Source organism: Paenibacillus sp. FSL R7-0333 (genome assembly GCF_038000365.1).
Lineage (GTDB): Bacteria > Bacillota > Bacilli > Paenibacillales > Paenibacillaceae > Paenibacillus_AQ > Paenibacillus_AQ silagei.
Genome location: NZ_JBBOBZ010000001.1, coordinates 7,034,475 through 7,092,145 on the forward strand (window position 1 = coordinate 7,034,475; position 57,671 = coordinate 7,092,145).

The window sequence follows — 57,671 nt, forward strand, 5'->3', positions numbered from 1 at the left end:
ATCAGACCGGCCGACAGGAGCGTGACCCAGCGGAACAGCTTGTCCCGGCGGATCAGCACCAGCGGAACTGAGAGCAGGGAAATTACCATCCCCACCGGAGCATTCTGCTGCTTGGAGGTGGTCAGGATCAGGGTGCTGATCAGCAGGATCGCCAGCATGGCATAATCGTTGTATCTCTTCCGGTACAGCAGCAGCCAGGAGGCGAACACCAGAATCATGGTCACCATCACCAGGCTCTCGCCGAAGAAGGAGCTGAAGTAGTTGGTATAACCCGTATCTCCGAAAATGAACACCGCAAGAGCCGCGACTGCCATCCCCCGCTTAAGTGACATTTTCAGCGTGATCGCTTCAACCAGCAAGTAGACTGCGGCAACATACAGCACGGTGTAGATGGCAGCCTGGAAGCGGATATCGAAGACCTCGCGGCTGAAAAACAGCTTGTTGACGAAGATCGCCAGCTTGATAAACAGGGACTGGGAGGAGACCACCATCGTGCTGTTCTCGTTGAAATATTGAAAGATTCCGAACTGCTTCACGAAATAGCCGAAGTACTGGCTGTCATAGTCCGGAGCATTGAAATACAGGCCGTTGCTATAGATAATCCGGTAAAAGTCTCCGTTATCCGCCATGCCGATATAAGGGGAGGTAAACAGCGAAATAGCCGTCACCAGCAGCACGCAGAACGCGGCGGCAAATGCCGGAGTAATCCGAAAGCCAGCCAACGTGATACCGGGCCGGGTCGATGTAAGCTCTAGGTTGTTTATCATTCCGATTCCCCTTTTTGGTTATATTATGGAGCCTTATAGGAGTAAGCCAGCAGTGCCATCAGGTTGTCAAAAGAGTACGCCTGCCCGGAGGCAGGATCACCGAAGCCGCCGTATAACGGACTTGAAGGGTCTGTCACCCTGAATTCATTCATCCGTTCTATACTGGACTGATAGAGGTCACCATCCTCCAGCACGGCTCCAATCATGGCTGTGAGCGCATAGACCGCTGTTGAACGGATATCATTAGCCGGCTTGCCCTCACGTGTATATTGTCCGAACAAGGTTCCCGCTGCGACCTGAGCTTTGATGTAGCTGATGCTTGCCGGCCGCTCGCGGCCGATCTCTGCCAGATGAAGAATAGTCAGCAGAGATTCTACCGAGTTGATGCCTTCAGAGCTGTACTGTCCGCTCTGGTAATCGAAGCGGGTCTCATAGAATGGAAAAGAATCGGACAAATATCCTTCCTCCAAAATACCGCTCATATTCTTCAACAAATTCTGTTGTAATTCGCTAGATATCGACAATTTCTGCAATACACTCAGATCAATATAACACAAAGTTACGAATCTGTTGACCATTTTCAAATAATTGTCATATATGTCATAAATGTAACCTTTTTTAGTGTTGTTTTTATAGAAACGTTCTCCATATTTATCAGCTTCTCTGGTATATTCCGGCTGGCTAAATGCCTGCCCTGCCTCATATAACGCTCCGATCATCCGCAGGTCATCCACCGCTGCATTCACGGGATAACGCTTCTGCTGCCTGGGACTGTAGCGGTAGCTGAAGCCGCCCTCCATATCGAAGGTTCTGCGGGCCGTCTTCCACTGCCGGTCGAACAGCTCCTGATTGCGGGTACGGACGGCAGTCTCCATCAAGAGAGACGCGGACTCGCTCAGAATCTCATGGCCGGTAGCCACCTCTGCCGCTTCAGAGGTCTCCTTCAGATTCGTATATACTCCGTCGGGTCCTGTAAGCTGCGTATTTATGAAATGGTATAATTCCTGCTGTTCCAGTGTAGGCTCAAGCTGCGGCGCTTCATCCGGCCGTGTAGTCCCTGCGGGAGAGACCGCCGGAGTATAGACGGGAGAGGATGGCGCCAGTCCGGCCTGATTGCCGCCGCAGGAGGTTAGCAGGAGCAGCGACATTCCCAGAACAGCAGCCTTGCTATATCTGCTTTTCAATCGATCACATCCTTAAATGACAACTACCAATTGATCCATACTAATATAACGGTAATTATTGTCACATTATTTACTGTTTCATCGAACATTATGTGTCATCTTCACATATTTCTCCTTTTCCGCCAAAAAAAGAGCCGCTCCAGGTCTTAACGACCGAAACAGCTCTTAGGAATGCTTAGGTATTATCTCTAGCTCTCTTTAATTCTCCGGTACGTGGCCTCATCGGCGACGATGTAGAGTCTGGCGTCTGCCGGAATCGGCCGGTCAAGCTTGCGGTTAATGCCCAGGTCGCCCCGGTCGGACAGCAGAGTCGCCCCCTGCCGCAGCAGATCCTGAAAGGCCTCCCCATAGGTTGTCCAGCCGCTGCGGCGGGGAATCTCATAGATATCATCCCCGTGCTCGCGGCTGAGCAGCTGGGTGATCACCTCAGAATTGCCCTCCTGCAGCGCAGAGCGCACCGCCAGTCTGGAGATCGCATCATGGGAGAGCACGAACTCGTTCACCTGCACATGCTTGAAGTTCTGAATGTTCTTCTCCTGCATAATCTCTACGGTAGTATGTACCTGCGGGGCAATCCGCTCAATGCTGGAAGCAATCAGCAGCGACTTGCCGTCGCTTAAGGAAGCTTCGTCGATACGGGTGTCGCTGAACACAATCGCTGCTCTGGCACTCCCGATATTCGCCTTCAGCAGAATGTCATCGCTTGCCGCATCGCCGCTGATGAAGTGAACCTGCTCCATGGCTTCCAGCGGATGCCGTCCGTTCTCATCGATAATGACCACTTTGCATTCCCTGTCGTAACACAGAATCTCATCTACTGCCGCCTGTGTCTTGCGGTTCCAGTTAATCAGCACGACATGATGTTGTCCGTGAAAGGTCAACGTTCCGGCTCCTCTCCTGCGCTGCATCTCGCCCATAGCCTCAACAACCTTGCCGATCACCAGACTGAGCAGACCGATGCCAAAGATATATAAGAAAATCGTAAACACCTTGCCGGTGACTGTAGCGGCAAAGTAATCGCCATACCCAACAGTAGCCATGGTGGTCATTACCCAATAAAAGGCGTTGAACCAGCTATGGAACGTGTCCGGCTCCAGCAGGAAGGCGATGGTTGCGCTGAGAAGAATGAAGGCCAGAATAATAAAGGCAATGGACTTCTTCTTGAGATGAAGCAGCTTGCCGGATAATTGGATTAGAAAATGCAATGCTCATCCCTGCCTCCCGGGTGAATTGAGCCGGCAGGCAGCATCCTGCGCCGAGTCCCTTGCGGGGCACAGCCGCCGCCCGCCTGCCAATCGAGTCTACCTAAATAATCAGACTGCTGACCGCAAAGGCCGTCCCGATGAACACCATGCAGAGCATGACGCCGACCGCAACATTTCCCTTCTCCAGCTGCTCTGAAATCCGGAAGCCGGGAGTGAACAGCTCGAAGATCCAGTAAGAAGCGATCAGGCAGACATACCCCACCGCGAACCAGAGCATCATGAACCAGATGGAGGTATTGGTGTAAGCGGCCACGCCTAGAATTACCGCCGTAGCCAGGAACTTGCCGCCGAATGCCAGCGCTACGGCAACATTCCCCTTCTTCAGCTCCTCCATATCCTTGAAGGGCGTCATGAGCGCGAAGATCACCATACCCAGCACTTGAAGCAGAACAATGGTCAGAATACTGACCACCAGATTAATTACGATCGTCATTTAGCCCACCCCCGAAATTTCGCATAGGCCGAATCATAGTCGGCGAAATCATGTACTTCCTCCAGCACCACAGAGACTTTCTTCTGCTTCTCCAGCGCGGTATAGCGCTTGTCGTCAATCGGCTGCTTGATCCGGTTGCCGGAAGGCAGCTCCAGCACTGCGAAATTTCTGGTCTTGCTCTGGTATTCCGTTTTGTACACGCCAACCAGGTCCACTTCCGTTGTGATGGATACCTTAAGATTAGCCAGATCCTCCGTGGCCGCCTTCTGGTCGGCGTAAGACTTAAGCGTCGTCCAGGCGGACAGCTTGATCTCATTCTTCTGGTCAGCGTCCGTTATCAGCTCGGCATCCATGAACTGGAGCGTCCAGACGGTGTCGCCTGTAGCATAATTCCCGTCGTTGGGAAGCAGCTCATTATCCGGCAATATAGTCATATCGCTGCCGACCAGATCGCCAACCTTGCCCTCCACCACCCGGTAATCCCAGGGTACACGCGATACGCTATCCGACGTATCAGTGCCGGTATGAAATACACTGCCGCTGTTCGCTGAGCATGCACTCAGCACCATAACCGCCAGTAGCAGCACTGTAGTCAGCAGGGTGCTCCGGGCTCTGCGCCCGGCAGCATGCCCCTCTCTATCCTTGAACATCTTCAAGCCCCCTCACTCCTAGCGCGATAAAATGACTGGCATTGCCTGTAATCGGCCCGCCGGCCCGGCCAAGCAGCCCGCAGGGCGTTCCGTTAATGACGAACATGCCGGTCAGCAGGTGCAGCTCACCCTCCGCCGTCATGATCCGGGCCATTTCGGCCCTTTTCTGATAGACCACGGGGAAGAGCTGGCTGCTGTCGTAGCCCTCCTCGTCCTCAATCTCAAGCGCGCCGCTGTCATCAAAGATTCGTACAGATCCGCCCTCGCGGCCGAATACGGATTTGGATACAAAACTTTCTGAGAAGACTGCCTTATTGTACGTCGGCAGGATGTACCGGGAGATGGCCTCGCGTTCCGGCTCCGTGAACAGCAGGCCAAGCTCATACATTCCCCAGACAGCGGCCATCAGCCCCTTGGACTGGAGGATGATGCTATGCGGTCCGTTGAACAGCTGGAGCTTCCCGCTCTCAATGGCATAGGCCAGAGCCTCGCCGCCTTCATCTACGGCCATCCACTCCTTCGGATACAGCGCGAACATCCGCTCTATGATCCGGTTCTCCCCGTCCTTGACCACACCCTCATCAATCCACAGATCCAGGCAATCGACACAGCGGACATCCAGTCCGCTATGCGCAGCGAGCGCCTCAATCGTTCCGCTGTCCTCCTCATGGCTGCCATAATCTACACAGGCTACCGTGTCGGGCCGTTCCACGCTCCAGGCTGCGGCAAGCTGCTGCTTCATGGCCGCATTCGCGCTTCCGACACCTGCTTCCGCGCAGATCCACGGCGTAGCAATGGATGCTTCCACATAGCCGGTCGGAGTATCCGCATTCAGCTCCAGCAGCTTGATCGTACCATCCCCTGCCACGGCAAAATCGAAACGGGCATACCGGCTGATCAGTCCCGGCTCCGGCAATGGGCAGTCATCCAGCATCTGCCACAGCACCGGAGGAATCCCGAGCAGGTCGTACAGGTCATGTCTGAGATGGACATAACGCACAGCCTTATCCAGAATCGCCCAGAGCGCGGCGGCGGCTTCCTTCAATTCCTGATAGGTCTCGCTGCGCATCACAGCCACCGCATCCAGCCAGTATTCCTCGTCCTCCAGATCGGCCCAGGTGAAGCCCAGCTCATGCAGCCGCTCAACCCGGGGAGCGCGCTCCAGACCGGACTGGTCTATATATTCGAATGCCTGCTCCGCCCGGATCATCCGCCGAACCCGCTCTTGCCGGAGCGCACCGAGCTTTTGCCGGAGCTTTTAGAGCCGGATTTGGATTTATTCGAACCCAGCCCGCTGGAGGTACCGCCGATGCCGCCCGATTTGGAAGAGGTATTCCTTCTGGTAATGGAGCCGGTGGATGAAGTTGAGGTCTTCGGCTTCACCACCGAGCCGGCCACCGGCTTGTTCTGGAATCGTCCGCTATTATAAGAGGGCGGCTTATAGGTATTGCGTGTGCCTCCATAATAAGTAGGCCGGTCATTGTACCAGCCTCTGGAAGAGTAGAACGAACCACTATTGAAGAGCATGTGGTACAGAAGCACATCATCCCAGCCGAACCCCGAGTTGTACCCGCCGTAATTGTTAATTACCGTCGTACCGCCGGAGGTTACAGCCCCCTGCCCTTCCTGGACCTTCTCTTCCTGGTCTTCCGGATATGGAATACTCCAGTCTACATTCTTGTCGAAATATTGCTTAACCTCCTCGGTAGACCAGGAGACCAGCTTAGGCTCCTCGCCGCCTGTGCCGCTTGCGCCTGCACCTCCCGGAATGAATAACGCGTTAGCCAGCAGCGCAATGCCGAGCGAGGTGGATAATACGCGGACCGGTTTGCCGTCCGGCGTGAACAGCCTGCTGATCGCGGGTTCTTTAGCACTTTCGTCTTTTGCCAACTTGGGACCTCCTTTCCTGGTATTCATCCTTAACCTTCCGTACGCATGGGAACCAGCAGAAGCTCCAGCTTCCCTTCATCCACATTCAGTCTTCCCTCTACCGCCTCGAACTCACGTCCGCCAACGACAATATAATTGACATGCTCAAGTGCCGTAACCATATTCATGCTCCAGACGCGCTCTTCAATCATTTGCAGGTCGCCTTCAGGCAGCTTCTCGAACAGGATGACCTTCAACCCGTTATCCATTCTACTCCATCTCCTCTTGAATACTCGTATGCTTCTGATACGCTGCTATGACTCTTTCGTTTCAACTCCCGCAGCCTTGAATATGTATACCACAGCATATAAATAATAATGACAACGAGCAGTTTTGCAGTGGCCGGCTACGGACTTACAATACCTTCTGGACCCAGCTGTCCATGACCTGGTCAGGGCGGATGCCCAGCTCATTCTCCAGGAGCTCCTTGTATTTATCGTAGTGTGTCCTGAATCCGATGAAATCCCCCAGGTCGGCGTAACTTCGCAGAATCAGCCTGCAGAGCTGGTCGGAATAAGGATCGGCTGCCTGCAGATCCAGCAGCCTCTCCAGTGCCAGCCGGGGCCGCCCGGAGGACAGCTCATATTCGGCGGAATGCAGCGCCATGCGGATATACCGGACCTGCAGCTCCTTGCGCCGGATCTCTGCCCAGTCGTAATGATGCTCCTGCAGGTAGTCTCCACGGTACAGCTTCAATATCTTTTCCCGGCGCAGCCATTCCTCTTCTGACTCCACAGGCGTACCGGCATAGCCCAGCTCGAACTCCTCCACATCCAGCAGCACCTGCTCCTTGGTCAGCCTGTAACGCTCCTGCGAGAATTCGACGAGCACCTCCATATCCCAGGCCTTCAGCAGCTTGCGGATATGGTATACCGTGGTATGCAGGTTCGTTACGGCCTTCTCGGGCTTGAAATCGGGCCAGACGAGATCCACAATGGTGTCCTTGAGTATCCACTGGCCGCGGTTATGCAGCAGCAGGGCGAAGACCTCCTGCGCCTTGCTTGTTCTCCACTGCATTTTGCGCCCCGGCTCCGTGCTGTCTGTGAATTCAAGCCGGTGGAAGCAGAGGATTGACAGCTCCTTGACAGGCGCCGCAGACGCTGGTGTAGGCGGCATCATCACTTCAGCGCTCTCCTTGCCGACTTCCAGCCGCTCAAGGGTTTTGCTTAACCGCTGGGAGGTCACCGGCTTCAGCAAATAATCCGCTGCATTGAGTTCAAAGGCTTCGATCGCATACTCGCTGTATGCGGTAATATAGACAATCCGGGTGTTCCGGTCCATACCGGCAATGTATTCACCTGCTTCCAGCCCGTTCATCTCCGGCATCCCGATATCCAGGAATACAATATCCGCCTTCTCCCGTTCCAGATGCGCAAGTCCCAGGCGTGCCGAGGTGAATTTCCCGGTGATTGTAAGACGCCCATCCTTCAGGAGCATACGCTCCAGATGCTGCAGCGCCGGCTTCTCATCGTCAATCAATATGGCCTTCATCAGTCGGACTCACCTCCTCTTTGTTCGTAGTTCTCAAATGCCTTTAGGTGGGGATGGTATATGATATAGCGGTTCCCCTTCCCGGTACACTGTCGATATTCAGGCCTGCTCCGTACATCTTGAGCAGACGGTGCTGAATATTGCGCAGCCCTATGCCCCCCTCTGTCCGCTCTTCCGAGAGGACCTCCGCAATCTTCTCCGGAGTCATTCCTACACCGTCATCCGTGACTGCTACCTTGAGGCAGCCGGGCAGCAGCTCAACTGTCAGCCGTACCGTCCCTCCGGCCTCCTTCTGCATCAGGCCATGATTAACAGCATTCTCCACAATCGGCTGGATGCTGAGCGGCGGAACCATCGCCATCACATCCTCCGGCACCTCGAACTCGATGTTCAGCCGTTCATCGAACCGTGCCTGCTCCAGCGCAAGATAGGATTTGACGAGTCCCAGCTCCTTCTCCATAGAAACCGTCTGTCCCCGGTTCTGGAAGTCGAAGCTGCTCCGCAGGTATTGGCTGAGGTCCAGCAGCAGCTCCGTGGCCTTGTCCGGGTCCTCCGGACAGACCGAAATAATGGCATTCAGCGCATTATATAAGAAATGCGGCTTAATCTGCGCCTGCAGGAAGGCAATCTCCGACTGGACGGATACCCGGATCGACTTGCGCATATCCAGCAGGGTCTGCATCCGCGCCTTGAATTCGCGCACTTCCACCGGCTTGCTCAGATAATCATTCGCTCCGGCCTCGAAGGCTGCGAGGATATCATCAGGACGGCTGCTCGCCATCAGCACCAGAATCGGCAGCTCGGATAAGGTGAACCGTTCACGGATGGCCTTGCATAATAGAAGCCCAGGCATTTCCGGCATTACCCAGTCGGCAATCACCAGATCAAGCTCAGGATGCTGCTTGATGATCTGGATCGCCTCAGCGCCGCTGCTGGCAGTAATCACAGAATGGTTATCCAGCTGCAATACGCCTACCAGCACGCGGAGGTTAACGGGATCATTATCCACTACCAGAATGGAGCAGCAGTCTTCAGACGGCAGCTGCACAGGTTCTTCTCCGGGAAGCGGGTACGGAGGCGCCGTCTCCCAGCCGTGAAGCTCTCCGAATTCCTCCTCCAGCAGTGCATGACTCCTCTGCAGGATCGGCTGGGTGAAGCAGAAGACGGAGCCTTGCCCCAGTTCGGAATGTACCTCAATCTCCCCGCCCGTCAGTTCTACCAGCCTCTGGGTAATGCTGAGCCCAAGCCCGTTCTCACGGTAGACCTTACTGGCGGCAGGACCGCTTGGATCATTGGCATCGAAGATCGTACGCAGACGCTCAGGCGCGATACCCTGGCCAGTGTCTGTTATGATGATGGCAACATACTCTTCTTTAACCTCAGCAGACAGCGTTATCACGCCTCTGGGCGTATAATTCACTGCACTCGCGAGTAAATTATGCAGAATCTGAGCGAACCGCTGCTCATCCGTCTCCAGCAGCGGAAGCTGCTCCGGCAGACTCAGCCGGAATTCCAGCTGGCTGTTGCCGTAGACCTGACGGGTGACCGCCATAATGGAGGAAGCTGCCATGCGGAGATCGACGGCCTGCCGGCGCAGGAAGAGCGAGCCGTGATTCAGCTTCGCGAAGTCCGACATATCATGGATCAGGGCTGTAAGCCGCTTGCCCGTGGAGACAATCGTGAGCAGCTGATCCTGCTGGGCAGCGCTGATGGAGCCAGCCGTCCCCTGAGCCAACACCTTGGCCATGTTGACAATCCCCTGCAGCGGCCTCCGCAGCTCCTGCGAGGTATCAGAGATGAAGTCATCCTTCAAGCCGTCAAGCGACAAAAGGCGGCGTGAGAGCTGTTCCACTTCGCGGAAGGAAGCTGCGTATTGCCGGGTCATAAGGATCGCCTGCACGAACCCGAACAGGAGTATCTCGTAGGAGATGATGAAATAGCTGAAGGTCATTCCCATGAAGCTGACCAGATAATAGATAATGACCACGCTCAGGCTCTCGATACTGACCATCATCAGGAACATATTCTTCGGATTTCGCCTGGTGCCCTGGACCATGGAGTAGAGCACGAAGCCCAGGCTTACGGAGCCCCAGGTCAGCAGCAGAACCTCCAGATAGCTGAACAGATAGGCCGGGACGAAGGCAGCAATCAGCAGCAGGAATGCCGTAACCAGCCTGGAGGCCTTAATCATCCCAATGGACATCGGGTAGTTCACTGAATTGGCGACATAGTGCAGCAGATAATAATAGACCAGTGTAGAGGACGCAAGCTGCAGCTTGAGTATAATCTCGTAAGGGAAGCCGGGCAGCGCCGCCAGGATAAGCTTTTCGCCATGCGTAAAAATGTAGACAAAGGCCGCTATGCAGAACAAGCCCAGATACAAAGTGACCCCCCGGCTCTCTCTTACCTTGGAGAACATCAGCAGGAAGAGGGCTAGCACGAAGAATCCGATCAGTGCAGCCCCGTCTACAAACAGGGCAAATTCCCTGTGCTTCAAAATAGCAGCCTGATTACCGATCACAATCGGCTGAACGATCCCGCCTGAGGAGTAGCTGTAGTTAGCTACCTGCACAATAATCTCCATGGTATCCCCGGTTACCGAGGCGAATCCCATAAAAGGCATGTTATTCTGTCTGCCCTCAGAGGCCGAGGCTGCCGGGGTTCCGCTGCTTCCAATCTCCTGCCCGTTCAGATAGACCTTGCCGGCACTGCGGATGTTGCTGGTGCGCAGGCCGTAGACCATGGCTTCCCCTGGGGTAATCTTCGCCTGGAGGCGGTATGTAGCATAGCCTTTGGCTCTGCGCCCGCCCTGTTCAGAGATATCGTCGTTCCACTTCCCCGGGACCTGAATCATCGTAGAGGCGGCGGGAACCTCCTTACCAGCGTTCACCGGATGGAAATCCTCAGGCGACAGCAGCACACCCCGGTACAGCTCCCACTCTCCATCCAGCTTCATAATCCCGTCGTGGCGGGCGTCCCAGGAGCGAAGGTCAATCACACCCTGCACCGCCTGCGGCCTGTCTCCCTTAATCTGATGGGTCTGGAGGACCGAGAGCAGCGGAACGATCAACACCAGCACCAGACTGCCGAGAATGCTCAGCCAATACTTTCTCATGTCCTCTGCCAGTCCCTTCTAGTTGTCATTGTATAAATTATACAACAGGCTCCGTTCATCTGAAGCAAAAAAAAGCCGAGTTCCATTTATTTCGGAATCGGCTGTTCATCTTATTAGAGCTACGTGGATGGAATATTTTACTTCGTTTCCGGAGCGGCTGCGGCAGGAACCGCACTCTCCTGGGTCTTCGACAAGAAGATATTCAGAATGATCGCTGTCAGCGACCCGGATACGATTCCGTTCTGCAGCAGCATCCGAGCGAATTCCGGCAGCTGGTCGAACATGGACGGAAGCACTGCAGAGCCGAGGCCCACCGCGATGCTGCAGGCAGCGATCAGCAAATTGCCGTCCTTGCGCAGATCCACATCGGATAGAATCGACATACCGGAAGCGGCGACCGAGCCGAACATGACAATCATCGCCCCGCCCAGCACCGCATTCGGCACCACTGTAGTCAGTGCCGCCAGCTTCGGCAGCAGACCAAGTACAATCATAATTCCGCCTGCTGCAAAAATAACATTCCGCGTCTTCACCCGCGTCAGCGACAGCAAGCCGACATTCTGGGAGAATGCGGTGTACGGGAAGGCGTTGAACAGGCCGCCCAGCATGATGGCCAGTCCCTCGGAGCGCAGGCCGTTCACGATCTGCTTCTGCTCCACCTGCTGGTCCGTCGCCTTACCAACGGCAAAGTAGACCCCGGTCGATTCGACCATAGACACGATATTCACGATAATCATTGTGAAGATTGCGGTGATGCTGAACTGCGGCCAGCCGAAGTAGAACGGCTGTGCAACGCTGACCCAGGAGGCTGTAGTCACGGTAGAGAAATGCACGATGCCCATGGCATAGCCGATTACAGTACCCACTACAAGTCCTACCAGCACCGATACGGAGCGCAGGAACCCTGTAGTCAGCCGGTTCACGGCCAGAATAACGAGCAGAGTAATCAGAGCCAGCAGCAGATTGCGGGGCTGCCCGAAGTCGGCGCTGCCCTGGCCGCCGGCCACATTATTCATCGCAACAGGAATCAGCGACAGCCCGATAATTGTGACTACCGAGCCGGTGACCACGGTCGGGAAGAACTTCAGCAGCTTCCCGTACACCGGGGCTGCCAGCACCACGAACAACCCGGAGATAATGATCGCGCCGTAAGCTGTTGCCAGATTGGAGCCTGAAGCGATGGCAATAATCGGGCTGACCGCCGTGAAGGTACAGCCGAGCACCACCGGCAGCCCGCTCCCGAAATATTTGCTGCCCATAATCTGCAGCAGGGTCGCCAGCCCGCAGGTGAACAGATCCGCTGCTATCAGATACGCCATCTGCGTACCGTTCAAATTGAGTGCTCCCCCGACAACCAGCGGTACAATGACCGCTCCGGCATACATCGCCAGTACATGCTGAAGCCCTAGGGCCAGTATCTTCTGTTTGCTTAACATCCTGCACGCTCCTTGATTAATCCTTCATTATCTATGAAATGAATCTCACCCGGCGACATGGAAGCAATCCGTGCCAGGGAATACACCGGAACTCCGCGCTGCTCCAGCAGACCGCGTCCCTCCTGGAAGCTCTTCTCAATGACACAGCCGACCCCGGCCAGCTGCGCCCCGGACTCTGCTACGATATCGCATAGCCCTACAAGCGCCGCGCCGGTAGCCAGGAAATCGTCAACGATCAATACGGTATCGTCCGGCCCCAGATATTTCTGTGAGATGCTGATCTGGTAGTCCTCTTGACGGGTGAAGGAGTGAACCGGTGCCGAATACACCGCTTCGGACAAGGTGACTGCCTTCTTCTTCTTGGCATAGATGAACGGCACGCCCAGCGCAATTCCCGCCGCCATGGCGAACTGGATGCCGCTGGCCTCCACAGTCAGCACCTTGGTGATCTGCCGGTCCCCGAAGACCGCTGCAAATTCCTTCCCGATCGCAAGCGTCAGCGCCGTGTCTACCTGATGGTTCAGAAATGAGTCCACTTTCAGTACAGTCTCCGATAGAATTAAGCCCTCTTGTCTAATGCGTTCTTCCAATACTTTCATTACAGCGGATCTTCCTCCTTAGAAATAAAAAAGACAGATAAAATAAAAAGGACAGATTCCCTGAGTGTTTCTCTCAAGTGAATCTGTCCTTCTGGGTTTTTGTCCCTTGGTGGTGTAACACATATACGTGTCCGCATCGCTTGGACCAGTCTTTCCCGTGCCGCAGCACAAGAAACGGAACCCTAGATGCGCTATTTCACTCATAGTCGGATAATTACAGTGGCTATCCGGTAGAAACTTATGGGCCATATTCCCAAGATTATATGAGTTATATGAAATCTGTTATAAGAAATCTATTATGAAGCATGTCTGTTATCTTACACGCTCTACCCGCTGCTTACAAGCAAAATTTTAAGTAAATTGCGGTGATTTCAAAGTTTTCATGAAACCTCCTGCAAAAGCGGGCCCGCCTCCAGGAAGCCTTGCAAATTTTAGGTTTAAGGTGTTTTCTTCATGTCTTCTATATCACTGAAGCTCCATAAAAGCTATAATTATATAGCTAAACATTCTAACTGAACAAAGGCGGCGAACAATGAGAATAAAACAACAGGTTTGGTTAGCAACTTCAGCTACTATACTGCTGTTAGGCAGTATGATTACTATATCTTTCCTCTTTATGGAGGGCGGCTCGCGCCTGCTTGCAGCAGGATTAGGCGCAGGCGGCATTCTGGTTAGCATCAGCCTTCTTTACAGTATTCAGCGGAATATAGATCGCGGTCTGGGCCGAATCACGGAGATCTCAGAGGATATCGCAGCAGGCATTTTTAACCCTGATGCTGCGGCTGCTGTTCAGACGGATGAATTCGGGCAGCTGGCCGCTTCCTTTTTCGGGCTGGCGGCTGACCTTCACCATAGAACCGCCGATGAGCGCGAACTGCGGCTTAGAGCCGAAGAACAAGCCTGGATTAATACGCAGGTGTCTGAGATGGCGCTGCTGCTTCAAGGCTCTGTCCAGCTGAGGACGGCCTCGCGTGTGTTCATCGGCAGGCTGGCTACCGCTATCGGCGGAAGCTACGGGGCTATCTATCTGAAGCAGGGGGGCCAGCTGAACTTCGCAGCCGGCTATGCCTTCGATGATACCGCAGGGCACCAGGAGTCCATACCGCTGGGCAGCGGCCTGGTCGGACAATGCGCACTCGATGGGCAGATGATTGTTCTGCAGGATCTTCCAGAGCATTATATCAAGGTCCGTTCCGGTCTGGGGGAGGCTGCGCCTGCCTCACTGATTATAGTTCCTATTAAGCATGAGCAGGAAATTGTTGCTGTCATGGAGCTGGCGGCACTACGCCCGTTCAGCTCCAAGGAGATGCAGCTGATTGAACGCACCGCACAGAATATGGGCGTGCTGATTAATACACTGGCGGATGTCGCCCGGATCGAAGATCTGCTTAGTGAGACTCAGCTGCAGAAGGATGAACTGGAAGCCCAGACGGAAGAACTGACCGCCCAGACCCAGGAGCTGGAAGCTCAGACCGAAGAACTGATGGCCCAGACAGAGGAGCTGCGCCTGCAGACCGACCAGTTACAGGACCAGAAGACTGAACTGGAGGCGCAGTCCGAGAGCCTGCTGACCTCCAATGAACAGCTTCAGACACAAATGAAGCTCACAGAGGCCCAGAAGGACGAGATTGAAGCCCAGACGGAGGAACTGCGGCAGCAGACGGAAGAGCTGCATGCCTCCAACCTGGAATTGCAGAATCAGATGGAGATTTCCCGCCGGCAAACCATGGAGATCAAGGCACAGGCCGACGAGATCTCTGCGGCAAACCGCGATATGCAGAAGCAGCTTCAAATCACCGAAATGCAAAAGTCCGAGATCGCAGATCAGGCCGGGGAGCTTCAGGCCCAGACCGATACATTGCAAACTCAGGCCGATGAACTGCTGATCCAGAAGGAGGAGCTGGCTGCCTCCCATGATCAGCTGCTGCTTCAAGTCGAGCTTACTGAGAAGCAGAAGGAGGAGATCCAGGCACAGGCGCAGGAGATCTTCATGGCCGCGCAGTACAAATCGGAATTCCTGGCCAATGTCTCCCATGAGCTCCGCACCCCGCTGAACAGCCTGCTGATCCTCTCGCAGATTCTTGCCGAGAACAAGGACGGCAATCTGGAAGCGAAGCAGCTGGAATACGTTCATACGATCTTCTCGGCAGGCAAGGATCTCCTGCAGCTGATCGATGAGATTCTCGATCTGGCGAAGCTGGAGGTCGGCAAAATGACCCCTGTCATCGAGCCGGTCTCCCCACAGGATCTCAGCAATCATGTCTTCCGCCACTTCGAACAGCAGGCCAAGAAGAAGAACCTGCGGTTCGATGTCCATTCCGACAACCGGCTGCAGGATTATCTGATGACCGACGGTCACAGATTGCAGCAGGTCTTGAATAATCTGTTATCCAACGCCATCAAATTCACACCGGAGCAAGGCTCCGTCTCCCTGTCGATCCGTACCAGCGGCGAAGAGGTCATCTTCGCCGTCAGCGACACCGGTATTGGCATAGCCGCTTCCAAGCTGGAGAGCATCTTCGAAGCGTTCCAACAGGCAGACGGCACCACCAGCCGCAAATACGGCGGCACCGGTCTCGGCCTCACGATCTGCCGGGAGCTGGCTACCCTGCTGGGCGGAAGAATTGAGGTTGATTCCTTGGAAGGCAAGGGCAGCACCTTCTCCCTGATTATTCCCGCTGTAGAACCGGGTGAGGATGCCCAGACCCTTGCTGCCGCAGCCTATTCAGCAGCAGCCTCTCCGGAGATTCCGGCTTCCGAGCCTATCCGCCGCGAGAATCCGGCCTTCCGCGAGTCCTTCGTGCCCGACATTTCTATCTCCAATCCGAAGCTGCTGCAATATGCGGAAATGGATGATGACCGCAGCAATTTGCTAAGCGGGGATATTACCCTGCTGATTATCGAGGAGGACGCCGAATTCGCCGCCCGGCTGCTGGAGCTGGCGCGCAGCCGGGGCTTCAAGGCTATCGTCGCCTTCCAGGGCGATCAGGGGCTTGCCCTGGCCCATGCCTACAAGCCTGATGCAATCCTGCTGGATCTGCATCTTCCCGTTCTGGACGGCTGGTCCATTATCAGCCGCCTGAAGAGCCGGCCGGAGCTGCGGCATATCCCTGTGCATGTGATTTCAACAGCCGAGGAGAACCAGCAGAGCCTGTCGATGGGGGCTTTATCCTTCTGGAAGAAGCCGAATGATTATGCAGAGCTGGAAGCAGCCTTTCTCCAGATTGAGACTTATATCCGCCGTCCGGTGAAGAGTCTGCTGATTGTCGAAGACAACAAGGTTCTGCGCGGCAGTCTTGTCGAATTCATCGCCCATCCCGATGTGAACATTATTGCAGTGGGCACCGGAAGAGAAGCGATGGAGCATCTGGCCAGCCATCATTTTGACTGTATGGTGCTGGACCTGGGTCTCTCGGATATTTCCGGCTTCGACCTGCTGGAGCAGGTCAAGACCAACCGCAAGCTGCAGACCCTGCCGGTGATTATTTATACAGGCAAGGATCTCAGCAAGACAGATGAGCAGCGCCTTAAGCACTACGCCGAGAGTATTGTGATCAAGAACGTGCGTTCAATGGAACGTCTCTATGACGATACGGCCCTCTACCTCCACCGCAAGCATGCAGACCTGCCTTTGGATAAGCAGCGCCTGATCGAGAACCTGCATAATCCGGAGTCCGCTTTTGCCGGGAAAAGCATTCTGCTTGTGGATGATGATATGCGTAATATTTTTGCGTTATCCAGTGTGCTGGAAGGTTATAATATGGAGATCAGCTTTGCCCTGAATGGCAGAGAAGCCCTGGAGCATCTGGAGACCCACCCGGGCGTAGAGCTGATATTCATGGATATTATGATGCCGGAGATGGATGGTTACGAGACGATGAAGCATATCCGGCTAAACCCAGACTATGATCAGATCGTCATTATTGCGCTGACCGCCCGCGCCTTGGAGGAAGACCGGGTCAAATGCCTCGAAGCTGGGGCGAGCGATTATATATCCAAACCGATTAATACCACACAGCTGGTGAGAGTGCTGAAATTATGGTTGATTCAATAGGAGGCAGCATGGAGTATCCGATTAATATTTTGGTTGTAGATGACCGGGCAGACGAGTTCCTGTCCATTCAGGCATTGCTGGCCGATTCACCCTACCGGCTGGTTCAAGCCCTCTCGGGCCTGGATGCTCTGAAATGTCTGCTGGAGCAGGAATTCGCCCTGATCATTATGGATGTGCTCATGCCTGGCATGAACGGATTTGAAACGGCGAAACGGATTAAGATGCGTCAGAAGTCACGGGATATCCCTATTATTTTCTTAACCTCGCTGACCTCGGAGCTGGAGAACTATATGCTGGCTTACTCGGCCGGGGCCATTGACTATCTGACCAAGCCGTTCCATCCGACCGTGTTAAAAAGCAAGATTGACGGCTTCGTCCGTCTCTACCAGACCCGCAAGGAGCTGCAGCTCAAAACGCAGGAGCTGGAGAAGGCCAACGGCATCCTGACCGAGCTGAAGGAGACGGCCGAGTTGGCGTTGCGGATCAAGAGCGGTTTCCTTGCCATGATGAGTCATGAGATCCGCACCCCGCTGAACGGGATTATTGCCATGTCGGATGTGCTTCGTTCCTCCGAGCTGTCCGCTGACGACCAGGAGATGGCCGAAATCATTCATACCAGCGGTCACGCGCTTGTCTCTGTCATTACGCACATCCTGGACTTCACCAAGATCGAATCCGGTAAAATGGAGCTGGATTACGAGCTGTTCAATCTTCACTCCTGCATCAAAGAAACGGTCGATCTGTTCAGGGCTCTGGCGAAAGAACGCAGCCTGACCCTGGAGACCTCTATTGATTCTGACATTCCTGCCCTGCTTATCGGTGACCCCAACCGTCTGCGCCAGGTACTGAATAACCTGATCGGCAATGCCATCAAGTTCACGATCACCGGCGGCGTCAAAGTGCATGTCCATCTCCGGCAGGCTATGGATAAGCTGCTGGAGCTGGAATTCATTATTGAAGATACCGGCATTGGCATTCCAGCGGATAAGATGAACTATCTGTTCCAGCCGTTCACCCAGATCGGAGCCACCATCAACCGCAAGTTCGGCGGAACCGGGCTCGGGCTGTCCATCTGCAAAATGCTGGTCGACCTCATGGGCGGAACGATCTATGCCAAGCCGGGTCTAGTGGGCGGAGCTACCTTCATCTTCACCATCCAGGTCGCTGAAGGCCAGCCGGACTGAGGCTCCCCCGTCGTTCTGCATGAACCCGTCTCACTGCATACAAGAAGCTCCCCCTTCAGATCATGAAGAGGGAGCTTCTTTGTTATTGCTGTGGACTATTGTAGAATGGAATGGACCAACTGTGGAAGGGGATGAACTCTATAGATGGGAACCTCCAGATTCCCTTTGTTCCAGCGGAACTTCGTTCTGCAAGCGCGAAGTACAACTCATCATTGGGAAGGCACTGGCCCCCTTTCCTTAAAGACATTTCGGAATGGCCGGGCCTATTACAAAACAAAACTCGGCCATTATGCTGTTGAGCGAGAGGGCTACCTCCTGTTAAATGAAGGGGAGCAGTACGCTATAGCCATTGAGTCAGAAACCGAAGTCGACTCTTTTTGTGTATTTTTCAAGACTGGCTTTGCTGAAGAGGTTCATAGAGCCGTTCATTTAGGAATAGAGAAGTCCTTAGACGATCCATTTTCAGAAACAACGCACCCGTTGCAATTTCACACCAAGTCATACCGCAATAGTCATCTGATAACTCCACTTCTCGAGAACTTCAAGAATTCCTTACCTGCACTAGGTAGCGAGAATCTCTGGGTCGATGAACAATATCAAAGTCTAATTCAAGCAATGCTTAACGTCCACCAGAAGATTTCTCAAGAAATTAATACATTGCCAGGTATGCGGCCAGCCACTAGAGAAGAACTCTTTCGGCGGTTGACACTAGCATACGAGTACTTACATGCTTATTACAACCAAAACGTGTCGCTTGAAGAAGTTTCAAGAGTCGCTTGTCTTTCTAAAAACCATCTGATCCGCAACTTCCGCCACTTTTTCAAAAGAACGCCACACCAGTTCATCCTCGAAAAAAGGATACTTGAAGCACAGCGTCTCCTTGCTCAAACGGAAAGCAGTGTAACCGAGATTAGCCTAAGTGTTGGCTTCGACAATGTCACTTCCTTCAATAAGGTGTTTAAACAAAGAATGGGACTCTCACCCCGGATGTTTAGAAAAAAGTGATTTTGGAAAAGTAATGCTTTATCCGCACATGTTACATTTACTGCGTGGAACATACAACATACACAAGGGAGCGATATTATATGAATTCAGAATTTCAAATTAAAGGAATCGGGCAAATATCTATTCGGGTACATGACATGGAAGCTGCCACCCGATTCTATCAAGATACTCTGGGCCTAAACCTGTTATTTCAGATCCCAAACATGACTTTCCTGGAGTGTAACGGACTTCAGATGGTCTTGAGTATTGCTGAAGACCCGCGGTTCGATCATCCCAGCTCGGTGTTCTATTTCCAAGTTGACAATATACACGCATCGTACGAAACGTTAGTCGGGCGGAATGTGCATTTCCTGGACAAGCCGCATAAAGTGGCTGAGATGGGTCAAACCGCAACCTGGATGACGTTCTTTCAGGACCCCGATAAAAATGTACATGCACTGATGAGTGAAGTGCCTGTGTCTTAATAATTACTTCCAGGGGGGCACTATTGCCCCTCTACGTTTTTCGCATACATTCAGCCCGCGAACCCTATCCCCCCACCGCCGCAATCAGCACCGGCAGGACCAGGAAGGAGGCCAGCGTCGTCCAGATGATACAGCGCGAGACCAGCGCAGGCGAGCTGCCGAAGCGTTCGGCCAGGACGACGGAATTGACAGCCACCGGCATGGAAGCCAGGATCAGCAGCACCGAGAACAGGGTGCCTGTGATGTTCAGGGCAAGCAGCACCAGCGCGGCCAGCAGCGGAGCCAGCACCAGCCGGACGGTCAGCCCCGTCCAGAAGGCCAGCTGCACATTGCGCTCCGTATGTGCTGCCTGGACCTTGACCATCTGCGCGCCGAGGATCGCCAGTACTACCGGCGAATATGCTCCGGCGGCCATCGCAACGCCTGAGGCCAGCTCATGCGGCATATGAAGGCCCAGCGCCCGCAGCAGCAGCGCCAGGATGGCGGCGTAGATAGCCGGCAGCGAGAAGACGGACTTCAACGCGCTGCGCACGGAGAACTGTGACCGGGCGGCAAAATACACGCCGATCGTATTCACGATCACCATCTGGGCGATGACATAGACCGATGCCTTGTCCAGGCCCAGCTGGCCGAAGGCCAGCAGCACCAGCGGCAGGCCGTAATTGACGCTGTTCGTGAAGGTGGAGATGAGCGTAAGACCGGCGGCCTCCGGCGGAGCCAGCTTCAGCATTTTACCGATTAGGGTCGCCACACCCCACAGCAGAAACAGGTTCATGAGCGAGAAGGCCAGTGTCTTATAGACATCATCGAAGGAGATATCCGCCGTAGCCAGCGTGTCCAGAATAATAGCCGGACTGAGAAAATACAGATACAGCGTCAGCAGAGGCTTCGTATCGAGCTGCTTATACCGTCCAAGCAGCGCTCCGGCGGCCACCGGAATGGACAGCGGCACGATGACCTCAACAAGTGTCGTGAGTACAGTCTGAATCACAAGCCAGGACTCCTCTATGCAGTAGTTATTTTCTACTATAACCCTCCCGGCAGGGAGCGTCTAAGACAAGGAAGCAATATCCTTGATAGCAATTGCCTATGACCCCCGCCGCGTGCAGACAAAATAACCCCACAAAGTGGGGCTTTAGCTTAGATGATTTGCGGGGGCCCCAAAACATAAAAAAAATCCCGCACCCTTAAATTAAGGGCCACGGGATTCCGGTCAGGTCTTCATTTTACAGCATTTTGATCTCAAGCAGCTCGTATTTGATGATCCCCATCGGGGCATTGACGCTGATGATATCGCCTACCTTTTTGCCGATCAGCTCTTTGCCGAGCGGGCTCTCGTAGGAAATCTTGTTGTCCAGCACATCGGCTTCCGCCGGGCCAACCACTCTATATTCGATCTTCTCCGAGTACTCCACATCGTTGAGGATAACGATGCAGCCTACGCTGACTGTACTCAGATCCATATTGCTGGCATCCACGATCTGCGCCTTGATCAGCATCTTCTCCAGAATCATAATGCGGGTCTCCATGAAGGATTGATCCTCCTTGGCGGAGTGGTATTCGCTGTTCTCCTTCAGATCGCCGTAGCTGATCGCCAGCTTAAGCCGGGCTGCAAGCTCCTTGCGCCCTGCTCCCTTCAGTTCCCTCAGCTCTTCCTCCAGCTTAGCCAAGCCTTCTTTGGTCAAAAATACTTCGTCATTATTAGACATGTATACAACTCCTATTATTTGCTCACTTTATAGTATTCTAACTCATAATCGCCCAACATGCGAAGAGAAAGCGCTATAACGCATTATTAAGGAGTATTTACGGCAGAGTCCCGGCTTCAAGCCTCTGCCTGCGGAGCAGGGGCCGCTGCAGGCTTGCCGCTGCCGCTTCTCAGGAGAAAGGTCAGCGGAATAGCCAGCAGCCCCACTGCCGTAGCGATCAGGAAAATATCCTGCACGCCCATCGTCATCCCCTGCGCTTTCAGCAGAGAACCGGCTGCCCGGGCTGGCCCATCCGCCAGCTCCTGCTGGTGGGCCAGCGATCTGGAAGCGAGCAGCGAGCTGAATACGGCAATGGACAAGGCACCTGTAGCCTGGCGGACCCAGTTGGTCACGGAGGAGGCGTGGCCGGTGATGGCCCTTGGCACCGCCGACATTCCAGCATTGGTCACCGGCATGAAGGCCAGTGCAATGCCAACATTGCGCACCGCCATAAGCACCGCCACACGGGTATGGGTCACGGCCAGCGTGATGTGGGCAAGCTCCCAGGTTGAGGCGCTCAGCAGCAGAATGCCGCCCAGGATCAGCCAGAACGGTCCGATCCGGGAGTACAGCTTGCCGACCACCGGTGACAGAACAGCCATCACGATAGAGCCCGGCAACAGCACCAGCGCGGTCTTCAGCGGGGTAGACTGCTGGATATCCTGCAGGAAGACCGGGATCAGGAAGGTCCCCGAGTATAATGCAACGGTAATAATGCAGTTGATGATCAGGCTGTAGGTGAACCGGCTCTGCCGGAATACCTTCAGATTCAGCAGCGGCTCCTGGATCGACAGCTCCCTGCGGATGAAATACGTTAAGGCCGCCGCCCCAACCAGCAGCAAGGTCAGGGTATTCCATGACATCCAGCCCCAGGCGCCCCCTTTATTGAAAGCCAGAATAATGAAGGCACTGCTCAGAATGACTGTGACGAAGCCCGGCAGATCAAAGCTTCTGCTCCCGGTGTTCTGCCGCTGGAACGGCAGGCACTTCAGAGCTACACCAATGGCAATCAGGCCAATCGGCAGATTGATCACGAACAGCGATTTCCAGCCGAAGTATCCGGTCAGCCAGCCGCCGAGTGTCGGGCCGAAGGCAGGCGCCAGCATCGAGGACAGGCTCCAGAGGCTCATGGCGAAGGCCTGCTTTTCTTTGTCGATAAACTGATAAATCATCGTCATGGTGGTAGGGATGATCAGGCCGCCGAATATTCCCTGGATAATGCGGAAGGTAATCAGTGAATGAATATTCCAGGCCACCGTACACAGTGCCGAGAACAAGGTGAAGCCCGACAGAGCGAATACGTAGAGAACCTTATAGCTCCATTTATCCCCAAAATAACCCACCACAGGTGCAATGACGCCAGTAGCCAGCAGATAGCCGGTAATCATCCACTGTACGGTGCTGATCCCGGCGTGGAAGTCCTTCAGGAAGACCGGGAACGCTACGTTAATGGTGGTTGTACTGAGAATAGCCATGAAATTGCCGAAAAAAATGGCCAGAATAATCAGCCAGAATGATGAATGCTTTGCCGCCGGACTGCTCAAGGGCGCTCTCTCCTCTATTTTGCGGTTCACCCCAATATAGGTGTATGATACAATTAATTTAATATATGTGTATTATACAACTATATGTTTGAAAGTCAATGTGACTTATTTCATGATTCTTTCATAACAAGGCGGCAATATCCGGTGACTTAGCATAAGGCCGGTATTATCACTTATACTAGGAAGACATATGACAAAGTAACCGGTAAAGGACGGAATCTAACTATGGCTGATGAACAGAAGGATAAGCACCTCGAAGCTCTGAACCAGGAGCTGATTACGCTGATCCGCCACGGCTCGCTGGATAAGAAGCACGGCGGGCTGGACCGCTCCTCGTATACCCTGCTCCACCATCTGTCGATACACGACAAGGTAGGCGTTAAGGCGCTTGCCGAACAATTCGGCCTCGACACCTCTACCATCAGTAGGCAGACAAGTGTCCTGGAGGCGAAGAACTATGTGGAACGGGTGCCTGATCCGCAGGATGGGCGCTCCAGCTATTTTCAGCTTACAACACTTGGTGCACAGACCTTCGCCGAGGCCCGGGACATCCGGCTTGCGCGCTACGGGGAGATCTTCGGGGACTGGTCCACGGAGGACTGCGGACTCTTCAGCGGACTGCTCGCCCGGCTCAACCGTACCCTGCAGCAAAAATAGCACCAAGAGGATTGACGGATGCTGGCGAAGCTGGTAGATTGAATTAATCATACAAAATAACTCGGAATTATATTTTAGTCAAAGGGGCCGGTCTGCATGAACTTTATTTTCTTTTCCCCGCATTTCCCCAAGAACAGCGCTGAATTCTGTACGCACCTGCGGGAGCAGGGGGCCACGGTGCTTGGGATTGGCGATGCAGCCTATGACCAGTTGGAGGACAAGCTGAAATCGGCACTGACCGAATACTATAAGGTAAACAATCTGGAGAGCTATGAGGAGATTCTGCGGGCTGTCGGCTATTTCACCCATAAATACGGCAAGATTGACCGCTTCGAGTCGCTGAATGAATACTGGCTGGAGCAGGATGCCGCGATCCGAACGGACTTCAACATCTACGGCACCAAGTCGGATTTCGTCCATAACCTGAAGCAGAAGTCCAAGATGAAGGAATTTTTCCGCAAAAGCGGGGTAAGCACCGTCCAGTTCTCCACCGGTACAACGCGTGAGAGCGTCGAGAGCTTCATCCAGAGTGCCGGCTTCCCGCTGGTGGTGAAGCCCGATCTTGGCTCCGGGGCCAGTAACACGTATAAGATCAATAACGAAGAGGAGCTCCAGCACTTTTTTGACACGAAGCCGGAGGATGTAGCCTTCATTATTGAAGAATTCATAGACGGGGTCATCCTCACCTATGACGGGCTGGTGGACAGGGACGGGAATGTACGCTTCGCGGTCAGCCACCTGTTCGAGAACAGTGTGATGGATGTCGTCAATACGGACAATCACCTCTACTACTTCTGTCTGCGGGAGATCAGTCCGGAGGTCGAGGAGGCGGGGCGGAGCATTTTGCAGGCTTTTGACATCCGGGAACGGTTCTTCCATATCGAGCTGTTCAAATCGCACAAGGATGGCCGGATCATTGCCCTGGAAGTGAATATGCGCCCGCCCGGCGCCTGGATGACTGATGCGATTAACTTCGCCTATGATGTCAATGTGTATAAGGAATGGGCCAGCATGGTTGTGCATAATGAGGTCGGCGGTCCATACGAAGGCAAATATTATACCGGCTATGCCAGCCGCAAGAATCATAAGCATTACGCTCACAGCCATGAGGACATCTACCGTGCATTCGGCGGAAAGATTGTCAATTATGACGAGATTGAAGAGGTCTTCAGCAGAGCAATGGGCAACCGCGCTTATCAGTTCCGTTCACCCGAGCTTTCGGAGGTCAGAGACATTAGAGGCTATATTCAACAAGAAGAGGGATAGGATGTGTTAACGGATGAGGATAAGCTACCATAAGGAGTACAGCCACAACCTGGGCAGAGACATGGAGTATAAAATATACGGCCACGCCGGCAAACCGATGCTCGTCTTCCCCACCTCGCTTGGACGCTTTTATCAATATGAGGATTCGGGCATGATCGATACGCTCTCGTCCTTCATTGAGGCGGGCAAGCTGCAGATCTGGGCCTGCGACAGTCTGGATGAAGAGACCTTCTTCTCCACCCACTGGAACAATGAGGACCGGATACACCGTCATGAACAATATGACAAATATATTGCGCATGAGCTGATTCCCGGCATCCTCCATGAGAGCAAACACAGCAACGGCGGGACCAACCAGCGCATTCTGATCTCAGGCTGCTCGATGGGCGCTTATTACAGCGCCAGCTTCTTTTTCCGTTATCCGCACTATTTCGATACCTTGATCGCCCTGAGCGGCGTCTACTCCACTTACTACTTCTTCGGCGACTATATGAGCGGGAACGTCTATCTTAATTCACCGCTGCATTACCTGCCGGGGCTGACGGATGAGCATTATCTGAGTCAGTACCGCAGCAGCACAATTATCGTCTGTGTCGGTCAAGGGGCGTATGAGGATGAGATGCTGCATGAGACCCGGCTGCTTCAGGAGGTGCTGGGGCAGAAGGGTATTCCGGCCAGGATCGACTACTGGGGCCATGATGTCAGCCATGACTGGCCATGGTGGAACAAGCAGATTCATTATTATGTGGAAGGCTGCCTGGGTTAGTGAAGCTGGGCTTGAACGCGAATCCATTTGTAGATTTGCACAAAAAAAGGAACTGCTGAAATAAGCAGTTCCTTTTTCTTTGACCACTTCCGCCTTGTTCTATGCAGGTACATGCTCCGAACAGAACTGAAGCAGCGCGGCTTCCTCATCTTCTTCCATATCGAAATCGAGCAGCTGGCCTGACGAGGTCTCCAGCAGATCGTAGCTGACAATGCTTGTCTGCTCTTCTTCCACTTTGACAATCACGCGGGCGGACACGCCGTTCTCCACGTACAGCTCATCATCCTCCGGCACATCAATATTCACGACGAACTCATATCGCTTGCCGCTTAGGATATTAAATGGATCTCTTACGTTCTCCACGGTGTAGCTTGTAAATGTCAACAAGTTGCATTCCTCATTTCTCAATTCACTGCCAGATTATTGTAACACAGTATCTGCGGCTTTGCCTTTGGTCTTCTTAATCTGCTTGCTGCGCAGCTGTCCGCAGGCCGCATCGATATCGACACCCTGCTCCAGCCGGGTGCTGACACTGACACCCTGCTTCTTCAGCGTATCGAAGAAGGCACGCACCGACTCCCGACTGCTCCGCTGATATTGGCTATGCTCATCTACGGGATTATACGGAATCAGGTTGACGTTCGCCAGCTGGCGGCGGTCTCCGATCAAATCGGCCAGCTCCAGCGCATGCTCCTCACGGTCATTGATATCCTTCAGCAGGATATACTCCAGCGTGATTCTCCGGTTCGTCTTCTCCAGATAGTAATCAATCGCCGGCATTAACTTCTCTATAGGAATGGCCCGATTAATCTTCATAATCTGTGTCCGCAGCTCATTATTCGGGGCATGCAGCGAGATCGCCAGATTGACCTGCATATTGGCGTCGGCGAATTCTCTGATTTTGTCCGCCAGACCGCTGGTGGATACAGTGATTCCTTTGCCGGCAATCGCCAGGCCCTTGTGATCCTTAATTGTAATCAGGAAGTTCAGCAGATGCTGGAAGTTATCGAACGGCTCGCCGATCCCCATAACTACGACATGGGTGACCTTCTGGCCCAGACCGGCCTGATCCAGATAATGCTGGACCTTCATAATCTGCTCCACGATCTCGCCGCTGGTCAGGTCCCGGCTCTTCGCCAGCAGCCCGCTTGCACAGAAGCTGCACCCGATATTACAGCCGACCTGAGTGGTGACACATACGGACAAGCCGTACTTCTGCCGCATCATCACTGTCTCAATCAGGTTGCCGTCCTGGAGGCGGAAGAGGAACTTCACCGTACCGTCGGCCGATTCCTGCTTGACATGCTCTTCCATCGTCTGAAACACATAATGCTCTTCCAGCAGCTCTATGCATTCCTGATTCATTCCGTCCATCTCGGCGAAGCTGGTGATCCGCTTGCGATACAGCCATTCCCAGACAGCAATGGCCCGGGATTTCTTGTGGCCATGCTCCAGCAGCCATGCCGTCAATTGCTCCAAAGTCAATCCATAAATGGATTCTTTATTCATTTCATATCCTCTTTTCAAAACATTAAAGTTCAATCTATCTATTCTACCTTGACGGGGACATTAGCAGCAACAATACCTTATTGTCTCAAATTTCGTTTATTAAAACAAGAGGAAAACGCTGCGGATTCGGGCCTTCGGAGGCGGAAGTGCCTGGATAATCGGGTGGAACCTGCACATAATCTTTCAAAAAAAGCGCAGTCCGCAGGGACCACGCCTTTTCCGCCAAACCTTATTTATACAGAACCTTCTCGACATTGTACTTCGCGCGTAGCTTGTTCACAATGTAGGTCTCATAAATCTCTCTGTCCACCGGATCTTCGACGAGGCAGACTTCGATGCGGGTAACCTCATCGCGGTGGGGCTTCATCACAGATACATTATCCTCGAAATGCTTCTTGATCCGCGGTCTCAGCTTGCGGGCCTTGCCTACAAACAATAGCTCGTCCTGATCATTGTAGAACATGAAGATGCCGCCGGCTTCGCGGGTAATCAGGTGGAAATCGGTGAATCCGTAAATATGGCTCAGCTCAGGGTTAGCTTGCTTGTAAATAATAACTTCCGGTGACGGAATGGTAATGCTGATCATTAAGCTTCACTTCCTCATTGGATATAGAAATAAATAGTATCACAGAAAGGGTAACATGACTATTTCTATCTTGTGCAGATTGGCTCATATGTTACTTGCGCTTCGGCTTCAATTCCGGCATGTTCAGCGTAAGCGCCATATTGCACAGCATCGAATTAGCCAGGAAGGTGCTCACCTTCACCTCAGGATGCGCAAACCCGGCAGCTATTGATCAATCACTCTTCATGGACTGATGAAAAGGGCAGCCCTTCACTTCTGCAGGCTCAGCGCCATGCTGCTGAGAATCAGCCTCCTTCTTTCGGTAGACGAAGCGCGGGCTTAGCTGCAAATCGCGCAGCTTGTTGTCATTCCAGATCGGTGTAGAGGAAGGCGACATCGGCGGAATCAGCCAGCCCCACTTGCCTGACACTTCCCGACCCTGCTGCTGCTCCTGTTCCTGGAAGCGGACGAACTGGTCTGCCGCTGTATGATGATCCACAATACTGACCCCGGCCTGCTTGAAGGAATGGAGGACGGCACGGTTCAGTTCCAGCAGTGCCCGGTCCTTCCACAGCGAGGTATTCGTGGAGCGGTCCAGGCCTAGCAGGTCAGCTACCGCAGGCAGACGGTTGTAGCGGTCCGTATCGCCGAAATTCCGCGAGCCGATCTCCGTCTCCATGTACCAGCCGTTGAATGGCGCTGCCGGGTAACGGATGCCGCCGATCTCCAGACACATGTCCGAGACAATCGGAACGGAGTACCAGCGCAGGCCCAGCTCCGTGAACTGCGGGAGCTCCGGGTGGCTGAGCGGCACCTCCTGTACAAGTCCTGGGGGGATTGGGAAGTAACGGGGCTCCTCCCGGCCGATGCTGATCACGAGCGGCAGAATGTCGAAATCCCCGCCCGTGCCCTGCCAGCCCAGCTTAAGGCAGACGGCGGTGAATTCATCCGAGGCCGGATCACCGGCACGCGGATGCTCCCCGTCCCCGGGATAACCGGCATAGCGGATGAGCTGATGATTCCAGATCCGGATGGCACGGCCTTGCTCCTCTTCACTACGGAAGACGGTAATGACTGGCCGGATACGGCCGCCGTTATTCGCATGCTCCATATGATGCAGCAGCGCCTCCGCGACCTCCGCGACAGTCTCTGCTCTGCGGGCGTCAATCACATCTAGAGAATGCCAGAACAATCTTCCGATGCAGCGGCTGTTATGGCGCCAGGCCATCCTTGCCCCGTGCGCCAGCTCTTCTGCCGTATGCCTGTATGTACCTGTGCGCTGCACCTCTTCGAATATATCCGCCAGACGAAGGTCCCGTTCAACCTCTGTTAACCCCAGCTCCTGATAGCAGACCGTAATGAAGGACTCCGCCTGCCGGATCAACTCCTGAGTGCTATGCTGTGGAACTGTGTGTTTCATCTTCTCTCTCCTATCCATGCGTGCCCTGCTACAGTGCCCTCAGCGTATCATCTCTGCTCCAGCTCTGCCAGCCTGGAGATAATCCGTCTTTTGCGGTAGAGCATCCGCGCAGCCTCTGTGACCTCCTCCAGCGTCTTCCGGTTGAGGTATGCGCCGAAGAACATGCCTGCAACCGGAACGGTCTGGAGCAGCTTTTTCCAGCCCCAATTGTCGCGGTATACAGTCACTACCTCCTTCCAGCCCTGAATCCTGGAGACAGTCTCCTGAGTCGCGGCGAGAATGTTGCCGTCCCCGCCTGCCTGCAGATTCAGCTCCTTCAGCAGCGTCCGCTTCCCCACTACATCGGAGGAGGCGAACTGCATCACCTTCACGGTGAAGATCCGCTCGGCCTTATCGGTCGGATCGTAGCCATAACACAACCCGATCTCCTGAATCGCCTTCAAGGAGAGGCCCAGAACAGCCGGAATATCGGCAGCCAGTGTGAAAATTCCGCCGAAGCCCGTGGTCGCCCCCTGAGCCGTAGCCGTATTCCGGCTCCGCTCCGCGAGCTTCAGTGCCACTGCATCCATGACAGCCAGCGGGTAAGGCCCGGTAGAGGGAGCGCCCGCCGCCCGGCTTGTCTCTTCCATGAGCTTGCCCACCTTGCGCCCGGCCACCAGATAGTTGCCGCCGTTCTGGATGTAGCCGCCCAATTCATCAAGCAGCCGGCCTACCTTCTCGTGGATAACCTTTGGCGTGATTGCATCCAGCAGCTTGAAGGGCAACCGGGTAATCCGGTCCCAGATCATCAGCCTATTCTGCTCTTTCTCCCACTTAGTAATCTCCTTAAGCGCGGCATACAGCATCTCCGGTGTCTCCGGAGGACTCCATGAATCAGTGTTATCCGCTTCCGGCATAGATATGTACCTCCTCTGAATGGTCTCGTCATTACCTTATAACCTATTTCCCGGCAAATGATTGCACAAGCTCCCCCCATTGCCCCTCGGGTACCATTAAAAGCAAACAGGCACCCCGGATCAACTCCGGGAATGCCTGTTCAACATAGCCTGTTTCAGGCTCTAATCCCGGGACTCGACAACCTGCCCATCCAGCGAAGACAATCTGCGCTTCTCTTCCTCCAGCCTCTCTTGGACCAGCCCTACCCCTTGTTTCCCGACCGAACCTTCCGGGGCATGGCGCACGGCTTCCTCAGCGTGCTCCAGGCTGTTCTCTGCCTGCTCCATCATCTGCCCGGTCGGATGGCTCACAGCCTGGGTTACAGCGTTATGCAGCTTCGTCACCGCATCGTGCGCCTGATCCACCGTGCTGTTGGTGCGCAGACTAGATTCGTAATGCTTCATATTATATTTCCCCCTCCATCACAATGTCCGTTCTTCTGTAGGATGGATTAGGGAAGGAAATCTTATGCGGATTGTAGGCGCGGGGTTCACATGCGGACCGTACGGACGTTATTACTCTCAAAACCGTGGCCTTTCGCTCCATGCGGACTGGAGAGACCTTATCCCTCCATAAGCAAGGCCGAATTGGGCCAAATGGGAGCAATAAAGGCTCTGGAGTCCGCATGGGTTCGAAAACAGGCTGATTTCTGGAAATAACGGCGCTGGGGTCCGTATGCGCCCGGGCGGGTGGAGGGTATGGTACCTTAAGCGGTGCCTACACCAGGAACATGGCGACAATGGTCATTGCCATAAGGCCCAGCAGGACCGGCTTCAGATTGCGCCGGGCCAGCTCGAACGGGCTGACGCCGCAGATCGCAGCGGCGGGAATGAGCGCCCACGGGATCAGGGTGCCGCCGCCGACCCAGATGGCGGCCACCTGCCCAAGGGCGGTCAGCGTCGCCGCGCCGGAGTGGATCGCGGCGGCGAACAGCCCGGCAATCGAGCCGGCCAGCGAGATGCCGGAGAACCCGGAGCCGTCGAGGCCGGTGATCGCGCCGATCACCGTCAGCGTTACGGCTCCCACCGCCCCGTTCAGCGGCACGTGATTCGCCAGGGCCACGCCCAGGTCGTTCACGATGCCGTGCGAGCCGTCCGGCAGCACCTTGCCGAACAGCTCGGTGAAGGCGGCATCACCCAGATAGAAGAAGGCGGCAATCGGGATGACCGGCCCAAAGACCTTGAAGCCGAAGGTGAAGCCTTCAATAAGATAAGCGGTTATCTTCTCCAGGCCCTGCCCCTGGCCGCGATGGGCCAGCAGGGTAATGACAATCAGGATCAGCACGGCGGTTCCCCCGACCAGCGCGGTAGCATCGCCGCCTTGCAGGTGAAGCACGAACATGCCGATCACATCCAGCAGGAAGAGCAGCGGAATGGCGATCGCCAGCCCTTTGCGCAGACGGTCACTCATGAGCACTGGCTGGTCATCATCCGTCCCCGCATCAGCCGACGGCTCTGCTGCTCCCGGGGAAGCGACCAAGCCTTCTCTCCAGGTGCCGTTCTTCTGGTCTCGCTTCATCATCCAGAAAGCACTCACCGTGGTCACTACCCCCATTACGATCACCAGCGGAATACTGGCCTCCATCACGCTCGACACCGGAAGACCGGCGGCATCCGCCGTCAGCTTCGGAGCGCCTTGAATAATATAATCGCCGGAGAGGGCGATCCCGTGCCCGAACAGGTTCATGGCCACCGCTGCGCCCAGCGCAGGCAGCCCGACCCGGACCGCCACCGGCAGCAGAACGGCCCCGACCAGCGCTACCGCAGGGGACGGCCAGAAGAAAAACGAGGTTATCATCATAATCAGTCCGATTCCCCAGTAGGCCATCGCCGGTGTGCGCAGGAACCGGGTGAGCGGCGATACCATCGTCTCGTTGATGCCTGTTATAATCAGAATCCGGCTCATCGCCACGATAATGGAGATAATCATGATGGTGCCGAGCAGCTCCTTAGTCGCATAGACAAAAGAGTTAAAGATCCCCGACACCGACCCGCTGAGCGTCGCCGTTGCCAGCAGCCCGAGCGCCAGAATCCCGGTCACACAGATCATGGTTGTATCACGCCGCTTGATCAGCAGCGCCAGAATGAACACAATAAACACCAGATACACCCAATGAATCGCAGTAAGCTGGATACCCATTAGCCATGCGCCCCCTTTCCACTTACAAATAGCAAGCAGGTGCTATATGCTATGCAGGAGGATAGGCCATTGTTCGCCTCAGGGACGCGCAGAACCTCACAAAAAGACCCCCGCCTCCACAACATGGATTCAGGGATCTTATTTGCGGATTACACTCTGTTACCGGTGCCTGCCTGCTCTTCTGGCCCGGAGGAACGCAAGCTGCTTCAGTCTGTCCTGATCGTATAAGCTGCCCGCGATTTCCGGTTGCCCGGTATGTAGATGGGTAATCTCCTGTACGGCTGCTGGTCTGGGGGCGGCAGGAAGAAGGGAGGAGGTTCCGTCCCTGTGAACGATCAGACTATGGCCGGGTGAGGAGTGCGGCTCGCGCACATACTCGTCAAGATAGCCATACACCTTACGCTGCATCACAGGATCTTTGCTCATCTGCTGCAGAATATTTGGAGCGATTATAAGCTCCCGCTGATCACTCCGGTCTCCTGAGCCGGTCTTCTCCCCCTTGCTGCCCTCTTTGGCTACCGCCATAATGCGGACGGACAGACTGTACCTTGCCTTGATTCTGCGTGCCTGATCCTCAATTGCCGCTCCCACAGCTGCCATCATCTCCGGGAAGCTGAGCGAAGATGAACCGGCAGAAGTATGGTCCGCCTGTTGCGGTGAGCGGGTCAGCGAAGCGGCGTTGATTCGTGATATGGGAATATACATCGGACGCTCCTCTTCTCGCGCGTAAAGTTCAGGACAACTCTTTATCGGCAAAAAGAGGAAAATTACTTATAAAGGGCTATTCCTTAGCCAATGCGCCCGTTGCCGCATCCTCGCCGCCAAGCCGCCCGGAGGTGAAGGAGTAGCCCAGTCCAACGCCGTTGCCTACATAGGTATCATTAAATAACACCCCTTCGGACTCCACGCCCACGGCGTACAGCCCTTTGACCGGCAGACGCTTATCATTCAGTACCTGGAACTTGGTATTGACCAGCAGACCGCCTACTGAACAGAGGTTGTTGATCTCGGCAATAACGGCGTAATACGGCCCGCTGCTGCCCATAGGAACCAGATATTCCTTCGCCTTGCCGAACTCCGTATCGGTGCCCGTCTTCGCTGCTTCCTCATAGAGCTTGAACTCAGCGGCAAATACTTCAGGGTCCATCCCTGCATTCTTCGCCAGCTCCTCAATTGTATTGCCCTTGAAGCCGTCGCCGTTCGCTACCATGGATTCGAAGACTTTATCGGCATCCTTCCATGGCTGCTCCAGCGTGAACTTGTCTGTATAGGAGGCATAGAATTCCGGCGGCATGCCCGGAAGCTTAGGTGCCTGAACCCCCTTCATCCCCTTGGCCTTAAGGGCATCCAGCTGCGCCTGCGAGACAATCACCAGATGATACGCTCCGTTAAAAGCACTGGTATTCGCTGCCGCAACCGCTGTAAGCGTCGCCGACTCATCTCTGAATCTCGCGCCCGAAGGGCCGACATTCATCAGGGTTGGCAGGTAAGACAGCATCATCGGATAGCTGGCTTTAAACGGCTCATACTGCGTCTTCAGCTTGTCTGTAGCTCTGGCCAGCGTCTGGTGCAGCATCTGCCCGCCGAAGTTATCCGGCACCTTCGCGCCGATCTCCCAGGACATCTTCAGCCCTTCACCGATGTTCTGCCCAAGCCCGCCATTGACGCCTTCGAAGCCAAAGGCTTCCTTAACCATCTCTTTATTCCCGGCATACCCGCCGGTAGCCATTACAACGCTTGCCCCTGCAATCTCCAGCGTTGTTCCGTCAGACTTCTTGGCAACGACTCCGGTCACCTCTCCATTAGCGCCAGTCATCAGCTTCTGTGCAGTGGCCTCCGTGATCACCTGTCCGCCGCCCTTCTCTACGGATGCTGCAAGCATCTTGCGCAGCAGCTCCTGGCGGGTCTCATAAGGAGGCAGCATATGGAGCTGTTCCCCGGCGAAGTTCAGGAAGGTGGTGGTGTAGCCCTTGCCGGTCAGCCAGTCATAGGTCTCACCCGACTTCGTAACGTATTGGCGGATCGCCGCCGCATCCACACGCCAGTGATTGTTCACGATCCAGTCGGCAATCTCCTTCTCGACTTCTACTTTCAGCCCGCTGCTTAGCGCGGCCGAGGAGTTGTAGAATTTGCCCGCCCAGGACAGGTTGCTCGCGCCGCCGATCGTCGCTGTTTTCTCGATAAGGATTACCTTCGCGCCCTTATCAGCTGCCGATACCGCTGCCGACACACCGGACGCACCTGCACCAACCACGACCACATCTGCGGACAGCTGCTCGGTCTTGCCTTCTCCCGATTTCACTACAGCCTTTGTTTTAAAAGCCTCCACATTGCCGCCCGCCTGCTTAAGCGCATCCTCCACAGCGGTCAGAATCGCCTTGCTGGACTCGGACGCACCGCTGACGGCATCAATATTCAGGGTCTGGCCGGATAGAATCTCCTCCTTGACCTTGTTGATCGCCTCTACCCCGATTCCGGCGGTCTCGTTCTGGCTGACCACATTGATTCCGGTAATGACCGAATGATCGTCAAGCGTCACCTCAACCTGAATCTTGCCATCCTTGCCTTCAGCCTCTGCTTTATAGGTTCCCGCTTTGAAGTCTGCCGGTACAGCACTTGTATCCGCTGGCTGTGACGCCTGCGGCGAAGCGGACGGCTGCTCTGAAGCTGCCGGTGCGGCGGAATTGTTACCGCTGCAGCCGCTTAGTAGCGACAGGACCAATACCAGACATACGGTGATTAGGAACACTAGTTTTGTTGCTTGCTTACGCATCAATTTCTCCCCCTGTGTGGTTAATGCAGCCCCGTTTCTCTCTAATAGGACTGCTGACTACCGCACACAGTGTAAACCTTAGTACAGTACCAAGGTCAATGAACAATATGTGAAACTTTTCTCAAAGTAGGGTGAACGCTTCCTCCGGTTCTACCGGAATATTAATCTCCAGATACGTTTTGCTGCCGTTACCTGTGCGCTCGGTGAACAGAATTTTACCGCTGATATCTCCGCTAATCTTATAATTCCGTGCCTGCACATACTCTAGCATGAACCCGAAGGCTCCCCGCTCCAGGTAATCCTCGTGGCCGCTGACAATGACGGCAGAGATGCAGGTCGCCGGCTCCAGAACCTCCACGCTGTCGTTCAAGTTAACGCCAAGCTTCACCTGATCCTCTGCAAGCAGGCCAAGTCCCCAGCTATACTCCAGATCCCCTAATCCGCAGGCACATTCGCCTGCCTTATTCTCCACCCGGAAGGAATAGAAGGTGAACGGCAGCAGCTCCATCCACGCCTGAACGGTGTCTTTGAGATCCTCCTTTTGCAGCAAATGATTCTTGTCCGTCTGCTGAATCCGATACATGCCCGGCACCTGCTTCATCTTGCACGTATATAGAGATGCGCTGACCTGCGCCAGCTCCGCCTGAATCTCCTGAATCTTGCCGAGCAGCAGCCTGCTGCGCCGGATCTCCTCCTCCAGCTGCATACCCGCGGCAGCAATCGACTCCATCACTTGCTCACACGGCGCGTCCTTAATCAATCCGGCTACATCCTGAAGCGGAATCTGCATGCTCCGGTACCATCTGCTCGTCAATAGATTCCGCGCATCCAAATCATTGAAATACCTGTAGTTATTATGCTGATCCTTCATCGGCCGGACAATATCATGTTTCTCATATAAGCGCAGTGTATCTGCCGTCACTCCAAGAATGGATGCAAATTCACCGATCGAATACTTCATCAGCAGCCCCCCAGCTTACTTGATCGCATACGCTCATGCCTGTCGTTCATGTCGTTAATGATAGAGTGTTTGACCAGAAGACATTGTGGGTTATGTCACACCGCTTCTGTCTGAGCACTGAGCGGAGCTTTTCCTGTCGCAGGTGGCGGTGGCATGGTCTATACTTGAAGGATACGGAAGAAACTCACGAACGGAGGCGGCTGCCATGCCCGCACAGCTAATAGACAAGGTCGCCGGCCTGCCCTTGACGCCTGGCGTATACCTGATGAAGGACGGCCTGGGCCATGTGATTTATGTCGGCAAGGCGAAGCAGCTGAGGAAGCGGGTCCAGTCTTATTTTTATAATAATAAGGGACATTCTCACAAGGTGAAGCAGCTGGTTAAGCATATCCGTGATCTGGACTACCGGCTGACCGACACGGAGCTGGAGGCCTTCATGCTGGAATGCCAGCTGATCAAAGAGATCAAGCCGATGTATAACCGCAAAATGAAAAATCCACTCGCCTACAGCTACATTTCCATCGTAGACAAAGCACCTTACCGGCAGATTGAGATCGGCTACGAGCCAAGTACAGAGGCGGGCGGCCTTGTCTATGGCCCTTATACCAGCCGGAGTACTGTCGAGAGAGCGGTGCTGGGCATCAAAGAATCACAGCGCATTCTGTGCAGCAGCCCCCATTCCCGCAACTCACGCTGCCTGAACCATTCGCTGGGCTTATGCATCGGCATGTGCGGAGGCGGGGAGGCAGCTGTGGCACAGTATGAAGCCGTTATAGACGAGATTATTTGCTTACTGGAAGGCAGAGACAGCGTAATTATAACCGGACTGGAAGCCCGGATGGAGGATGCTGCGCTGCGGTTCGACTTCGAGACCGCCGCCAAATTCCGCGATTATCTGGGGGCGGTCCACTCGCTGCTGCAGAAGGAGCAGGTGATTGAATTCACCGGAGCGAACAAGAATATTATTGTGCTTGAGCCGGTGGACGAACAGTCCCATAAGCTGATCCTCATCAAGGGCAGCGTGATCCTCTACCGCACCCTGCTGGCCAGAGACGCGCTGAACGAGGGGCAGCTCACCGGGATGATCGCAGCATCCGCCCGGGAGGTCTTCCGCAGCAGCAGCCAGACCGCCGTTACGGATGAGATGAGCCGCCACAAGATCGACGAGGCACAGATCATCTACAGCTACCTGAAGAGCAGCTCCAGCCATTATCTGCTCGTCCCGCCGGAGTGGCTGGGGGATGAGGGTGTGACGGGGTTAGAGGAAGGGATAGCGGAACTGGTTCAGTCTTCAGTCTTGGATATGTAGCAATTGATTAAAGAGAAACTCTACCATCAGCCTCCTGATGAACTATGTCATAATTTGTATGACCGTTGACGATTCATTCAATACAGGAGGACAATGATGAACATACAGATTATTCATCCGGAAGCAGACCAGTATGGGAACAGCAGAGAGAATATCTTCATTGCTTTGGGTGAACAAGGAGATTACCTGGGCAGTGCCTATACCTATCCGGCGATTAATCATCACCAGACACCGGACACCCCGTATCTGATCTATATTAGCGTTGACCCCGCTGAGCATTCGGATGAAATTGTGCAGCAGGAAGTTAGCCGGGAGCTGTTTAACCAAGTGCTGATCCGGGCGAGAGAGCTGCGGGCATTACGGCCGGACTTAACCGCCAGAATCTACGGCGAATTCCAAGCAGACCAGAAGCAGCGTGACTTTTACATAGGGACCCAGTTCGAAGCGGATTACAGCATTATTATGGAGGCCTCTATTGCCGAAGGCTTCACTTACAACCTGCCGGAAGAGATAACCGTGCAGCCGGAGGACCTTCATTCAGAGGACAGACGGATAGTCTACAAAGAGCGGTACGATACCATATTTATCACCCCGCTCAATCTGGACACACTTGCGGAGCAAGGCAGACATCCCCATTTCCGCAATCTTTCGTTTGGGCGGGACGGCAGGCTGCTGGGAGGCTGTACCTTTTGGGCGGCAGATGGCTGCGGTTATATTGAAACGCTGTATGTTATGCCCGAAGCCCGGGGAACAGGAATCGCCAAGGTGATCATGAATTATATATTTGATTATTTCTTGGCAAATGGGATGAATCTGGCCAGACTCGAAGTCTGGGAGCTGAACACCTGCGCAGTTGCGCTGTACCGGTCCTTGGGCTTCACTAGGGTGGAGCATAAAACTGCGTTTCCCGGAATCACCTTATAGCCGTCGCTGCATCCCCTTTAATACACCGCCTGCGGCGCAAACTGGCCGATGCCTTTTAACGTATAGTCATAGAATTCAAGAATTAGCCTGTTCATGGTCTCAATACAGTAATACTTATCGATATCCGCCTGCCCGCGCTGCAGCATATTCGCAAGGATCGGGGAGAACAGCGGCAGATCGGTCAGGCTTAAGTGCTTGGCTCCCTCAAAATGAACGGTATACGCATCCTTGAAGTTCGGATTGCCAGTGTTATTCGCTGCGTAAGCCGAGTTCTTCCCGAGCTGTCTCCACACATCGTCCGTGTATATGTTCAGCAGCGGTACGCGGTAAGGCTCATCTTTGGCCGCCAGATCATTCATCTTCCGGTCATACACCAGCTCGGTGAAGAACGGGGCATCCAGATTGACGACTGCATCCACATCGCTGCGCTCCCGGCCGAGCGCGACGCTTGCCGCACCCCCCATGGAGTGGCCGATTACGCCAATGTGCTCCGTATCTATCCGTTGGTAGACGGGGTCCTCGTTACTGGCGGCTTTCTCCAGGATCTTATCGATTACCAGATTCATATCCCCGGTCCGCAGCTTCATCCATTTACGCGTAAGGCCATACAGCTCTTCCACGGTGTACACTCCGTCTTTGTTGGAATCGTTAACCTCCCGCATATATTCTGCATTAACCATAGTGACCTTCCCGTCCATGCCTTGTGTATAAAAAGAATGGTAGGGATGATCGATGGATACCACAACATAGCCGTGGCTGGCCAGCTCCGTGAAGGTTGACGTGTTGCTCTCTCTAACCCCATAAGCACCATGAGAAAAGACCACCAGCGGATAGGTACCCCCGGCATAGTGCGGATACCAGAATTTCACGTTCACCCTCCGGCGCTCCCCCGTATCTGTAAATCCCTCCATCCGGTCAGGGTCCGTATAGGTGTATACTGCCGTTCTGACCTCATATTCCCCTGTTACTTCAGGTGCACGGTACTGCGGGAATAGAATAGGCGGGATAAGTGAGATTAGCAGCGCCACAGCGGTTAGCAGCCTTTTCCACACACGGGTTGAACGTCTGGACGGTCTCACGGCCGCCTTCTTACGGATCAGATTAACCGAGCCTTTCAGCGCAAAAACAAACAGCAATGCCGCCAGTAATACCAAGCTGAAGCTCCAATCAATAACGGGGGACAATATAAGAATAACGAATATGATAAACAGGGTGATTCTAATCCAGCTTATGAGCTTAATGCGGCTGTGCATAGGGATTCTCCTTTTCGCGTCAGGTGATGATCTCATCATAAAAAACTGCGAAAAGGGTGTATACCCATTTACGGTAAGCTGTAGCTACAGGGCAATAAGATGCACAAAATCACCATTAAGTGGGAAATTAACTCCAAGATTACTCGCGGACTTCCTGCTTCACCGCCTTCAGTCTCTCATTAATCTGCTCCGCCTCCTTCTTATCCTTCTCATAGGACAGCAGACGGACAATGGCATAGACTACAGCGATTTGCAGGGCAAACAGAAGTGCAGCGGACACACTGGCCACAGCTCCAATCAGGCTGGCAAGGGTAATTAACAGAAGCTCCAGCAGGAGAAAATGAATCACGATTCTAACACGCATCGCCTGCTCGCTCACCTCGTCAGGAGCGTACAACATCAAGCCTGTCAATGCTCCAAGCAGGGAGAAGCCCATAATCGTATAGATGGATATCAGATCAAAGGCGAGTTCCGGCATAAAAATCTGCCGCAGCACCGTAATGATTATGATGATGGATGCGAAGATAACCAGAAAATCGCGGATGATATCTTTGACAACCTCAGAACGCTTCATACTGTGATCCCCTCCTTTAAAATCCAAGTCTTTGTTTCAGTACGGGCACATACTGTCTTGAAATGACTACACGTTCCCCATTATCAAGCAGTGCTGTGAACCTGCCGCTGAGGGACGGACGCACACTTTCGATCTTGGCGATATTCAGAATCGTGGATTTGGAGGCGCGAAAACAGTTCTTGTCCCGGCACAGCTCCTCCAGCTCATACAGCTTCTGCTTCACTTCATGCACCTGGTTCTCGCTGTAGACAAACACTTTGCCGTCCACGGCTTCGAAATAATAGACGTCACTGAGCTTGATGCGGCTGACCCGCTCTTCCTGGACTCCCAGGAGCACAAGGGTCTCTGCCTTAAGCTTATGTACAATCTCACTGATCTCTTCGTTTGCTTCATAGCATCTGATGATGATTTCCTCTTGCTGCTCCCTGCTGATATGCTCGATGGAAATTTTGATAGGATCACCTGCGTTAATTCAGATTTGAAGATCTGTTGCCTAATTAATGTACATGATACGGGAACCGCCACCAAGCAAGGACTGGAAATTCGGGTATTTTTGCATGGTACTAAAGTAACACATTATATAAATTCATGGAGTACAATCTTTATCTTTGATAAATTTGGGCCCTTATCAATATATACAAACGAAAATAAAGCCTCCCCAAAAGACACACTGCTTTATATGACTTTATTTGTAGTATAAAGTCGAATAGTGTAATAAATACAGAAGCGGACTATATAAAATATAAATATTTATTGAGAATATTTAGTTATTATTGCTCATGAAACCATTTTTGTTATCTATTATAGTTTAACTGTATTAAAAAAACTTGAAGGGAAGATTTCTTTGGAGTCCTGCAGGATGGATTCTTGCGGGAGGAGGAATGGCAGTTCTTGCAGGTGTAACTATTAATAATTTCAATACTGCAAAAAAAGATTTGCAGAAGGCGTACACTTATATCACCCAAATTTAAAATTCACGAGTAAGGTTTGATCACCTATGTTTTTAAAGATATTTATAGTAATTGGTATTGCCTGGCTTATGTTTTATAGTGTATACTCGGCCTACAAAAAAGACCGTAGTCCTAAAAACACATCTTTGAGCTTTGTCATTACTTTTACCTTGTTCGGTGTTTCGCTTCTGTTGGTAGATAAGACTGATTATTCATATATACTGGTGTTAATCAGCATAGCTATTCTTATTCATAATATCAGTATCTTCTTCGGTAAACGGAGAAAGAAATAAAGCATACAAAAACCGTTCCATTAGGAGCGGTTTTTTGTATGCTTTATTAGTTTAATTCCCATTTAACATTGAAAAAACCGAAAATTATTGTGATAAAAGTATCGTTCCATCAACTAAATAATTGAGTGAAATTACATTAACGCCAAATAATTTTAAATGATGCTCAGGAGCATGTATTTATCAGAACAAAATCACCCTAACAGGTGAAGGATGCTGGCGCCTCATCGCATTCTGGTGGCAAATATCCAGCCCCTATGTTTTTTCTCTCTCACCGACCGCTTGCATAAAGCATTGTTGCACATTTTGCAGGATTTCTCTATTAAGGTTACTGAATGCGGGTACAATGTTGCATTATTTGCACAAATTCTGGTGCAGAAAGCAAGTTAGTGGCTGACTTTGTTGCACTTCGTGCAGGATTTCGGTATATACCGCTCCTGTTGGGCTGCATTGTTGCACTTCTTGCAGGATTTCTCAAAAAATGTTACTCGCTGGCAGCCTTGTGTACGCTTAGTTGTTATGATACCGCCCCCGCGGCACAACCAACGGGGAACCGGAGACCGGGTCAGGAATGACTGTGCTATCCAGTCCGAAGATTTCTTTAACCCGCCCGCTGGTGATGACCTCTGCGGGCGAGCCCTCGGCAACCAGCCGACCGGAATGCAGTGCAAAGATATGGTCGGCATACCGGGCGGACAGGTTGATATCATGCAGGACCATCACAATGGTGGTTCCGTGCTTGCGGTTCAGATCGGTGAGCAGGTCCAGGATCTCCACCTGGTAGGTGATATCCAGGAAGGTGGTCGGCTCGTCCAGGAACAGGATGTCAGTCTGCTGGGCCAGGGCCATCGCAATCCAGACCCGCTGCTGCTGGCCGCCTGAGAGCTCGTCTATATTGCGGTTGGCGAATTCGGTAATATTCATAATCTCCATCGCTTCGGCCACAGCCTCGTAATCCTTCCTGGACCAGCCCCCCAGCAGCGACTGGTGCGGGAATCTGCCGCGTCCCACCAGATCGGCAACCGATATCCCTTCCGGCACAATCGGGGATTGCGGCAGCAGTCCTATGACCCGGGCCAGCGCTTTGGCCGGAATCTGCGAGATCGGCTTGCCGTCCAGCGTCACCTGGCCTGCGGTGTGCTTGATCAGCCGGGCCATGGTTTTGAGCAGGGTGGATTTCCCGCAGCCGTTCGCGCCGATAATGACGCTGATCTGCCGATCTGGGATCACCAGGTCTACCCCATGAATAATCGTCTTATTCTCATAGCCTGCTACAACCTGTTCAGCTCCAAATACATGTGCCTTGTTCATTATAACTCTCCCTTTCGATTCATGCGGATTAACAGGAAGATCAGATAAGGCGCTCCGAGTAATCCGGTAATGATGCCTACAGGGAATCTGTACTCAAAAGCAAATTGTCCAATCAGATCAGACGCCAGGACCAGATTCACGCCGACCAGACCTGCGGGGATGATGCTGGAAGCGCCGGTACCCACTAGTCTTTTGGCAATCGGCCCTGACAGGAAGGAGACAAACGCAATAGGTCCGGTAGTAGCCGTAGCCATCGCCACCATGCAGACAGAGCTGACAATCAGTGCAATTCGGGTCCTGTCGGTGCCGACTCCAAGCGAGGTAGCCGACTGCTCCCCCAGCTCGAGAATACTCAGATGCTTGCCCAGCAGGATGATGATAGGCGAACAGATCAGCACGATGATCACCAGCGGAGGAAGCTCGCGCATCTGTGAGCCGTTGAGACTGCCGGTCAGCCAGCGGACCGCTGAAGGGATGTCCTTCTCGGAGCCGATCAGCAGCAGGTAGGAGATCACGGCATCCAGCATCGCCTGAAGGCCGATCCCGATCAGAATTAACCGCCCAATGGAGAAGGTTCTTCCCCTGGAGAGCACGTAGATCAGCAGCACGGTAGCAAGGCCAGCGATTATCGAAGCAACAGAGACTACAGCTCCGCTGGCTTGCAGGATCACGATGCAGTATACCGCCGCCGCACTTGATCCGGAGGTAATGCCAATGGCATTCGGGTTCGCCAGCGGATTGCGCAGCATCGTCTGGAAGGTGTAACCGGCAATCCCGAAGGCGAATCCGGCGAACAGACCCGCCAGCATCCGCGGCAGCCGGATCACATTCACGGCGAAGGAGACACCCTTCAGCTCTTCGCCGGAAAGTGCGCGGAAGACCTCCGAGGCAGGATAGATGGTATTCCCGAGCAGCAGCATCGCGCAGCACAGTACACAGGTAAGTACGGCAAGCAGGCTGGTAACAATCAAGCCCCGGCGCTGTCTCTGACGTCTGCCCGCCATAATGAATTCAATCGTTTCATTTCTCATAAGGACCGTACTTTCGACTTCATCGCTAATAGAATCAGGATCGGTGCCCCTACAAAGGCTGTGACTACACCGACTTCAAGCTCTCCGGGGCTTCCAATCAGCCGGCCGCCTACATCGGAGACCGTGAGAATAATAGCCCCGGTGACCGCTGACATCGGGATCACGAACCGCAGGTCCGAGCCGAGGATCAGGCGGATTACGTGAGTGGACAAGAGGCCAATGAACCCGATAGGACCGGCCAGTGCCGTCACTGCTCCGCATAATAATACCCCGGCCAGCGCTGCTATAAGCCGCAGTGTCCCTGTGCGGACCCCGAGTCCGGTCGCCACATCATCGCCCAGGGCCAGCGCATTCAGGGCCGGAGCTGTAATGAAGGCAATCAGCATGCCGATCAGCAGGAACGGAAGGAAGGTTGTAATGCCGCTCCAGGTCCCCGCACCCACGCTGCCCACCTGCCAGAACCGGAACTGGTCCATGACGTAAGCGCGCGGAATCATGATGGCAGTGACCAGAGAGGACAGAGCCGCGCTGATCGCAGCACCCGCCAGAACGAGCTTAATGGGCGTGGCTCCGCCACGCCCCATCGAGCCGATTCCGAATACGAAGACCGCTGTAATTGCAGCTCCGGCTAAGGCTAACCATATATATTGGCCCGCAGTGCTTATGTTCAGGAAAGCAATTCCGCAGACCACGAACAAAGAAGCTCCCGTGTTCACCCCGAGGATGCTGGGATCGGCAATCGGGTTACGGGTCACCGCCTGCATCAAGGCTCCCGATACGCCGAGCGCCCCGCCGCACATCAGGCTGAATAACGTCCGGGAGATCCGCTTGCGCACCACGTTTGCCCCATAGCTGTCCACTTCTGGACGGAAAAGCCCGTCCATCAGCTCATTCCAGCCTACATGACGGGCTCCCAGTACCAGTGAGGCAATGATGCACAGAACCAGCAGGACCATGCAGCTCACCAGCACCAGGATGAAATTCTTCGGCATATGCAATTTTAGCTTGTTATCGTCCGAGACCGGTGAACTCATCATTTTATTTTATCAATAGCTCCCCCAATTAAGGCAAGGTATTCATCAATCGTATACGCAATGGACAGCGGATTCGGTGTTCCGGCAGCAACCAGCGGAGTATCACTGTCGATAAAAGCTACCGATCCCCGTTCAATGGCCGGAATTTTGCCGATCAGTGAATCTGCCTGAAGCGTCTTAAGCAATTCGTCATTGCCATAACCTACGATCAGATCTGCATCATACAGGGCTTCCACATTCTCGGAGCTTAAGCTGAGCGAGTAGCTGGTAGGGTCTGTAATCTGTTTGGTAATGCTCTCGGGATAGATCATCCCCAGCTCATACAGAAATGCGACCCGGGAGTCCACAGGTGTATAAATATGCAGTTTCGACAAATCCTCAGCGGAGAAATTGACCCAGACTACTTTTTTGCCGGCAATCTGCGGATATTTGCTCAGCTTGTCCTTAACCAGGGCTTCGGTGTCCTTGATGAGCTGCTCGCCTTCAGGCTTCATACCCATGCCTTCTGCGTTCAGCAGCACCTGCTCACGCCATGTCGTAGCCCAAGCAGCCGTCGGGTAAGCTACCACTGGAGCGATCTGGCTCAGGGTCTCATAATCTTCCTTCGTTAGGCCCGAGTACGCGGCCAGAATAACATCCGGGTTGGCGTCAGAGATCGCCTCAAAATCAAGACCATCGGTATCCTGGAACACATTCGGATCGGTTACATTCAGCTCCTTGAGCTTATCAGCGGTCCAAGGCAGCAGCCCGCTGCCATCCTGCACGCCGAAGTTCGCAGCGGAGAAGCCTACAGGGACAACGCCCAGAGCCAGAGCCACATCATGGTTAGCCCACTGCACAGTAACTACACGTTCCGGCTTGCTCTTAATTACAGCTTCACCAAGCGCATGCTTGATGGTAATCGGATAGGTCACAGCATCCTGCGCCGCTGGTGCTTCTGTGCTTGCCGCTTCGCTAGTTGCAGCTGCTGTCGGTGCCGGGGAAGGTGCAGCAGCTGAATTCGACTGGTTGGAGGAACAGCCTGCCAGCACTATGGTTAGCGCTAATGGAATGAATAATGTCTTGAAAGAGAACTTTTTGGTACGGTTCATGTGTGGACCCTTCCTTATCTGAATAGGTTTTTTATACGATAATGAGAATCATTATCGATAAATATATACGTGTCCGGACAGGTTGTCAATGTAAAATCTGGATTCCGCGCTCAAACCTCAGCAAAATGTCCGATGGGAATTTTCGGATTACAAAAAACCTTTTTAAAAAGTGGGCTAAAGGGAGGTTGGTGGTGGTCGGGGCGGGCGGAGATTGGGATTGTTGCTTGGAATAGTAGTGGCTGTGGTGGTTGCTCGGGGTCCTTTGCTCCTCAGTTCTGCCACCCTGACCGCCTTTACCAAATTTAGTGGGATTTATCCCTTTGATCTCCTCGCAACAACCGCTTTAATCGGATTTAATGGGATTTATCCCTTTTATTCGCTTGCAACGAGCACGTTTCACCATAATTAGTTGGATTTATCCCTCTACTTGTCCGATATAGCCGACCTTCGCCTAATTTAATAGTATTTATCCCTTTGAATACTCATTCTACGTGTACATTAAAAAAAACCCACAAGCAACCACCTTTTATAGTGGGCCGCTTGTGGGGAAGTCTGGGGGTAGTACAGAAAGGTTAGCTAAGTTAGCTTACCTACATTCACATGCTCTTAGTCAACGTAATAGACTGATCGGCGTTGCCCCATTGTACGTTCCAGCCCAGTAATTCGGTGATGAAACGAAGGGGAACTACGGTTCTGTTGTCGTCGTTCACAAAGACCTTGGCGCCGACGGATTTTCTCATGCCGTTAACTTCCATGAAGTCTTTGTTCATCCAGAATACCAGGGTGTCGCTGCCTGCTGTAATGGTAACCTGCTGCGCCTGCTTGTCCCATTTCACCTCTGCCCCGATGCCTTCACTCAGATAACGAAGCGGGATATAGGTCATTCCGCTCCAAATGAACGGCTTGGTATCCATTTGAGTTACTTTTCCGTTAATGTTCAGGACGCCGCTGCCCACCTTCATCCAGACTTTCATCATGGAAGCAGGATCTGCTGGTGTTGCAGGTACTGGTGCTGCTGCATCCTGGAACTTGTCGTTGAACTGAGTAACAATTGCATTGCCCAGCGCTTGGCCTACCCCAAACATCGTCTTGTAGCCCTCGCGGTTCGTCTTGTATGATGCGTCATAGTTGCCCGCTGCATATTGCGTAAGCACCTGCTGCACTTGATTCTCGTGGGTGGTCAGTGCAGATTGCCCTGCTGACTTCGGCAGGTTGCCTGCTGTAGCCGAATCAAGGAAGGCTGCGAATTCAGTGGTGAAGCCTGCGATACGCGCTTCTACTGCCGCTTTTGCCGCTGCATCATTGTTCTTCACTGCCGCTGTGAAATCAGCCTGGGCATTCACATGATTCGTGACCCAGATCTTCTCGAAGGCCGCTGCCCCGTCTGCACCATAGATAGAAGCAATTGCTGCCTTGAAGTCTGCCGTATTCATGGCCTCGGCTGCAATCAGCGCATTGGAAGCGGCTCTTCCGTCATATTGCTCCTGCATTTGCAGGACGGACAGAGCAAAGTGTTCACCCGCTAACTGGTTGAGTGCGGATCTCAGATCAGCAGCTTTGGTATCTGCCTTGGTATTCTCGAATTTTGCAGGCATTTGCGTAGTAATCGCACTGGACAAGGCCTTGCTGATGCCAAACATCTCTGCATACCCCTTACGGTAGGCTTCATAAGCGCCCTTGTAATCACCGGCTGCATAATCCTCGAACACTTCCTGAACATGGTTCTCATGACTGCGGATAACCTGCTTCGCTGCCGCTGCCGGAAGCTTGCCCTCTGTTGCCGTACCGAGGAAGTTCCCGAATTCGTCTACAAAGCCGCTTACTTTATCTTCTGCAGCTTTGACAGCCGCGGTGTCCTTGTTCTTCGTCGCCTTCACCAGATCGTCGGTGTACTTGTTATGAGCGCGGAAAATCCGTTCAAATTCAGCTGCACCTGCATCACCGTACAGTGAAGCAATGGCGGGCTGCATATCGAGCGCGTTCTGATCAAGCGCCTGGTAGGCCGCTGCCGCATCCTTAGTACCGTCATAAGCCTTTGTCATTGCGGTTACGGCAAGGGTGAAATGCTCGGAGAGCAAATAATCCAGGCCCGCTCTCAGCTCGGCTGCCGGTGTATTCACCGAAGCCTTCATCATTGTGGCTGCCGGGGCTGCCTCCGCACCTGCCAGCGCAGGTATCATCAGGGTCAAGCTTAACATCGGAACGACTAATTTCTTCATCTTCATCTCAATTCACTCCTTAGGTTGGGGTAATATGTGGTGTTCACGTTGCCTGTCTGCCTGTTTGTCTGTACATACACTGAAACGCAGGGGATTCAGGTTTGGATCACAATCCCGGCAAAAAAAATAAACACCACCCCCAACCTTCGTCCCCCAACCCGCTTGTATCTCTAGCTGCGGCGCGGCTTACACCGCATTTTGCTCCCTCTGATCTACATCCGGCCCGCGCGTCTCCCGCTCAGATCATGCAAACGCAAAAAAAGGCTGCCTGCCGGTTGCCGAACAACCGGTATAGGATAGCCTCTTCTCATAGCAGGCCCTGCCAGAGTATAACTGGCGGGCTTGTTCAACCAACAGTGATTAACCCAGCAACGCGCGTACACCTTCACTAAGCGGGGTAAGCGGACGGTTCAGCAGCTTCGCAAGGTCGCCGCTCTCGATATTCAGTGCGCCATCACGGATGGCTGCCTGAATGGCAACGACGATTGGCAGCGCCGCTTCCGGGACGCCTGCACCTGCCATAATCTTCGCATAGGCGGTGTCATCCACCTGCTGCACAGCAACCTCCTGGCCCAGAACCTCGCCGACCACTGCTGCCAGCTCTGCCTGGGTAAGCGGAGTACCGGACAATTCGTAGATGACACTCTCACGGCTCTCTCCAGCCAGAACAGCAGCCGCCGCTTCAGCATAATCACTGCGCGTAGCCCAGCCTACCTTGCCGTCTTCGGCAGAGGTCAGCCATGGAGCGCCGGCCTTCACGGCCTGAATGGAGCCGACTTCGTTCTCCAAGTACCAGTTGTTGCGCAGGAAAGCATACGGAATGCCGGATTCACGGATGAACTCTTCTGTGGCACGGTGTACCGGTGCCAGGAACAGGGAGCTGTTATCGGCATCGCCTACACTGGTGTAGACGATGAAGCCTACACCTGCACGGACAGCTGCGTCTACAGCTGCCTTATGCTGGCGGATACGGGTGTCGTTGTCGCCGTCAGCCGAGACGATCAGCAGGCGCTCCACTCCGGCAAAGGCGGTGTCCAGCGTCTCCGGCTGATCGAAATCACCATGACGGACATCGACCCCGCGCGCCTTCAGGGCTTCTGCCTTCTCCGGGTTTCTGACACTGGCTACAATATTCCCAGCGGGTACGGTCTTCAGCAGAGTCTCTGCTACGATGGAACCAAATTTGCCTGTTGCTCCTGTTAATGCGATTGTCATCTCATATTCCTCCATTTGGGTTCTTGTATTTCAATCTCAGCTATAAGCTCTCGTTGACATCGGTAATCACCACTCATGTAACCATTGTAGTTACAAGTTGGCCGGATGTCAAATAGATTGTTCAAGATTCACCCCACTGTCTTGAAATAGCGGTAGATCTGCTCCAGCTTCTTGCTATGTTTCCCCTTCTTGCTCTCCATGTTACCGAATTCGAAGAACTTCACCTTACGGATGCCCACGTAGTTGAACAGGGCTTTGCGCATCAGTATCTTATGCGAGTTCCCCAGCCACAGCAGCGGGTAGTGGGTCGGCCCCTTCATGCTGGAGATGCAGATCACGCTCTTCCCCTTGAGCAGCCCCTCCGGCAAAAGTCCGCCCTTATCCCGGTAGGCGAAGCCCGATGCAAACATCCGGTCGATGTAGCCCATCAGCATCGCTGGCGGGCGTCCCCACCAGATCGGATAGACCAGGACGATCTGATCGGCCCACAGCAGCTGCTCCCTGTACTCTGCCAGCTCCGGTTCCTGGTACATATCCCGTCTGCGCCGATTCTCATTGAACACCAGGACCGGATCGAATCCGGCCTCATACAGATCAAGCACCTTCACTTCCGTAATCTTCGCATTCTCCTTGCTGCCGCGCAGCACTTCCTCCAGGAAGGCGTAGCTCAGGCTCTTATGGTTCGGATGGGTGTAAATCACAAGTGTATTCATCAGTGTTATTCCCCTTTAGTTGTCATTTGATAACAAAAACATACCACAGCCGCAAATTACTTGTCAAATGATAATTGTTTTTTGATAATTATTCTGGTATTGTGACCTCTGAGGTGATCTTATGGACAACAACCATCTTTTTCAAAAATTCATTGCCTTCACCACTGCCGTCCATCAAATAACGAATGATATTTCCAAAGATGTGAACTCAGACGGCTTAACGCCGCTGCAATATAAGATTGTTGAATACATCGCCGTCAGCCAGCCTGTTACGCTCAGCGAGATCAGCGACTGCATGAACATGTCGATGCCCAATACGAGCCGGGAGCTGAAGAAGCTCAGCGCAAAAGGGCTATGTACCCGCATCACCGACCCCGCTGACCGCCGCAGGCAGGGAATTACGCTCTCCGCCGCAGGTGAGGCGTTGATGAATGAGGCCTTCGGACAGATCGCTGTCCGGTTCGAGCAGCGTATTGCGGCCCTGAGCGCTGAGGAACGCAAAGAGACCGAGCGGGCCCTCGATCTCTTGCAGCAGAAGGTATTTTATTTGAGCTGAGGATACATCCTATATCCATATACGAACGGTTATTTCACAGCAACGCCCTTCGCGGGAATCTCCGTAGAGATCTCTTCCTTTCGCCGGATGAAGAAGGACAGAATCAGTGCAACCACTGCGGCTCCTGTGGTGACCATAGAAGCGACATTCATTCCATGAATTAAGCTATGGACATCGCCCGTCTGTTTCAGGCCGCCGCCGCTGTAGGTCATGATCGTCACAAGCAGCGCTGTCCCGATGGAACCGGCGACCGTCCGTAGCGTAGTGTTCACGGGAATGCCGTGGCGGATCAGAGCCGGCGGCAGGGAATTCATTCCACTGGTGACGACGGGCAGCAGGGTCAGGCTGACACCGACCATCCGCAGGGAGTAGCCCACCATCAGGAACGTATAGGACGTATGCTCCGTCAGATTGGAGAACAACAGTGCAGAGATGACCGTCAGGCTGATTCCGGTGATTACCATCGTTCTGGCACCTATTTTGTCAAAAATCTTCCCCGCGATAGGGGACATAATACAGATCAGAATCGCACCGGGAAGCAGCATCAGACCTGACTTCAGCGCGGAATAGCCAAGCATGGTCTGCATATAGAGCGGCAGCAGGAGCTGTGCGCTCAGCATGATAATCATCAGGATCATACTGATTACAGTAGCCAGGGTAAAAGAGGGACTGGTGAACACCCGCAGCTCCAGCAGCGGATTCTCCATCGTCAACTGCCGCCACACGAACAGGCAGAGCGCGATGAACCCGACCGCGAGGGAGATCAGCACCTCCGTACTCCCCCAACCTTTGCTGCCGGAGACACTGAATCCGTACAGCACACCGCCGAAGCCGAGTGTGGATAATGTCATGGAGAGTGCATCCACCTTGCTTTTCACCTGCGGGGTGACGTTCTTCACCAGAAACAGTCCAAGCATCGTGAGCAGCAGCGAGCAAGGGGCCAGAATATAGAACAGCAAGCGCCAGGAATGACTCTCCACGAGCCAGCCGTTCAGTACAGGTCCGATCGCCGGAGCGAAGTTAATTGCCAGCCCGATCAGCCCCATCGTAAACCCGCGCCGGGCAACCGGGATCAGAATGAACGTCAGGGTCTGCACCAGGGGAAGCATAATGCCCACTCCGACCGCCTGGATGATCCGTCCCGTAAGCAACAGACCGAAGCCGGGGGAGACCGCACACAGAAGCGTCCCCGCAGTCAGCATCCCCATCGCAAAGACGAATACCTGCTTGGTGGTGAAGCGCTGAATAAGATAAGCTGTAATCGGAACTACAATTCCCGTCACCAGTGCAAAAGCGGTCGTTAACCACTGCACAGTGCTCGCAGACAACCGGAACTCACCCATAATGTTCGGCAGCGCCGTATTCAGCGAGGATTGATTCAATAGCCCTGCCATTGTCCCGATAATTAGAATAGCCATGATAAGAATAGTGCCTTTTGGTGCCTTCTCCATTTCTGTTCCCCTCCACTAATTAAAATTTGCAATAATAAAACTCTGTAGTTTCACCAGACTTAGGTCTGGTCGGCATACCTCCACCAGACAAGCGTGCCTATGAGGCCAACAGCGCCGGTGAGAAACGGAAGCAAACGGCTAACCAGCTCCAGATGTGTGCTCTCCTCTCCTGAGGCACCGCTGAGCAATCCGGGAATGGCCCACGGAATGTACTCTACAATGCCCAGCGCCCCGCCGAACTGAGCGATCACAATGGTAAGCAGGACGATGCCCAGCGGATACAGGAAACCGCGCCCGATACAAGCCATCCACGCTACAGGGATGCTCAGAACAACCACCATGAGACAGATCTGTGCGTACCCGCTGAAGCCCTGAACAATGACCTCCAGACTCCATCCGTCCAAGCCGGTAAGCCATGCCGTGATGCACCCAGCTATGAACATGAACAAGGATAGAACTTCACATAATAACGTAGAAACAACGATCTTCGCAGCGGCCACCCCATACCGGGACAGCGGCAGGGCCAGCAGATCCTTCACCGTGCGGTCGGAATATTCCCGGCCGAAGCTCCAGCTGTACACGAACCCGAAGCCGATCAAGCCTCCCATGGAGACGACAATGCCCAGCTCCTTCAGAAACCCTGCCACATTGATCTCACCCTCAAAGGCGCTCTGGGAGCCAATGGTCCCGGAGAACACCAGCCCGATCATTATCGGCACCAGGATGCTGACCACAAGCGAGATCACGAACAGTCTGGAACGGCGAAGCTTCAAGACCTCCACCCACAGGGCCGATAGCCATTGATTCATGGTCTCACTCCTCCTTCAGATCCAATGACTCTTAGAAAATAATGCTCCAAATCCTCTTCCTCCACCTGAATCAGCGTAGGCGGCATATCCGCATACACCAGCAGCTTGGAGATGTAATCCGGGTTCGTTACGGCACGTTCCTCCTGAAGCAGCAGTGTGCCCTCTGCATTCTGCTGCACCACATAGCCTGCCTGAGTAAGTCTGCTGCGGGCACTTGCCGGATCGCGGGTCTCTACCCGCAGACTCCTGCGGAGCAAGGGATGAAGATCCTTCACATCCGTCTCTTGCAGCAGCTTCCCTTGATGCACGATGCCGATTCTGCTCGTCAGCCTGGAGACTTCGCCAAGAATATGGCTGGAGATAAAAATCGTCACTCCCTGATCTGCCGCAAGCTCCCGGAGCAGTTCCCGCACCTCCACAATCCCCGCCGGGTCCAGCCCGTTCGTCGGCTCATCCAGAATCAGCACCTGCGGATGATGCAGCATGGCCTTGGCGAGGCCCAGCCGCTGCCCGTTACCGAGGGAGAGCGTCCCGGCTTTGCGGTCCCGGTAAGCGGTAAGCTGGAGCCTGTCGATAATACTGTCAATGGCAGAGCGGTCCGGGATACCCCGCAGCCTGCGGATAATCTCCAGGTTCTCGCGGACCGTAAGCTCAGGGTAGGAGTAGGGAGTTTCGACCATGTACCCTACCTCCGCCCACAGCTTATGGCTGCCCGCATCGACCCGCCGTCCGAACAGGTAGGCCGACCCGGAATCGGGGCGGATCATGCCCAGGAGCATGCGGATGGTTGTAGTTTTGCCTGCTCCGTTCAGCCCAAGGAATCCGTAGATTTCGCCCGGGTTGACCTCGATCGACAGCCGATCCACAGCATGATGGCTGCCGAAATGCTTGGTTAATCCTTCTGTCTGAATGATTGCGTTCATCATCATCACTCCTACGCTTCTTTTAAAACTAACTAGTTGTTTATATTTAGTCCAAAGAAACAGCCGCCCTTACAGTAAAGACGGCTCCATGACGCCATGGATAATAAATTGCACAATCTGCTGTGTGGTCTGTTCTCTAATCTGCGGAGAGTCCAGACTGCCGAACAAGTGCTCAAATCTTGAAGAAGACTGCAGTGTCATTGCAATTACGTTCATGACTAGCATCGGAAAGAGCGCGGGGTCCAGATCCTGACGGAGAATTCCGTTCCTCTGGGCGGCCAGAGCAATCTCATGCATCTGAGGGTCATCATCCGGACGATAGGGAATCTGATTCCAGATCTTCCAGCCCTCTGCAGCTTCCCAAAACAGGATTCTCAGGTAACTCCGGTGCTCCAGCAAGAAGGAGACCGTCTGACGGGTCCAGTACTCCACGAAGTTTTTGAATGCAGCCGGGTCCTTTAGTAGCTGCTCATCCTTCAGCAACTCGCTGATGAACGAGCCGGTGATCTGTTCGCTAATCTGGTCAGCCCGCTTGACCACTTCCGTATATAGCCCTAGCTTGTCGCCATAATACTGATAGATCAGGCTTTTGTTATACCCGGATGCTTTCGCAATGGCATCGATCCGTGCTGCGGAGTAACCGGATTCGGCAAAAATCTCCTCCGCTGCATCCAGAATAATCGCCCGGGTGCGGGCGGCGTCGTATATTTTGGTGCTGCGTTTGCCCCCTGTTGTGGTTATGGTTTCCGCCTCCTTATTTCTAACTAACTGGTTGGATTATAATCTGTATTCTGGCGGACGTCAAGCGCAACTCCTGCAGCCTTGTCTGATCCTCGTTACCAACAATTGGCACAAAACCAATTCACACCAATCGCGTCTAACTGGAGAGAGTTAAATCTATCCATAAGGTGATGAACCCATGACAACAAGAACGACTATGCTGCTGTCTCTGCTTGGACTGGCCCTGTTATTGCCAGAGCGCGTCCATGCAGATGCAGCCCCTTCACCCCAGCCCATCTCCATCTACCTGGACGGACAGCAGCTCCAGCCGGAGACTCAGCCGCTCAACATCAGCGGGACTGTACTGGTTCCTATGCGTGGGCTGTTCGAAGCCCAAGGGGCCGAGCTCTCCTGGGACAATGCAAGCAAGACGGTAACTGCCGTCAAAGGCGGCACTGCACTCACCTATACCTTAGGCTCGTTCACAGCTCTGCTGAACGGGAAGACCGCCCAGCTGGCTGTACCGGGACAACTGTCGCAAGGCTACAGTATGATTCCCCTGCGCTTCGTTAGTGAAGCACTGGGCAGCCAAGTAACCTGGGAGCCGGCTTCGGGCTCCGTCATTATCTCCTCGGCGTCTGCCTATGAGACCTCGGTCACCTGGGGGGTCAACCTGCGCAGCACCCCGGATGCAGGGAGCAGCACCACTAGCCTGGGCCTGCTGCCCGCCGGAAGCAAGGTTCATGTCATCCGTGAGGTTGATGCCCTCTGGCTGGAGGTGCGGACCGCAGATCATGTGAGAGGATATGTATCTTCCAAGCCGAAATTCACGGATTACAGAAGCCCTTCCCTGCTGCAGAAGCAAGGGGAAGCCCTGATTGCCTCAGGTAAAAAATACCTGAATACCCCTTATGAATTCGGTGCTTCTCCTGACCAGACGGATACGTTCGACTGTTCTTCTTTTGTGAAGCATGTGTTCGGGGATACGCTCGGGATTGAGCTTCCCCGCGTCTCCTATGATCAGGCCCTTGAAGGCCGAAAGATTAGCCTAGACGAGCTGCGCACCGGAGATCTGCTGTTCTTCACCGCCAGAGGTCTCGACATCGGACATGTAGCCATCTATGCCGGAAATAACCGGATACTGCATACCTACTCCAAGGAGCAGGGTGTACATATGGAGGATTTCAGCAGTAAGTGGAAGCAGCGGTTTGTTACCGCGCGGCGGATTCTATAACGGGGGAGAGATTAGGCAAACCATGTAACAGTTGGTTTTTCTACACTTGCTGTTAAGCAAATGCCCCATTCAGGAGTGACAGTTGGAAAAAAGGCACTTAATCTGACCAAACGTGGCCGATTCTATGAGATTCGGTGAATCAGGTGTACTTTTTCCAACTGCTTCTTCATATGACTCCATTCCGCCAGAAATAAGTGCCTTATTTCCATCTCTTCCGCCTGCTTCATGCTATGCCTTGCGCACAAACTCCGATTTCAGCTTCATTGCGCCGAACCCGTCGATTTTGCAATCGATATCATGGTCGCCTTCCACCAGCCGGATGTTCTTCACCTTGGTGCCTATCTTCAGAACGGACGAGCTGCCTTTGACCTTGAGATCCTTAATCACCGTTACAGTGTCCCCGTCAGCCAGTACATTTCCGTTAGCATCCTTAATAACCTTCTCTTCCTCGCCGCCTGCACTTCCAGCATCCAAAGACCATTCATGTCCGCATTCCGGACAGACCAGAAGCGCTCCGTCCTCATAGGTGTACACAGAGCTGCACTGCGGGCAATTTGGCAATTCATTCATGATTTCATTTCTCCATTCCTGCTTAAGCATGTTTATAGGGATAAGTCTGTCTAAGTTTAACATATAACTTGATTAAACTCAGTTATTAAATTAATATCTAATTAGATAATTATTTAATAATAAGGTGGGATTATTATGATTCAGCTAGAAGCTGTTACCGAGCCGCTGTCTCAGGAGAGTCTTGAGATACAAGCCTCCATCCTGAACTCACAGCCTGAATTCAATCTGATGGTGGAGCATAAGTCATACCTCGAACCGCTGGAGCTGCAAGAAGAGAACCGTAAGAACCTCGCCATGGGTGAGAAAATGCTGTACATCAAGTTCCGTGATCGCGTCGCCGGCCTACTCACTTATCTCCCAGACTACGGCCCGGATCACTATCCCTGGATTGGCCTCCTTGTGATTCACCGGCAATATAGCCGGCAAGGGTTAGGGAATGCTGCTGTGCATGAACTGGAGAGAAAATTCCAGCAACAGGGTACACAAGCCGTCAGACTGGCTGTCCAGCTCGAGAATAAGGCCGGTGAGCTGTTTTGGACTCTGAACGGATATGGCCGGATCAGAAGTGCTACCGATAACCATGGTAACCAGGTGGATGTCTACGAGAAGCGGTTTGAATGAGCAGTAAAAGTGGTAATAATTAGAAAATAGCTTGTATATGTTATAAATCATCGTGGAGGAGTGAATGAGGACATGAATGAATCGGAATCGGAGCACAGCAGCAGCCAGTCTGCCGCAGACACCAGGGAGCATCCAGCGCTTGCCGCCGAGGCAGTAGACGCGATCGAGAACCTGTCCGGTGTCCATCCCGGATACCGCCGCGCCCATGCGGCGGGAGTCTGCTGCCGCGGCTTCTTCCGGCCGAGCGGACTGGGGAAGGAGTTCACGGAGGCGGAGCACCTTCAGGAGCAGCAGGTGAATGCCATCATCCGCTTCTCGGGCAGCTCGACTGATCCGGCACTTGCGGACCTGCTATCCCCTGCCAAGGGGATGGCTGTCCAGTTCATCCTCCCGGATGGCGGGGTTACGAATCTGGTTGGAGTGACCGTGCCTGTCTTTTTTGCGCGGACCCCGGAGTCCTTCATCGACATTATACAGATGGCCCACCGGCTGCGGACCGGGACACTCGGACCGATTGAGCTGATGAAGGAAATTGTCAGCCACTTCAGCGAGAGCAAAGAGGCTCTGCTCGCGGTGCGCCGGCTCAAGCCGCCTGCCAGCTACGCCGAATGTCATTACTACTGCATACATGCTTATGTGCTGGTCAATGCAGAAGGCAGGCAGCAGCCTGTCCGGTACGAGTGGGTTCCCGAGACGGGCGTGCGCACACTGACACTGGAAGAGGCTGCGCAGCAGCCGGACCGCTATCTGGAGGATGAGCTGGAGCTGCGCTTCAAGGATGAGCCGGCTATCTTCCAACTGGTCGCTGTTCTTGGAGAGGAAGGCGATGCTACGGATGATCCTACCCGTGCCTGGCCGGAGGACCGCCGCAGAATCGATCTCGGGCGGCTGCATATTTCAGAGATCTACCCCGATCCGACATATTTGCTCATGGACCCTACGATCCTTACAACTGGTATGCTCCTCTCGGATGATCCGATTCTTAAGTTCCGCAGTGCGGCCTACGCCGAATC

53 protein-coding genes, 1 pseudogene and 1 riboswitch (2 of these 55 cut by a window edge) are annotated in these 57,671 nt (G+C 53.6%); of the genes and pseudogenes, 13 read left to right on the plus strand and 41 right to left on the minus strand.

The features are described 5' to 3' along the window. The 12 genes from wsfD to MKY86_RS30190 all read right to left on the minus strand — a co-directional run. On the minus strand, positions 1–767 hold the beginning of the coding sequence (gene wsfD / locus MKY86_RS30135) for a glycan biosynthesis hexose transferase WsfD (protein ID WP_076081503.1). Its footprint begins 781 nt before the window's first position; 767 of the gene's 1,548 nt are visible here — the first part of the coding sequence; the start codon lies at positions 765–767; the stop codon falls past the left edge of the window. 23 nt (positions 768–790) lie between these two features. After that, positions 791–1,951: a hypothetical protein gene (locus tag MKY86_RS30140; protein WP_340827675.1), complete on the minus strand. Its 1,161-nt coding sequence runs from the start codon at positions 1,949–1,951 to the stop codon at positions 791–793. A 188-nt stretch (positions 1,952–2,139) separates the two neighbouring features. Continuing rightward, positions 2,140–3,156 carry a potassium channel family protein gene (locus MKY86_RS30145; protein ID WP_076081502.1) on the minus strand — a complete coding sequence of 339 codons (1,017 nt, stop codon included), beginning with the start codon at positions 3,154–3,156 and terminating at the stop codon, positions 2,140–2,142. Positions 3,157–3,256: 100 nt separating this feature from the next. Further along, positions 3,257–3,649 (minus strand): DUF350 domain-containing protein, encoded by a 393-nt coding sequence (locus MKY86_RS30150; RefSeq protein ID WP_036691943.1) that lies wholly within the window; start codon positions 3,647–3,649, stop codon positions 3,257–3,259. Continuing rightward, positions 3,646–4,299, minus strand: a complete 654-nt coding sequence (locus MKY86_RS30155; RefSeq protein WP_076081500.1) for a hypothetical protein — start codon at positions 4,297–4,299, stop codon at positions 3,646–3,648. The genes MKY86_RS30150 and MKY86_RS30155 overlap by 4 nt, the downstream gene beginning before the upstream one ends. Then, positions 4,286–5,509, minus strand: a complete 1,224-nt coding sequence (locus MKY86_RS30160) for a glutathionylspermidine synthase family protein (RefSeq protein ID WP_076081488.1) — start codon at positions 5,507–5,509, stop codon at positions 4,286–4,288. The genes MKY86_RS30155 and MKY86_RS30160 overlap by 14 nt, the downstream gene beginning before the upstream one ends. Beyond that, positions 5,506–6,189, minus strand: coding sequence for a hypothetical protein (locus MKY86_RS30165; protein WP_076081486.1), 684 nt, complete (start codon positions 6,187–6,189; stop codon positions 5,506–5,508). The genes MKY86_RS30160 and MKY86_RS30165 overlap by 4 nt, the downstream gene beginning before the upstream one ends. Positions 6,190–6,218: 29 nt before the next feature. Beyond that, positions 6,219–6,437, minus strand: a complete 219-nt coding sequence (locus MKY86_RS30170; protein WP_036691939.1) for a hypothetical protein — start codon at positions 6,435–6,437, stop codon at positions 6,219–6,221. A gap of 145 nt (positions 6,438–6,582) precedes the next feature. Then, on the minus strand, positions 6,583–7,719 hold the full coding sequence (locus MKY86_RS30175; protein ID WP_076081474.1) for a response regulator: 1,137 nt from the start codon (positions 7,717–7,719) through the stop codon (positions 6,583–6,585). Between the two features lie 43 nt (positions 7,720–7,762). Next, positions 7,763–10,834, minus strand: coding sequence for an ATP-binding protein (locus MKY86_RS30180; protein ID WP_076081461.1), 3,072 nt, complete (start codon positions 10,832–10,834; stop codon positions 7,763–7,765). Between the two features lie 137 nt (positions 10,835–10,971). After that, positions 10,972–12,270 (minus strand): nucleobase:cation symporter-2 family protein, encoded by a 1,299-nt coding sequence (locus MKY86_RS30185; protein WP_076081459.1) that lies wholly within the window; start codon positions 12,268–12,270, stop codon positions 10,972–10,974. Next, positions 12,264–12,869, minus strand: a complete 606-nt coding sequence (locus MKY86_RS30190) for a xanthine phosphoribosyltransferase (RefSeq protein ID WP_036722745.1) — start codon at positions 12,867–12,869, stop codon at positions 12,264–12,266. Before MKY86_RS30190 ends, MKY86_RS30185 begins: the two co-directional genes overlap by 7 nt. Positions 12,870–13,052: 183 nt before the next feature. After that, a riboswitch (purine riboswitch) is annotated at positions 13,053–13,156 on the minus strand. Positions 13,157–13,401: 245 nt separating this feature from the next. Between MKY86_RS30190 and MKY86_RS30195 the strand changes: the two genes are divergently transcribed. From MKY86_RS30195 to MKY86_RS30210, 4 genes are all read left to right on the plus strand, one after another. Continuing rightward, positions 13,402–16,923 carry a response regulator gene (locus MKY86_RS30195; RefSeq protein ID WP_076081457.1) on the plus strand — a complete coding sequence of 1,174 codons (3,522 nt, stop codon included), beginning with the start codon at positions 13,402–13,404 and terminating at the stop codon, positions 16,921–16,923. 8 nt (positions 16,924–16,931) lie between these two features. Then, positions 16,932–18,107, plus strand: coding sequence for an ATP-binding response regulator (locus MKY86_RS30200; protein ID WP_076081452.1), 1,176 nt, complete (start codon positions 16,932–16,934; stop codon positions 18,105–18,107). A 144-nt stretch (positions 18,108–18,251) separates the two neighbouring features. Continuing rightward, on the plus strand, positions 18,252–19,112 hold the full coding sequence (locus MKY86_RS30205; protein WP_076081450.1) for a helix-turn-helix domain-containing protein: 861 nt from the start codon (positions 18,252–18,254) through the stop codon (positions 19,110–19,112). 80 nt (positions 19,113–19,192) lie between these two features. Next, positions 19,193–19,576, plus strand: coding sequence for a VOC family protein (locus MKY86_RS30210; protein ID WP_076081448.1), 384 nt, complete (start codon positions 19,193–19,195; stop codon positions 19,574–19,576). Positions 19,577–19,640: 64 nt separating this feature from the next. Here the strand turns inward: MKY86_RS30210 and MKY86_RS30215 are convergent, their stop codons facing one another. The 3 genes from MKY86_RS30215 to MKY86_RS30225 form a co-directional block, all read right to left on the minus strand. After that, positions 19,641–20,567, minus strand: coding sequence for an AEC family transporter (locus MKY86_RS30215; protein WP_076081446.1), 927 nt, complete (start codon positions 20,565–20,567; stop codon positions 19,641–19,643). A gap of 235 nt (positions 20,568–20,802) precedes the next feature. Continuing rightward, positions 20,803–21,285, minus strand: coding sequence for a transcription elongation factor GreA (gene greA / locus MKY86_RS30220; RefSeq protein ID WP_036691918.1), 483 nt, complete (start codon positions 21,283–21,285; stop codon positions 20,803–20,805). Between the two features lie 116 nt (positions 21,286–21,401). Further along, positions 21,402–22,868: an MDR family MFS transporter gene (locus MKY86_RS30225; RefSeq protein WP_076081444.1), complete on the minus strand. Its 1,467-nt coding sequence runs from the start codon at positions 22,866–22,868 to the stop codon at positions 21,402–21,404. 225 nt (positions 22,869–23,093) lie between these two features. Between MKY86_RS30225 and MKY86_RS30230 the strand changes: the two genes are divergently transcribed. The 3 genes from MKY86_RS30230 to MKY86_RS30240 all read left to right on the plus strand — a co-directional run bounded on the left by MKY86_RS30230 (position 23,094) and on the right by MKY86_RS30240 (position 25,557). After that, entirely contained in the window at positions 23,094–23,525 is a 432-nt protein-coding gene (locus MKY86_RS30230; protein WP_076081442.1) for a MarR family winged helix-turn-helix transcriptional regulator, read from the plus strand. Between the two features lie 96 nt (positions 23,526–23,621). Continuing rightward, positions 23,622–24,791, plus strand: coding sequence for an ATP-grasp domain-containing protein (locus MKY86_RS30235; protein WP_076081439.1), 1,170 nt, complete (start codon positions 23,622–23,624; stop codon positions 24,789–24,791). Between the two features lie 13 nt (positions 24,792–24,804). Further along, on the plus strand, positions 24,805–25,557 hold the full coding sequence (locus MKY86_RS30240) for an esterase family protein (RefSeq protein WP_076081436.1): 753 nt from the start codon (positions 24,805–24,807) through the stop codon (positions 25,555–25,557). A gap of 99 nt (positions 25,558–25,656) precedes the next feature. On the opposite strand, the gene MKY86_RS30245 is transcribed toward MKY86_RS30240, so the two are convergent. From MKY86_RS30245 to MKY86_RS30290, 10 genes are all read right to left on the minus strand, one after another. Beyond that, positions 25,657–25,944: a DUF6509 family protein gene (locus MKY86_RS30245; protein ID WP_076081434.1), complete on the minus strand. Its 288-nt coding sequence runs from the start codon at positions 25,942–25,944 to the stop codon at positions 25,657–25,659. A 33-nt stretch (positions 25,945–25,977) separates the two neighbouring features. Next, positions 25,978–27,066 (minus strand): 23S rRNA (adenine(2503)-C(2))-methyltransferase RlmN, encoded by a 1,089-nt coding sequence (rlmN, locus tag MKY86_RS30250; protein ID WP_076081432.1) that lies wholly within the window; start codon positions 27,064–27,066, stop codon positions 25,978–25,980. A gap of 229 nt (positions 27,067–27,295) precedes the next feature. Further along, positions 27,296–27,652, minus strand: a complete 357-nt coding sequence (locus tag MKY86_RS30255) for a nucleotide excision repair endonuclease (protein WP_036722768.1) — start codon at positions 27,650–27,652, stop codon at positions 27,296–27,298. Between the two features lie 211 nt (positions 27,653–27,863). Beyond that, on the minus strand, positions 27,864–29,051 hold the full coding sequence (locus tag MKY86_RS30260) for a nitric oxide synthase oxygenase (RefSeq protein ID WP_076081430.1): 1,188 nt from the start codon (positions 29,049–29,051) through the stop codon (positions 27,864–27,866). Between the two features lie 47 nt (positions 29,052–29,098). After that, on the minus strand, positions 29,099–29,947 hold the full coding sequence (locus MKY86_RS30265) for an EcsC family protein (RefSeq protein ID WP_083685441.1): 849 nt from the start codon (positions 29,945–29,947) through the stop codon (positions 29,099–29,101). Between the two features lie 162 nt (positions 29,948–30,109). Then, complete coding sequence (locus tag MKY86_RS30270; protein WP_076081425.1) at positions 30,110–30,391, minus strand: hypothetical protein; 282 nt, start codon at positions 30,389–30,391, stop codon at positions 30,110–30,112. A gap of 313 nt (positions 30,392–30,704) precedes the next feature. Further along, positions 30,705–32,126 (minus strand): hypothetical protein, encoded by a 1,422-nt coding sequence (locus tag MKY86_RS30275; protein WP_076081423.1) that lies wholly within the window; start codon positions 32,124–32,126, stop codon positions 30,705–30,707. A gap of 159 nt (positions 32,127–32,285) precedes the next feature. Further along, the gene (locus MKY86_RS30280; RefSeq protein WP_076081421.1) at positions 32,286–32,831 is read right to left on the minus strand and encodes a hypothetical protein; all 546 of its coding nucleotides are present in this window, start codon (positions 32,829–32,831) and stop codon (positions 32,286–32,288) included. Positions 32,832–32,907: 76 nt separating this feature from the next. Further along, complete coding sequence (locus MKY86_RS30285) at positions 32,908–34,899, minus strand: FAD-dependent oxidoreductase (RefSeq protein ID WP_076081419.1); 1,992 nt, start codon at positions 34,897–34,899, stop codon at positions 32,908–32,910. Positions 34,900–35,020: 121 nt separating this feature from the next. Continuing rightward, positions 35,021–35,860 (minus strand): MerR family transcriptional regulator, encoded by an 840-nt coding sequence (locus tag MKY86_RS30290; protein WP_076081417.1) that lies wholly within the window; start codon positions 35,858–35,860, stop codon positions 35,021–35,023. 205 nt (positions 35,861–36,065) lie between these two features. Here MKY86_RS30290 and MKY86_RS30295 point away from each other — a divergent pair, with 205 nt between their 5' ends. Together MKY86_RS30295 and MKY86_RS30300 are read left to right on the plus strand one after the other, a co-directional pair. After that, positions 36,066–37,169 (plus strand): GIY-YIG nuclease family protein, encoded by a 1,104-nt coding sequence (locus tag MKY86_RS30295; protein ID WP_076081415.1) that lies wholly within the window; start codon positions 36,066–36,068, stop codon positions 37,167–37,169. Between the two features lie 96 nt (positions 37,170–37,265). After that, positions 37,266–38,093, plus strand: a complete 828-nt coding sequence (locus MKY86_RS30300; protein WP_076081413.1) for a GNAT family N-acetyltransferase — start codon at positions 37,266–37,268, stop codon at positions 38,091–38,093. A 17-nt stretch (positions 38,094–38,110) separates the two neighbouring features. Here the strand turns inward: MKY86_RS30300 and MKY86_RS30305 are convergent, their stop codons facing one another. The 10 genes from MKY86_RS30305 to MKY86_RS30350 form a co-directional block, all read right to left on the minus strand. Beyond that, a complete protein-coding gene (locus tag MKY86_RS30305; RefSeq protein ID WP_340827676.1) occupies positions 38,111–39,346 on the minus strand; it encodes an alpha/beta hydrolase family protein in 1,236 nt (411 codons plus the stop codon). Positions 39,347–39,485: 139 nt separating this feature from the next. Then, on the minus strand, positions 39,486–39,920 hold the full coding sequence (locus MKY86_RS30310; protein ID WP_076081409.1) for a DUF3021 family protein: 435 nt from the start codon (positions 39,918–39,920) through the stop codon (positions 39,486–39,488). Positions 39,921–39,936: 16 nt separating this feature from the next. Next, a complete protein-coding gene (locus MKY86_RS30315; protein ID WP_340827677.1) occupies positions 39,937–40,257 on the minus strand; it encodes a LytTR family DNA-binding domain-containing protein in 321 nt (106 codons plus the stop codon). Between the two features lie 1,413 nt (positions 40,258–41,670). Then, entirely contained in the window at positions 41,671–42,471 is an 801-nt protein-coding gene (locus MKY86_RS30320) for an ABC transporter ATP-binding protein (protein ID WP_076081401.1), read from the minus strand. Next, the gene (locus tag MKY86_RS30325; RefSeq protein ID WP_076081399.1) at positions 42,471–43,502 is read right to left on the minus strand and encodes a FecCD family ABC transporter permease; all 1,032 of its coding nucleotides are present in this window, start codon (positions 43,500–43,502) and stop codon (positions 42,471–42,473) included. The genes MKY86_RS30320 and MKY86_RS30325 overlap by 1 nt, the downstream gene beginning before the upstream one ends. Further along, the gene (locus MKY86_RS30330) at positions 43,499–44,539 is read right to left on the minus strand and encodes a FecCD family ABC transporter permease (RefSeq protein ID WP_076081397.1); all 1,041 of its coding nucleotides are present in this window, start codon (positions 44,537–44,539) and stop codon (positions 43,499–43,501) included. Before MKY86_RS30330 ends, MKY86_RS30325 begins: the two co-directional genes overlap by 4 nt. Further along, positions 44,536–45,627, minus strand: a complete 1,092-nt coding sequence (locus MKY86_RS30335; protein ID WP_076081395.1) for an iron-siderophore ABC transporter substrate-binding protein — start codon at positions 45,625–45,627, stop codon at positions 44,536–44,538. The genes MKY86_RS30330 and MKY86_RS30335 overlap by 4 nt, the downstream gene beginning before the upstream one ends. 596 nt (positions 45,628–46,223) lie before the next feature. Continuing rightward, the gene (locus tag MKY86_RS30340) at positions 46,224–47,852 is read right to left on the minus strand and encodes a copper amine oxidase N-terminal domain-containing protein (protein WP_076081393.1); all 1,629 of its coding nucleotides are present in this window, start codon (positions 47,850–47,852) and stop codon (positions 46,224–46,226) included. A 354-nt stretch (positions 47,853–48,206) separates the two neighbouring features. Then, positions 48,207–49,061 carry an SDR family oxidoreductase gene (locus MKY86_RS30345; protein ID WP_076081391.1) on the minus strand — a complete coding sequence of 285 codons (855 nt, stop codon included), beginning with the start codon at positions 49,059–49,061 and terminating at the stop codon, positions 48,207–48,209. Positions 49,062–49,189: 128 nt separating this feature from the next. Beyond that, positions 49,190–49,774, minus strand: coding sequence for an NAD(P)H-dependent oxidoreductase (locus MKY86_RS30350; RefSeq protein WP_076081389.1), 585 nt, complete (start codon positions 49,772–49,774; stop codon positions 49,190–49,192). Between the two features lie 121 nt (positions 49,775–49,895). Here MKY86_RS30350 and MKY86_RS30355 point away from each other — a divergent pair, with 121 nt between their 5' ends. Then, the gene (locus MKY86_RS30355) at positions 49,896–50,330 is read left to right on the plus strand and encodes a MarR family winged helix-turn-helix transcriptional regulator (protein WP_076081387.1); all 435 of its coding nucleotides are present in this window, start codon (positions 49,896–49,898) and stop codon (positions 50,328–50,330) included. Between the two features lie 29 nt (positions 50,331–50,359). Here MKY86_RS30355 and MKY86_RS30360 read toward each other — a convergent pair whose 3' ends face one another. From MKY86_RS30360 to MKY86_RS34250, 5 genes and pseudogenes are all read right to left on the minus strand, one after another. Continuing rightward, the gene (locus MKY86_RS30360) at positions 50,360–51,781 is read right to left on the minus strand and encodes a DHA2 family efflux MFS transporter permease subunit (protein ID WP_076081385.1); all 1,422 of its coding nucleotides are present in this window, start codon (positions 51,779–51,781) and stop codon (positions 50,360–50,362) included. A gap of 59 nt (positions 51,782–51,840) precedes the next feature. Then, a complete protein-coding gene (locus MKY86_RS30365; RefSeq protein WP_076081383.1) occupies positions 51,841–52,590 on the minus strand; it encodes an ABC transporter permease in 750 nt (249 codons plus the stop codon). Continuing rightward, the gene (locus MKY86_RS30370) at positions 52,587–53,513 is read right to left on the minus strand and encodes an ABC transporter ATP-binding protein (protein WP_076081381.1); all 927 of its coding nucleotides are present in this window, start codon (positions 53,511–53,513) and stop codon (positions 52,587–52,589) included. The genes MKY86_RS30365 and MKY86_RS30370 overlap by 4 nt, the downstream gene beginning before the upstream one ends. Positions 53,514–53,582: 69 nt before the next feature. Beyond that, entirely contained in the window at positions 53,583–54,053 is a 471-nt protein-coding gene (locus tag MKY86_RS30375) for a hypothetical protein (protein WP_076081379.1), read from the minus strand. 9 nt (positions 54,054–54,062) lie between these two features. Then, positions 54,063–54,254, minus strand: a pseudogene (locus MKY86_RS34250) (TetR/AcrR family transcriptional regulator); the annotation flags it as partial. Between the two features lie 178 nt (positions 54,255–54,432). Here MKY86_RS34250 and MKY86_RS30380 point away from each other — a divergent pair. Beyond that, positions 54,433–55,467 (plus strand): C40 family peptidase, encoded by a 1,035-nt coding sequence (locus MKY86_RS30380; protein ID WP_076081377.1) that lies wholly within the window; start codon positions 54,433–54,435, stop codon positions 55,465–55,467. Between the two features lie 228 nt (positions 55,468–55,695). Here MKY86_RS30380 and MKY86_RS30385 read toward each other — a convergent pair whose 3' ends face one another. Then, a complete protein-coding gene (locus MKY86_RS30385) occupies positions 55,696–56,037 on the minus strand; it encodes a zinc ribbon domain-containing protein YjdM (RefSeq protein ID WP_076081365.1) in 342 nt (113 codons plus the stop codon). 135 nt (positions 56,038–56,172) lie between these two features. On the opposite strand from MKY86_RS30385, the gene MKY86_RS30390 reads away from it, so the two are divergent. Beyond that, positions 56,173–56,658, plus strand: a complete 486-nt coding sequence (locus tag MKY86_RS30390) for a GNAT family N-acetyltransferase (RefSeq protein WP_076081363.1) — start codon at positions 56,173–56,175, stop codon at positions 56,656–56,658. A 72-nt stretch (positions 56,659–56,730) separates the two neighbouring features. After that, positions 56,731–57,671: the 5' portion of a catalase family peroxidase gene (locus MKY86_RS30395; RefSeq protein ID WP_076081361.1), read on the plus strand. Its footprint extends 28 nt past the window's final position; 941 of the gene's 969 nt are visible here — the first part of the coding sequence; the start codon lies at positions 56,731–56,733; its stop codon lies off the right edge, out of view.

Excerpts from the sequence above, each read along its gene's own strand:
- MKY86_RS30355 (WP_076081387.1), top strand. The coding sequence starts at position 49,896 with ATGGACAACAACCATCTTTTTCAAAAATTCATTGCCTTCACCACTGCC.
- MKY86_RS30170 (WP_036691939.1), bottom strand. The coding sequence starts at position 6,437 with ATGGATAACGGGTTGAAGGTCATCCTGTTCGAGAAGCTGCCTGAAGGC.
- MKY86_RS30235 (WP_076081439.1), top strand. The coding sequence starts at position 23,622 with ATGAACTTTATTTTCTTTTCCCCGCATTTCCCCAAGAACAGCGCTGAA.
- MKY86_RS30155 (WP_076081500.1), bottom strand. The coding sequence starts at position 4,299 with ATGTTCAAGGATAGAGAGGGGCATGCTGCCGGGCGCAGAGCCCGGAGC.
- MKY86_RS30160 (WP_076081488.1), bottom strand. The coding sequence starts at position 5,509 with ATGATCCGGGCGGAGCAGGCATTCGAATATATAGACCAGTCCGGTCTG.
- MKY86_RS30200 (WP_076081452.1), top strand. The coding sequence starts at position 16,932 with ATGGAGTATCCGATTAATATTTTGGTTGTAGATGACCGGGCAGACGAG.
- MKY86_RS30360 (WP_076081385.1), bottom strand. The coding sequence starts at position 51,781 with ATGGAGAAGGCACCAAAAGGCACTATTCTTATCATGGCTATTCTAATT.
- MKY86_RS30295 (WP_076081415.1), top strand. The coding sequence starts at position 36,066 with ATGCCCGCACAGCTAATAGACAAGGTCGCCGGCCTGCCCTTGACGCCT.
- MKY86_RS30255 (WP_036722768.1), bottom strand. The coding sequence starts at position 27,652 with ATGATCAGCATTACCATTCCGTCACCGGAAGTTATTATTTACAAGCAA.
- MKY86_RS30380 (WP_076081377.1), top strand. The coding sequence starts at position 54,433 with ATGACAACAAGAACGACTATGCTGCTGTCTCTGCTTGGACTGGCCCTG.
- MKY86_RS30370 (WP_076081381.1), bottom strand. The coding sequence starts at position 53,513 with ATGAACGCAATCATTCAGACAGAAGGATTAACCAAGCATTTCGGCAGC.
- MKY86_RS30275 (WP_076081423.1), bottom strand. The coding sequence starts at position 32,126 with ATGGGTATCCAGCTTACTGCGATTCATTGGGTGTATCTGGTGTTTATT.
- MKY86_RS30345 (WP_076081391.1), bottom strand. The coding sequence starts at position 49,061 with ATGACAATCGCATTAACAGGAGCAACAGGCAAATTTGGTTCCATCGTA.
- MKY86_RS30190 (WP_036722745.1), bottom strand. The coding sequence starts at position 12,869 with ATGAAAGTATTGGAAGAACGCATTAGACAAGAGGGCTTAATTCTATCG.
- MKY86_RS30340 (WP_076081393.1), bottom strand. The coding sequence starts at position 47,852 with ATGAAGATGAAGAAATTAGTCGTTCCGATGTTAAGCTTGACCCTGATG.
- MKY86_RS30260 (WP_076081430.1), bottom strand. The coding sequence starts at position 29,051 with ATGAAACACACAGTTCCACAGCATAGCACTCAGGAGTTGATCCGGCAG.
- MKY86_RS30350 (WP_076081389.1), bottom strand. The coding sequence starts at position 49,774 with ATGAATACACTTGTGATTTACACCCATCCGAACCATAAGAGCCTGAGC.
- MKY86_RS30285 (WP_076081419.1), bottom strand. The coding sequence starts at position 34,899 with ATGCGTAAGCAAGCAACAAAACTAGTGTTCCTAATCACCGTATGTCTG.
- MKY86_RS30210 (WP_076081448.1), top strand. The coding sequence starts at position 19,193 with ATGAATTCAGAATTTCAAATTAAAGGAATCGGGCAAATATCTATTCGG.
- greA (WP_036691918.1), bottom strand. The coding sequence starts at position 21,285 with ATGTCTAATAATGACGAAGTATTTTTGACCAAAGAAGGCTTGGCTAAG.
- MKY86_RS30205 (WP_076081450.1), top strand. The coding sequence starts at position 18,252 with ATGGGAACCTCCAGATTCCCTTTGTTCCAGCGGAACTTCGTTCTGCAA.
- rlmN (WP_076081432.1), bottom strand. The coding sequence starts at position 27,066 with ATGAATAAAGAATCCATTTATGGATTGACTTTGGAGCAATTGACGGCA.
- MKY86_RS30290 (WP_076081417.1), bottom strand. The coding sequence starts at position 35,860 with ATGAAGTATTCGATCGGTGAATTTGCATCCATTCTTGGAGTGACGGCA.
- MKY86_RS30175 (WP_076081474.1), bottom strand. The coding sequence starts at position 7,719 with ATGAAGGCCATATTGATTGACGATGAGAAGCCGGCGCTGCAGCATCTG.
- MKY86_RS30300 (WP_076081413.1), top strand. The coding sequence starts at position 37,266 with ATGAACATACAGATTATTCATCCGGAAGCAGACCAGTATGGGAACAGC.
- MKY86_RS30305 (WP_340827676.1), bottom strand. The coding sequence starts at position 39,346 with ATGCACAGCCGCATTAAGCTCATAAGCTGGATTAGAATCACCCTGTTT.
- MKY86_RS30280 (WP_076081421.1), bottom strand. The coding sequence starts at position 32,831 with ATGTATATTCCCATATCACGAATCAACGCCGCTTCGCTGACCCGCTCA.
- MKY86_RS30240 (WP_076081436.1), top strand. The coding sequence starts at position 24,805 with ATGAGGATAAGCTACCATAAGGAGTACAGCCACAACCTGGGCAGAGAC.
- MKY86_RS30265 (WP_083685441.1), bottom strand. The coding sequence starts at position 29,947 with ATGCCGGAAGCGGATAACACTGATTCATGGAGTCCTCCGGAGACACCG.
- MKY86_RS30320 (WP_076081401.1), bottom strand. The coding sequence starts at position 42,471 with ATGAACAAGGCACATGTATTTGGAGCTGAACAGGTTGTAGCAGGCTAT.
- MKY86_RS30365 (WP_076081383.1), bottom strand. The coding sequence starts at position 52,590 with ATGAATCAATGGCTATCGGCCCTGTGGGTGGAGGTCTTGAAGCTTCGC.
- MKY86_RS30150 (WP_036691943.1), bottom strand. The coding sequence starts at position 3,649 with ATGACGATCGTAATTAATCTGGTGGTCAGTATTCTGACCATTGTTCTG.
- MKY86_RS30330 (WP_076081397.1), bottom strand. The coding sequence starts at position 44,539 with ATGATGAGTTCACCGGTCTCGGACGATAACAAGCTAAAATTGCATATG.
- MKY86_RS30385 (WP_076081365.1), bottom strand. The coding sequence starts at position 56,037 with ATGAATGAATTGCCAAATTGCCCGCAGTGCAGCTCTGTGTACACCTAT.
- MKY86_RS30185 (WP_076081459.1), bottom strand. The coding sequence starts at position 12,270 with ATGTTAAGCAAACAGAAGATACTGGCCCTAGGGCTTCAGCATGTACTG.
- MKY86_RS30310 (WP_076081409.1), bottom strand. The coding sequence starts at position 39,920 with ATGAAGCGTTCTGAGGTTGTCAAAGATATCATCCGCGATTTTCTGGTT.
- MKY86_RS30335 (WP_076081395.1), bottom strand. The coding sequence starts at position 45,627 with ATGAACCGTACCAAAAAGTTCTCTTTCAAGACATTATTCATTCCATTA.
- MKY86_RS30270 (WP_076081425.1), bottom strand. The coding sequence starts at position 30,391 with ATGAAGCATTACGAATCTAGTCTGCGCACCAACAGCACGGTGGATCAG.
- MKY86_RS30195 (WP_076081457.1), top strand. The coding sequence starts at position 13,402 with ATGAGAATAAAACAACAGGTTTGGTTAGCAACTTCAGCTACTATACTG.
- MKY86_RS30390 (WP_076081363.1), top strand. The coding sequence starts at position 56,173 with ATGATTCAGCTAGAAGCTGTTACCGAGCCGCTGTCTCAGGAGAGTCTT.
- MKY86_RS30230 (WP_076081442.1), top strand. The coding sequence starts at position 23,094 with ATGGCTGATGAACAGAAGGATAAGCACCTCGAAGCTCTGAACCAGGAG.
- MKY86_RS30180 (WP_076081461.1), bottom strand. The coding sequence starts at position 10,834 with ATGAGAAAGTATTGGCTGAGCATTCTCGGCAGTCTGGTGCTGGTGTTG.
- MKY86_RS30325 (WP_076081399.1), bottom strand. The coding sequence starts at position 43,502 with ATGAGAAATGAAACGATTGAATTCATTATGGCGGGCAGACGTCAGAGA.